Here is a 57,671-nt window from a genome sequence, read left to right on the forward strand (position 1 = left end):
AGATGCGCACCCATTTGCTGGAGCTGATCCCGGCGCACCCGCACCTGACCCTGGATAGTGCGCATCCACCACATACGAGTAAGGGTGAGGAAACGAACTTCTACACCACCCTAGAAGGCAGTTCTAATATTTTTGAAGGGGACTTACCGATTGGACGCACTAGGATTCGGGCGGTACCGGTGGCGTACCGGTATGAGTATGGAGACGGACACGACCTAAAAACACATAGTGCTGGTAACCCGGTGTCTTCACAGTATTCTGGTCAACCCTTACATGAGACGTCGACGAGTTATGCGTATCCGCAGGTGGGGAATTTTCATGCCTATGTCACGGTGACGTATGCGGGTCAGTACAGTATTGATGGCGGGCCGTGGCAGTTTTTCGGAACCGAGATCACCCGTATCAGTGAGCCGGTGCTGGTGCGGGTGTGGGAGTCTGAGGTGCACTCGGTGGGTAAGACTTGTGCTGAGGATCCGGGTGCGAAGGGGTGTCCGGGTCATGAGGAGGAGCCTGATGTGGGGAATCCGAATCCGCAGTTGCGTAAGGTGGATGTGTATACGGGTCAGCGGTGGCATTTGGATGATGTGGGGGTGGGGGATAGTGAGGGTCGGTTGCACCCGACCTGGCCCAACATGTAAAACTCAGGGGCTCACGAAAGAATAAATATTTTTCCGTGAGCTTCTGGGCGAACCCTTCAGGGCGTCCCAGAGGTAGATTCTCTATAACCATGTGACTATTATCGCAATGGTATAAGAATAGAAGCAGGACATCTTTACTTTAAAAATCTATTGAGAATTAGAAAAAGCTACAAACCGCGATATGGTGCGATTCTGCTGTGGCGGTAGGTGCACATTGTCTCTCATGTATGTTCTTGCCAAACGTCAATTCTTAAGAACCTCTTGATCGGCATACTATACCGAAAATTTAACCTATGTTTTTATTTAATATTATTTAACTGGTAATTTAACTCTATTGAATGCTTTACTCCGCTATTGCAGACTTCGTAAAGCTCCCAAATCTGAGGGGACTAATCTCAAGTCCCAGCAGATTATCACTGCTCCGTAGGCGAAATTAGCCCTACCGGAGTCTATCACTCACAACACAAACATAGCGGCTGAATTCAGCGCACATTATTCAGCACATAGCGACAAGAAAATCGAGAACCGAGGACTTACTATGACCCGCATCAGAAAGATGCGTGCCGGAACCCTGGCCGCACTTACCGTACCCGCTATTGTGGGCGCTACCCTTACTGCACCCGCCCATGCAACCATCGCATCCGGCACATACCGCAGCTACACCGCCCCGAACGGCCTTAACTCTCAGTACCACGTGTATGCAAACGGTATTGACTGGTCAAAACCCGTGGGCGTAGTCTTCTACATTGACGGCGACTATTGGCGTAACGACCAGTCTAAGATTCACAGCCCTGAGCAGGGCATGCTCCCCGCTATGGGCCGTATCGCAAATGCCCGCAACATGGTTTTTGTACCCGTCGTGTCTCCAGATAAAAATGCATCCGGCAACGGCATTACCTGGTGGGAAAACCTTGACGCCAACGGCGACTATTTCCGCTCCTTTGCGCAGCAATTTATTTCGAGTAACGGCATCGACCCCTCACAGGTGTGGACGATGGGTTACTCCGGAGGCGCCGAGTTCATCACTTATGAGCTGAATGCGGATCGTCAGGGCACATGGCGCTCTGGCGGCGGTTCTATCCTCGTTGCGGGCGGCGGTTATGAGCGCATGCAGACCGAGGCGCCGCAGAACATTAAGAACCAGCCTATGTACTGGTGGGTTGGCGCCGCCGATACTTCTGGTACAACGAACCCTCCAACGTGGAGCGCCCGAGGGGCTGTTGAACAGGGCTACGCTGCGTACCGTAACAGCGGCTTTACCAATACCCAGATGAAACTGATCCCAGGTTTTAGCCACCAAGATTATGACCTGCCGCTCATCATGGCGCAATCCCTCGATACAGGCGGTCACCGTTTTGGCGCAGGGTACAGCGACCTTCCGACCACGAATCCGTTCTACACAGAGATTAGTTGGAACTCGGATCGCCGCATTATGACCGGTTTTGCCGATCGCACTTTCCGTCCGTACAGCGCTGTAAATCGTGCCCAGGTGGCAACGTATCTCTACCGTCTTGCGGGTAGCCCTGCCGTGGAGCTTCCCGCGACTTCTCCGTTCCCAGATGTTACGCCGAACCACCCGGCATATAAGGAAATCGTGTGGCTTAAACAGCAGGGAATTACGACCGGATGGTCCGATGGTACCTTCCGCCCACATGATACTATCAGCCGTGAGGCACTGGCAGCGTTTTTCTACCGTTTCAACGGTTCTCCCGCATATGCACCGGGTGCACAGCAGTTTGCTGATGTAAACCCCTCTACTATGTTCTATAAGGAAATCTCATGGATGGCAGATCAGGGTATTACTACTGGTTGGCCTGACGGCACTTTCCGACCTGGCGAAGCTACCTCACGTGAGGCTATGGCGGCGTTCCTGTACCGTGCCTCTAAACTCTAAAAACAGGTTTTCAGCATAGAACGTAAAACGCAGATGCTCCCCAACCTAAAGTTGGGGAGCATCTGCGTAATCTAACAGGCGATCAGGCTAAGACTATGCGTTCTTGTTCTTGAGAGCCGCAAGACGCGCATCAAGTTCAGACTGACGACCAAGCTCTTCAAGGTCATTGAACTGAGCGTCCAGAGAAGAAGCTGCAAGTTCCTGCTGACCCTGCACGCGAGCCTCTTCGCGGCGAACCTTCTCTTCAAAGCGCGAGACCTCGCTCGTGGGATCCATAACATCGAATGCCTTGAGCGCATCATTTACCTGAGACTGAGCGGCAGCGGTCTTCTGGCGGGCGTTAAGCTCATCGCGTTTGGACTTAAGCTCATCCAGCTTTGCACGCATCTTGGTGAGACCGTCTTTGAGCTGCTCCACCACCTGGGTCTGCGATGCGATCTGCGGTTCTGCGGCCTTTGCCTCACGTTCAGCCTGCATCTGCTTGCCCAGAGCAATCTTTGCGAGATTATCGAACTTATCCGCGTTAGCGGTGTCGCCGGCAGCACGGAACTCATCGGCTTTATTGGAGGCAGCCAGAGCCTTAGAACCCCACTCATCGGCGTCGCGCAGGTCTTCGGCATGATCCTGCTCCAGAAGACGCAGGTTACCAATAGTCTGAGCCACAGCTGCTTCTGCTTCTACAATGTTATTTGTATAGTCACGAACCATCTGATCTAACATTTTCTGCGGGTCTTCTGCCGCATCAATGAGGGCGTTAATATTAGCCTTTGCTAGCTGTGCGATACGACCGAAAATGGACTGTTTTACCATGTTATATCCTTTTCTTTCACGCGGCACCGGGAAGGAGCTTATTCGCACGTACAGCGCCGCAACTTTTCTTATTATCGTGGGTCAGCCTGAAAAATTACTGGGAAAATATCGCCTATAAGGTGACGAGTACAAGAACATGAGGTTAACGAGAACCCTAACACGCTTCTGACACACCTATGTTCTTGTAGGTTAGAAGCTGCCGCCGTCTCCACCGCCGAAGTCGCCGCCACCGCCTCCGAAGTCCCAGCCTCCACCGGAGTCACCGCCGCCCCAGTGATGACCGGTGGATGCTGAAGCAGAGTGTGAGCCCATCGCGCTAAAAATAGCACCTAAGAGCATGCCTTGCGCTAGGGAATCGCCGCCGTAGCTTTGACCATAACGGTTATCATCCCAGTAGTTGTTGACATCCTGATTTGCGGAGTTCTGCGCATCGCTCGCCAAAGAAATAGCTTCATATGCCCTGTTGAGCGAATTTACCGGGTCGGACTCCCGCAAACGATGTGCATCGCTCAGGGCAGTTTGCGCCTCCGATAGGTAGGTACGAGCTTGTGAACCGACACCGCGTCGACGGTTGTTAATGAAGTCCGATGCACTGCGTACCTGAGCCTCTGCAGAACGTAAGGTACGAGACAGACTTTCTTTAGCCGCCTGCTCACGCTCACGGTCGGCGCGAAGCGATGACATGGAACGATTCAGCTCGCTTGTGAGCTGATGCAGTTGCTCCGTGAGGGCAATAGGATCATTCGGACGTTCTTGTGCCTGTTGTGAAACCTGCCCAAGAATAGCCTCCATACCGGCTGCCGTCGCGGCGAGTTCGGCACGGTTCTGAGACTCCGCGAGGCTCTTAGCCTCAGCCACGTCACGTTGAATACTCAAAATGTCGGTGCTAAGGCTGGACTGCGCAGATTCCAAAGCTGAGGCGTGATTGCTGACTGCTTCTGCCAGCGAGGTAATCTGAGCCGCAGATTCTTCGGCGTTGCGCAGGTGTACAACAGCTTCAGACCGGGAAACATCCACTAGACGAGATGCCTCCTGAAGTTCCTGAGCCACCAGGCTTTGGTGTGAATCCAACAGAGCTGCAGATTTATTGATCGGTTCTAACGCACTCGGCAAGTACTGGTCCTTGAGTCGCGCGTATGTATGCTGCGCGGTTTCGACTATCTGCTGAAGTTCCGGTATACGCCCCTGGAGCCTAGCAATAGCCTGTGGAGCTTCGTGCTCAAGATTGCGCATTTCAGAGAGCTTCTGCGCCTGATCTCGGGAAATATCAGAAATCTCCTGAGAATTATCGATAATTTCGCTCAACCAAGCGCGCTGTTCCGCAACGGTGTCCGGAACATCATCGTTGAGAAGTTTCTGGCGATGGAATGATGCCTGCATGAGCTCTTGGGCGCGCGTTAGTTCCTCTTCAAAAGGCTTGACATGTTCATTACCGTATTGGGCGCGGGCAAATTCAAGTTCCTGCTTCGACTGCACCATAGAATTATCTGCCTGAACAAGCGCGGCACCAGCGCGAGTACGCAGCTCCTCCAACGAGACTTCAGGTACTTTAGACGCTGAATATGCGGGTGTACTTCCCGGCTCGTTTTTGGAGCGACGGCGTTTCATAATGTAGTACCCAGCGCCCGCTACACCCGCTACGCCTATGGCGCCGCCGCCTATAGCGACAGCGGGGCTAATGCCCCCTTTTTGGGCGTTAATACCGTTGACCGCCTCAAGAGCTGCACCTTTATAATCCCCGCTTTGCAGTTTTGGCTTGATGTATTTTTGGTACACCTCCGACTGCTGATCAGAACTGAGCGGCTTATTACTTCCAGCAGCGAAGTAAGCACGGCGGCTTTCTGTCGCTATGACAAGAATGGCATCCGCATTACCGTAGCTGTTCTTTTTCGCTGTCTCTTCAGTCCACGCTTTAGCCTCTTCAGGGCTCTCAAACTTATCAATAGTCAGCACATGCAGATCAATATTGTGGTTTTTAGAGAGTTCGCTGATTTTAGAGTTAAGTTCTGAGGTATCGCCCAAGACATTAGTCGTGTCTTGTACTCTACCTGTGATAGTCATGGGAGTTTGGGCTTGCGCGGTACTGATACCGGGTGTCAAGAACGAAGAGCCCGCCGCCGGTAGCGCGACGGAAAGCATAGTGGTGCCAAAAGCTAAAGCACCTACGCTGAGGGCACGTCGGATGCGCCGAGAACCAAACGGACGGTCAGCATTCGTGATATTACTCAAAGGAAGACTCCCATTCTTTCGCATATGCCGCGCGGTGATTATCCACGGCGTGGGAGGAATAAACCCACACGTACTTCCATCTTACCGGTCATCAACCTGTCATGAGCTGTAGTCATCACAGAGCGTACATATCTGAAGAAATTCCGGGCTAATTCTCAGGGTATGGTCGTCGACTGTTTACTCCAGGAGTACCGCTTTTGTTCACGATGCGGTACTCATTGGATGAATAATATTGGCTAATTCAGATCGTAGCCGCGGTTCTTCATATATTCCGTATCCGTCACCATATGGTGCCCGGGACGATTCGGCATTTGATACTGCTGGGGAACTTGTACCTGCGAAGGATCGCGGAGCGGCAGGTCGTTCTGCCATTTTTGTAATTCTGCCGTTTTTCGACGGTTTTTACGTACGACGCGGATGATGAGGACAGGAATTCCAAGCAGAATAAACAGGATAAAAACCAACACGCCTGCGGCAACAAGAAAATTTTCGAACCAGCCATCGGCTTCGGAAATATCGCTTAGTCCCTGAGGGATATTTCCGTCATTGCTCGCGGAGTAGTCATGATCCCCGATAAAGATATCAGTGAACATGCGTCCGGCGGTACCGTAAAGACCATGATCCGCGATAACACGCTTGATACTGCTGTTTTGGGAGCTCGAATTGTCTTTAACATACAGGGCGTGTGCCCATGCATCGCTCATAAAACTCTGGTCATTGCTGATAATAGTGCCTTGGTTCTTAGACGTATCGATAAGCAAAATTACTGTACGTGGGCGAGCATGGTTGAGACTCAGGAATTCTTGACCCCACTCCTTGAGCGGTTTGCCATTGGTCCCGGAGACCAACACCATATAGGCTTCTACCGAGTGAAGGGCATTACTGGTACTCAAACCTTCGGTGAGCTCGTCTTCAAGTCCATCCGATAAGGCATTAAGAGTTCCGTCCCGGTCAATAATAGGGGTTTGTGGATTTAGCGTGACCTCGAAAGGTGCTTGAGCGTGGGCCGCCGTCGGGTAAGCAATGAAACTAGCGCCGATACCGGTCAACGCGCAGATGAAAGACAGCATGAGGGTGACCATAATACGGGTCAGAGATCTTTGAGACGAATGGGGTCTAGATGTGGCACCATAAAAATTTTGGGAGACAGTGTTTCGGCGATGAATAGTCATACCAATAAACATACCCTGTTTTAGAGCGGCTTAAGGGAATTTTTCTGAAGAAATATCACCTTGCGATATGACTCAGCTGCACCACGAGTTGTTAGAGACTCTACGAAGCTTAAGAAAAGGTGACCGTTACCCTACTTAGTAGACGGCACCTCTTAGCTTGTATTACGAGCTTTCGTCGTTGGTGCGTGTAATACTAAGATCTTCGTGATTTTTATAAGCTGGTCGCCGAGCTAAGCTGCTGCTCAAGCGCAGAAGAACAGGACTGAGCACGCGCCAAACGACGATGCACTATGCCTGCACAGCACGCTACCAGGCCGGTACCTAAGCCAAGAATAACGGCCAGCATGGTACTAATAATGAGTGCTGTCAGCATGTCTGTTCCTTTCTTGACGCGATCTCGTTAAACCTTAGAGCCCGTCTTTAAGCGTAGGCTGTGAAATTGACTCTGGAAGGCTGTACCTCTTGAAATATTTTTGTGGAGTTACCCCGGAATTTGAGGGTTCTCAGCAAACTCCCAGGAAATTCCGGGTGCAACCTCAGAGAAAACGGAGGTATAAAACAAGAACTGCGTTTACAGTAGAAAAAGACGCGTGCCTGTTGGCGCTGTCGCCAATATGGTTATTCAGATATCACCTAAGATTTATTGAGAGCCCCTCAAGGAGAGACCACAATGACCCAATACCCTGGTGGCTGGAACCAAGATTCTGGCGCTAACGGTTATAACGATGCAACCCGTCCAATGCAGCATTCTGCACCCGGATCCTATGCTCAACAGGACTACCAGAGTACGGGTTATCAACAGCAGGGTTACCAGCAAAATTATCAAACTTCCGGGTATCAACAGAGCTCCCAGAACCCCCAGAATGGATATCAGAACCAGTACTCCGGGCAGGGGCAGAACCCTCAGCAAGAGCCCAAGAAGAAATATGGAACCGGTGTTGTGCTTACCGCGGCTTTGCTTGCAGCCCTTGTGGGCGGCGGCGTAGGTGCTGGTGTTGGAGGCGGTATTGCCGCATCTACAAGCAGCAATAGTTCATCCGTCACCGGTAGAAATGCTGGAGGCAGTGCAACAAATCCCACAGTCGTAACCGATACAGCTAAGAAGGTGCTTCCTTCGACCGTCACTGTAGGATCAAAGCTGACCGACGGTAACGGCGTTGGTACAGGTGAAGTTCTCGATAACCAGGGACATATTCTCACCAATAATCACGTAGTCTCTACAAACGGTACCCAGCAGTCCTCTAGAGTCGAAGTGCGTTTGCATGACGGAAGTATTCGCGTGGCAAAGATCGTGGGTACCGATGTAACCTCGGATCTTGCGGTCATCAAGATTGACCCCAGTGGGCTAGACCTTAAACCCATTACCTTTGGCGACTCCTCGAAGGTCGTTCCTGGTGAAACCGTGGTGGCGCTTGGCTCGCCGCATAATCTGCAGGACACCGTGACTGCGGGTGTTATCTCTAACACCGACCGTGCTGCAGAAGCAGAAAAAGACGGCGTATATATTCCCATGATTCAGACCGATGCGCCGGTGAACCATGGTAACTCGGGCGGTCCTTTGGTGAACTCTAGCGGGGCGCTCGTGGGCATCAACTCTCAGATCGAGTCTGAAGGCGGCGGCAATGAGGGCATCGCGTACGCCATTCCCTCGAACTACGCTAAGCGTATTTCTGACGAAATTATTAGCAAAGGTAAAGCAACCCATGGGTACCTAGGCGCGAATATTGAAAGCGCCCCTGGGCAGACCAACGAGGGAGAATCTCGGTTCTTCCCGGATGGTGTGCGGGTCACCAATATCTCTAGCGGAAGCCCTGCAGAAAAGGCTGGTCTGCAGAAGGGAGATGTTATCGTCGAGGCGGATGGCCACCGCATCGAACAGAGTAAGACCCTCAACGGCGTGGTGCGTGCACAAGCAGCAGGTGCCACAGTGGATATGAAGATTAAACGGGGGTCAGAGACAAAGAACATCAAGGTGACGCTCGGCGACGCCGATAATCAGCATTAACAGAGCTATAAAACTGCCCGAGGCGGCGTTTCACATGAAGAAACGCCGCCTCTCCTTTGCCTGCTGTGTTCAGGAATATACCGCTCTCATATCCGGGTTTTCCTGACTGAAGATTTCACGGCAAGGTAGAATATAGCCAAACCTAACTAAACCCCACAGACGCGCCGCACACACATGAGGCGCAGGAGGATGAGCGTGAGCGAAAACGCATATCGCATCGCCGTACTTACCAAGTACGTGCCAGACACCCAATTTGAACAAAAAATTGACGATACTTTGCGGGTAGACCGCAGCGAATCAGTGATGAGTGAGCTTGACGAATACGCTGTGGAAGCCGCCATGCAGATTGTCGAAGCGGAAGACACCGATGCAGCGAATTCTGCAGTTATCGCTTTTACGTTAGGCGCAGCGGATGCCTCTAAGGGGCTGCGCCGTGCGCTGCAGCTGGGTGCACACGCAGGCGTACACATTCTCGACGATGCTTTCGCAGGGGCTGATGCTCTGGCGACCTCACGCATCATAGCCGCTGCACTCTCCACCTATGAGCAGGAACACGGCACCTTCGACCTGATTCTGACGGGTATGGCATCAACCGAAGGTGAGACTTCGTTGGTGCCCGTTCAGGTGAGCGAACTTTTGGGGCGCACCGGAATCTCTCAGGTGGCATCGCTGACCGTTGCGGGCCGAACTGTTAGGGCACGCCGGGATCTGGATACTCGCTCGCAGCATTGTGAAACTGAATTGCCCGCTTTGATTTCTGTGACCGATCAAGTGAACACTCCGCGATACCCCAACTTTAAGGCGCTGATGGCAGCAAAAAAGAAGCCTATTACGACCGTGAACGCAGCGGATATTGCGGATGAGCTTGCTAAGTTCGGCGGCAGCGCATCTACCGTTACCGTGACCGAAGCGCAGACGCGGGAAGAACGCACCGCAGGTGAAACCATCGTGGATGAAGGCGACGGCGGCATACAGCTGGTCGAATTCTTGGCATCCCGAAACCTTATTTAACCAGTACAGGAGATAATGATGACGACTGCATACCGTGTGCTGGTTATAGGCGGCACAACGAATTTTGCGACCGAACCTAGCAGTGTGGACCGAGAACTTTTAGCGTTGGCACGACTGCGAGCTGGTGTTGGACAGGGCGGAACTCAACTGGGAGTAATGACGTTCGCCCAAGGCTCCGCTGATATTGCGCAGTTTTACGCTAAACAGGGCGCGGCACGTGTCTTTGCCCCAGCGCAATCCATGACAGATACTTTGCCTGCTGCCCGCGTGGAACTCGCCGTACAGGCTATTACTGAGTTTGGTCCTGATGTGGTTCTTGCCCCGCATGATATTGACTCGATTGAGCTTCTGGGGCGCGTGGCCGTGCGCCTCGGGAATTCCGAGGCGGGATCTCGTCCCGTAGGCGTTGTGACGGGCGCTCATGACGTGGATGATGCGCTCAATATTCGTAAGAATGTTTTGGCGGGCGAGTACGACAGCACCGTGCGGGTTGAAGGTCTGCCGTTGGTAACCCTACGCCTCAACTCGGTAGATACGGCGGCGGCACCCACTGCGGTGGGGGAGGGTGTACTCACCACCTATACTCTGCCCGGGTACGATATGGTGCGCATCACCGAAATAACCGAGAAGCCTACATCTGCTCGCCCCAACCTTGAAGAAGCAGCTACCGTTGTGGCGGCTGGCCGCGGTATCGGCGGCAAGTTAGCCCCCATTGAGGATCTGGCGGATGCGCTCGGCGCCGCGATCGGTTCGACCCGCGCCGTCACAGACGCAGGCTGGCTGGATCACTCTACTCAGATTGGGCAAACCGGCAAGAGCGTTTCTCCCGAACTATACGTTTCCGTGGGTATTTCGGGGGCTCTTCAGCAGAAGGTCGGCATGGATACTTCAAAGACTATTGTCGCCATCAACAGGGATGCGGATGCGCCCATATTCGAGATTGCCGACTTTGGCGTCATTGGGGATCTTTTCACTGTCATCCCGCAGGCTGTTGAAGAAATTAAGAGGCGCCGCAACGCCTAGTTTCTAACAGGTCAGCGTCCTGGAAACCTAGACTAGGTTTTCAGGACGCTTTAGGCTATGCACCCAAGATTTTACGTACTCGCTCACGCAGATCGGGTATATTCTCGGCCTCAAACCAGGGATTACGCTTGCGCCAGCCAATATTGAGCGGAGAAGGGTGCACCAGAGGCACAAAACCCGGCAGATAATCCTCTGCGTGTGCCACCGTTTCCGTAAGGTTACTGCGAAGCCGCGGAGCAGAAACTCCATCGAGATAGTACTTTTGCGCATAGGCACCTACCAGAATGGTTAATTGTGCATGCGGCATCATGGCGCGCAGCCGCGGATGCCAACGCGGCGCAAAATCCTTACGCGGTGGTAAATCACCGTGCTTACCTTTTCCCGGATAATAAAAATCCATCGGCATCAGGGCAAACAGCTCTGGGTTATAAAACTCGTCATCGCTTACGCTCAACCATGTACGAAGTAACCGACCACTCACATCATTCCATGGAATACGAGTCTCTTGTGCAATACGCCCGGGTGCCTGACCCACCAGAATAATGCGTGATCGAGCGCTCGCCGAATATACGGGCTCCCACCCGCGTGACGTGTACTCGGCGTTCATCGGGTCGGCGGCTATATCCTCAAAAAGTAGGGGAACCTGGCGGTTGGCACACATACAACTAAATCTTTCCTCCCGTGAATCCGTGTTGGCGCCATGCCTCAAAAATTGCGATGGACGCGGAGTTCGCTAGATTAAGAGAGCGGCGCCCAGGAATCATGGGGATTTTTACGCGTTCTGTAATATGCTCATCCTGCTGTACATCGGCTGGTAAGCCCACGGACTCCGGACCAAACATAAGCACATCGCCATCACGATATTCAAGATCCGCATACGAGGTTGCTGCCGTGGTGGTAAAGGCGAAAACACGCGCAGGCATCATGGCTTTCCAAGCATCCTGCAGGGTCTTATGAACCGTTACGACCGCAAGATCGTGATAATCCAGCCCGGCACGGCGCAGATGCGCATCTTCAAAATTGAATCCTAGAGGCTCGACGAGGTGAAGTTCAGCCCCGGTTACTGCGGCCAGACGAATGGCGTTACCCGTATTCCCCGGAATTTCGGGGGTATAGAAAAGAATCTTGAACACGTACCCCAGTGTACCGCGCATGTTTCCACCGAACGTGACTCTTCGCAGGTTTAGCCTGCGGCGCATTTATGACGAATTCCTCCCGAAAGTTCGAGGAACAACGATAGAATAAGGGCAATACGCCAGAGGAGGAAATAGTGAACCGGGTCTACCTAGATCACGCAGCGACTACCGATGTCCTGCCAATTGCTATAGACGCAATGGTACAGCAGATGCGTGCGGGCGGTAACCCCTCCTCGCTGCACGCTACCGGACGCGATGCCCGTGCCACCGTTGAATATGCCCGCGAACGTATCGCCCGAGCTGTAGGATGCGATGCCGCCGAGGTTATTTTTACTTCTGGAGGAACAGAGGCAGACAACCTTGCGGTTAAGGGGATGTACTGGAAACGCAGGGAAGCAGACCCGGTGCGACGGCGCATCCTAGTATCAAGTATTGAGCATCATGCGGTGGAAGAAACCTGCGAATGGCTGCAGAAGACCGAGGGCGCGATTATCGACTGGATTCCGGTGGATTCGCAAGGGCTGGTAGACCCCGAAAACGTGCGGGAACTGATAGCCCAGAACCCTGCGGATGTTGCGTTAGTTACCGTTATGTGGGCAAATAATGAAGTTGGCACTGTACAGCCCATTCAAGATATTGCCGCCATAGCCTCTGAATACGGTATTCCCATGCATACGGATGCGGTGCAGGCTTTCGGTGCGGTACCCGTTAACTTCCGCGACAGCGGGGTTGATACGATGGCGATTTCCGGGCATAAAATTGGCGGTCCCATGGGCATCGGTGCGCTTATCGCCACACGAACAGCGCAGCTCACCCCGGTTTTGCACGGGGGCGGGCAAGAGCGTTCCGTGCGTTCCGGCACTATAGATGCCCCCGCGATCGCGGGATTTGCTGAGGCCGCCGCGCATGTGATTGAGCATCTTGAAGAAGAATCCATCCGTATTGCAGCACTTCGCAATGAGCTAATAGCGGCGGTACAGGCGGTTATTCCACAAGCTCACCTGAGCGGCATCGACCCAACGACTGAGGCCTTTCCTGGTGAAAAAAGGCTGCCTGCGAATGCTCATTTTACTTTTGAAGGCGCAGAAGGAGACACCATCCTCTTTCTGCTCGACATGCAGGGGATTCAAACCTCAACCGGTTCGGCCTGTAACGCGGGAGTAACAAGACCATCCCATGTGCTTCTCGCCATGGGGCTGGACGAAGACACCGCCCGCAGTGCGCAACGATTTACTCTTGGGCATTCCAGCACCGGCGAAGATATTGCTCGGTTGCTCGCGGCCCTGCCTGAAGCCTATGCACAGGCAGCAAAAGCGGGTCTTTCCTCACATCTGCCTGACGCTCAACGCTGGTACGGCGGATAATTGCGGCGAACCTGCGCACATGCAATAAGAAGCGTACAATAGAACCTCACATTTATTCTCACCACGAAACCGTACCCAACGTTTATAAGGAAACTCTGTGAAGATTTTGGCTGCTATGAGTGGCGGCGTCGATTCAGCTGTTGCTGCCGCCCGTGCCGTTGAGGCGGGGCATGAGGTAGTGGGCGTGCATTTGGCGCTTTCTCGTATGCCCGGAACGCTCCGCACCGGTTCTCGTGGGTGCTGCACCCTTGAAGATTCTATGGATGCGCGCCGCGTATGCGCCCAGTTGGGCATACCCTTCTTCGTATGGGACTTCTCGGAGCGTTTCAAGGAAGATGTAGTTGATGATTTTATCGCCGAATACGAAGCGGGACGAACCCCCAACCCCTGCATGCGCTGTAACGAGAAAATCAAATTTGCCGCGCTTTTGGAACGTGCCGTCTCCCTAGGGTTTGATGCGGTAGTTACCGGTCATTACGCCCGCGTTATCACCAACGACGACGGTAACCGAGAACTGCATCGAGCCGCAGACTGGGCAAAAGATCAGTCCTATGTGCTGGGCGTCCTTACCCACGAACAGCTCAAACACGCCTGGTTCCCCCTAGCAACCACGCCCTCGAAGGCAGAGGTTCGTGCGGAGGCTGAACGGCGTGGTTTTTCGGTTGCCAAGAAACCGGACTCTTACGATATTTGCTTTATTCCCGAGGGTGATACCCGTGCCTGGCTAGGCGAGCACATTCAAATGCGCCCTGGCATGATTAAAGACACCTCCGGCAATGTGGTGGGGGAACACCCTGGGGCTCAAGGATTTACTGTTGGGCAGCGTAAGGGGCTAGCCTTAGGCACTCCGGCGCCTGATGGGAAACCCCGCTTTGTTCTCGAAATCCGACCAAAAACGAATGAAGTTATTGTCGGTTCTCGTGAGTTACTTTCTATCGACGAAATCCGCGGAATTCGGGCCACCTGGGCTGGAATTCCTGTTCCGGAAGCAGAACATTTTCTTGCTCAGGAACCAAAACTCGGCGTGCGCAGCGAGACCTTTGATGTTACCGCTCAAGTGCGTGCACATGCAGACCCGGTACGCGGTACCGCGCATCTTGAATGGGCAGAAGATACCGATGCCGAAACCCCCGGAAAACTTCGTGTAGAGACTGTGGTGCGTCTGCACGATGGGCTCTTTGGCGTGGCACCCGGGCAAACTATGGTGCTTTACCAGGGCACACGAGTTTTAGGACAGTCCACCATAGCCCGTGCTTACTCACTTGCTCGTGAAGACCTTGATGATCTTCGTGAAAACGCAGCAGTGTAATAATGCTCGTAACCCTTAAGGACCTATAATGACCCAGCAAGAATTTGATCCGCGTGCCACCTCCATGGGAGACGAAGTTTCCGCCGAGGTTTACGAAGAACTCTTCGCGATGCGGCGCTCTATTGATAACTTCGATGCCGCGTTGGTTCATATTCTTGCGGAGCGTTTTCGAGCCACCCAGCGCGTTGGGGTTCTTAAAGCACAGCATAACCTGCCTGCGGGTGATCCAGGAAGAGAAGAAGCCCAGATAGCTCGTCTGAGGGCTATGGCGAAAGAGTCTAGTCTCGATCCCGAATTTGCGGAGAAATTTTTGAACTTCATTATTTCCGAGGTTATTCGACACCACGAAAAAATAGCGCACGCGCATAAGGACGAGCTGGCTCAAAACGATGATTCTCTCGACCGTCAGACGGATTAGATGCTAGCGTAGATTTGATGACCTCGTTCTCTACCAGATTTGCGGACGAAAACACCCGAAAACAGTATGTGCCCGAGCGCCTGCTGCTACCGGGTGATTATCGTGCACCCGAACGTGAGTTCGCTACCGAGCTTGCTGAGCGCGATACCGTTGCGGTACGAGCCAGCGGACTAGGCGAATTCCCCGGCACGCAGATAATAGATGCCCTGCATCGTGTGCGTGGTGAGTTGGGGCATCCGCATCTTCCATTCCTACCGGAGCTTCCAGAGCGTGGCTGGCAGAGCACTACTCTTGCTCGCACCATTGCCACGCTCTCTGGAATGGAACTTGAAGGCGCATCCTATGGATGGCGATTAGTTCATGCTAGAGGCGGCGGTACCCGCGAAAGTGCGCGTGCGCGATCCTGTTATGTCTCAGATATTAACGCACTCGCCGATGTCGTAGGCGGTGAGTCTTCTGGAGCTTCAGTGCCTGAGGATGCTGCGCCCAGTTTCAAAATTCAGCTGTGCGGACCATACACCCTTGCTGCGCGGGTCTATGCGCCTAATGGCGAGCGCGCCATCAGTGATGCGGGGGCGGCACGCGATATACGGGATGCCTTTCTAGAAGGGCTAGGGGAGAGCATCTCTCTTATCCGTCAAGCCCTCAACCAGCCCGAAGCCCGTCTTACGGTACAACTGGACGAGCCGGAACTTGGGCGCATTATTTCGGGTACTATCCCTACGGTGAGTGGTTTTCGCACTATCCCAGCGGTACCGGTTAGCGAAATCTACGAAAGTTACCGTATCTGCGCCAATACTTTTACCGAACTTACCATAACGCCTATGCTGAACCTCACCAAGGTTCCCTTGACGTATCCTGATGATCGCACGTCGAACCTCAGCTCTGTGGCAGATGCTTGCGCTATAGCCCGTACGTTTTCAACGGCAGATAATCCTGCCGAACTGCTTTTTGACCCGGACGAGGCAAGCCAGAATCTGATTCAGGCACAGCCTCTTAGCGACCCGCATCGCTGGGAAATAGCGGCAGCCGTACTAGAATCCGGAGCAAGGCTTTGGCTGCCCATCGTAGAATCGGATGCTATACCGCAGCAAGCACAGAGATTGTGGAGACTGTGGAATGATGTTGGACTACAGAAAACCGAGATACGTTCGGTTGGGCTAACACATCGTGCAAATACTACACATATAAACCCGCATGAGGCCACACTTCAGATGGCGAGAACCACAGAGTATGCGCGAATAGTCGCAGAAATGGCGGCTGAGGGCTTAGGATAATTACTATAATCACCGAATAATATAGAGGAGAGACGCCATGACCACCACCACCTCGACCGTCCTGGTCGTTGATGATGATGACGCTCTTGCAGAAATGATCGGCATTGTCCTGGCACAGGAGGGATATAACGCAGTTTTTTGCGAAAACGGCTCTCGCGCCTTTGAGACGTTTATGCGGCATTCACCAGATTTGGTATTGCTGGACCTCATGCTTCCGGGGAAGAGCGGTATCGAAGTCTGTGAGCAGATCCGTTCGTCATCTAATGTGCCTATTATCATGCTGACTGCTAAAAGCGATACTGAAGATGTGGTAAAAGGGCTGGAAGCTGGCGCTGACGATTACATCGCAAAGCCCTTTAAACATCTTGAGCTTATGGCTCGTATCCGTGCTCGTTTGCGCCCGCGTGAGAGCCGCCAGTTGGTGGTGCGGGTGGGAGATACCATCATGGATATGGATGGCCGAACCCTCAAGTATAAAGGTGTTGAAGTGCCTATGACACCTTTGGAATTCGACCTTCTTGCAGCTTTGGTTCGCCGTCCGGGGCAGGCTATGAGCCGTCAAGAGCTGTTAGAGACTGTTTGGGGCTACAGCGATGTGAGCGATTCTTTGGTAAACGTTCACGTGCAGCGTCTTCGCGCGAAGTTTACGGATATTGGTGCCGAACAGGTTATCCAAACGGTGCGCGGCGTCGGATATAAAGTACCCCTAGAGAACGTTGGAGGTGCCGCCTAACGTGATATTTCAGTCCGCTATGCGCATCTTCATGTCTGGAAAGTAACTTTGCCTATGCCCACACCTGACGCAACCTCTGGAGCCTCCGATAGTCGGGACTTGGACGCTAAGTCTAAGCCCCGGAAAAAGCGAACCCTCAACCCATTCCGCGCAATTCACCGGTTGTGGGTTCATTCTCTGCAATTTCGGTCCGTGACCAGCGCGGGCATCATGATGCTTATTGCTTTTATTGCGGTAGGAACCTCGCTGTCTAACCAGATTGCAACATCGCTTTTTGAGAATAAAAAGAACCAGGCGTTAGAAGAAACTAGTAAGGGATTTGAGACTGTACAGAGAGTGTTGGATCCTATTAGTGCGCGTGAAGACAGCGAAGTTCGACGTACTGTTAAACACAACCTCACGGTTCTTGACGCTGGCGGCGATACTCAGAGGCGCTGGGTTTTAGTGTCCTTGGATCAGCAATCGAAGAAGGGGTTTATTCCTGAGCAGAGTAGCGATAACGCGCCTCTAGATGCCTCAGTAATACCCACAGATTTTAAAGATACTGTGCGGGATTCTCCCGGTGTTTTTTGGGAGAAAACGACGCTTTCAGAACCTGGAAAATCCAATGGTGAGCCTTACCCGGCCTTGATTATTGGAACGAGTGTATCCATTCCTCAGAACCCCAATTATGGGCTGTTTATGGTGTACGACTTAAGCGAGTCTGAATCGACCATTACGTATATCAATGTTGTGTTAAGTACTGGATTCACAGTGTTGCTGATTCTAGTACTTTCAATTGTGTGGTTTGTCACTCGCTTAGTGGTACGCCCGATCACTTCGACCGCTATTACAGCAGAGAAACTTGCTGCCGGTGACCTAAACCGCCGCGTTAACATTCGTGGTAAACATCAGGCTGCGCGATTAGGAATTTCCTTTAACAAAATGGCGGATAGCCTGCAGGATCAGATTACACAGCTGGAGAGACTATCGACGCTGCAGCAGCGATTCGTCTCGGACGTGTCGCATGAGCTGCGTACACCGTTGTCGACGGTACGTCTGAGCAGCGAACTCCTTTATGACTCGCGTGACACCCTCAATCCTGTGCAGTCGCGCAGTGTGGAGCTTATGCATAACCAGGTGGATCGCTTCCAAGCCTTGCTTTCTGACCTTCTGGAGATTTCGCGTTTTGATGCAGGCAGCGCCGTTTTGAACATCGACGCTGAAGACTTTATGAGTGTTCTTAACGATGTTTTGGTCGAGGTTATTCCGCATCTGGAACGTACCGGGACCAGGCTTATTGTGCATTCTGAGCAGGCGCATATTGATATTGATATCGATAGGGTTCGTATTGAACGTGTTTTGCGTAACCTCCTCTTTAACGCTATTGAGCATGGTGAATCCAAGCCCGTCGATATTTACATCGCCACGAATGCAACAAACTTGGGTGTGGCGGTACGCGATCATGGCATCGGTTTGAGTGAGGAGGAAGCAGCACAGGTCTTCAACCGCTTCTGGCGTGCAGATACCTCACGCAAACGTACTCTAGGGGGTACTGGGTTGGGCTTGTCTATTACCGCCGAGGATGTACGTTTGCACGGTGGGCGTATTGAGGCTTGGGGCATAAAAGGAAAAGGCGCCTGCTTCACGATGAACTTGCCGCTTGTTCAGGGGGGAGAGCTCGGTCCTTCCCCGGTCTTGATTACCGGAGAACCTGAGCCAGAGGCATATGCTCACAGCGCTCTTGCGGGCGATACTCTTTCGACATCATTGCGTAAAACCCGTCATGAAACTCAAGATGATGCGTCTGAAGGACAGATATAATGCGCAGAATATTTCAAAACTCTTCGCACAAACAGACGCTGTCAGAGACCCTGCCCACTCTTTCACGCCGCACGATGCTTCTGGGCGGAGTCGGAAGTATTGCTTTATTGGTGCAGGCATGCTCTGGATTGCCAGATCCCAAGGGTATTCAAAAGTATTCAGAGTCTTTGGATAATGCAGACGATAGAAAGTCTGCAATCCATGCTATGAGTCCTCAGGTTGGCGGAACTCCGGAAGGCATTATTGAAGGCTTTCTGCGTGCTGGTGTTGATAGCTCCGATAATTACGGAGTGGCTCGCCAGTACTTAACGACAGAGTTTGCTCAACAATGGGTTCCAGAGGTTCAGACCCGTATATATTCTGAGACCGCGCGTATCACTCGTGGCGAGGATAATATTTATAAGGTTTCGATTAAGCAAACTGCTCGTGTGGATGAGCGAGGTTTAGTTACTTCCTTTATCAACGCTCCTGCACCAACTCCGGAAACGTTCGAGATGATTCAGGAGGGCGGTGAGTGGCGCATACGTAACTGCCCCAACGGGTTGTGGATAGACGGTAGTGAATTTGACCGTTCTTTCAAATCCTACCGTCTGTATTACTACGATCCTAGCTATACCTACGCGGTGCCAGATTTACGCTGGTTCGCACGTAGCGATGAAATTTTTAAAACGCTGGCTCAAACCCTAATCATGGGACCAGCAAATTATCTCAAGGAATCTGTCTTCTCAGCGACTTATGAGTCCATGAAAGTTAATGGTGCTAACTTTGACGCTGAAAAACATACGATAAAGGTTGATTTTGGAGGCGAATCTACAGATGAACTTCAATTAGCACGTTTACGCCAGCAGATTGTGCATCTTGCCAGCAATTTTACGGGTATTGAGACTGTAGTTTTCTGCTATAACGGCCACGAAATTTCATCATCAGATAAGCCCGAAGGATTTCATGAAATACCTTTGGTGACGCAGTCTAATACTAGAATTGTGGCGCTTAATGAAGACCGTTTAGTAACTCAGCGTGATTTTGATGCTGGGGATTCGCAGCGCACGCTAGTGGAAAAAATTAAGGATCCTTCGGCGCCAACTATCGGATATGACGGCACTACCTACGCTTACTTAAGCGAGGGGCGTAAAAAGCTTTATACAGTGCGCGATACAAATTCCTCAAAAGTTTGGGAAACACGCGACTTATCTCGCCCCAGCATTGACCATTATGGATGGGTATGGGCCACCGATCATAGCGGAACAGTACGCGCCTTTAACCCGGCATCCGATAGCGTTGAGGAAAGAGAAAAAGGCATTAACATCTCTGTTCCCTGGCAAAATGGTCTCGTTTTTAACTCTCTTAAAATTTCACGGGACGGCACTCGGGGCGCGTTTATCACCACGCGAGATAATGCGTCAATGCTAGTTATTTCAGGGATTATACGTGATGAGAGTGGCAAACCGCGTAGCTTTACCGAATTAGTGCGGGTTAACGCCTCTGTATCTCCCCATTGTGTAGATTGGGCGGGAGAACAGACCCTTGCCGTCGTCAACACCACCACAGGGGAAGCAGAACTAACCTCTCTCAACAGTGAGGAGACAAAGCTGGATCGGTTGGAGGGACTGCGCTCTATGTCTGCAGCAGGGGACAGCGGTCATATTATTGGGCATGTCGATACGGGAGAGTGCTATCTTCTGGAAGACCGCGGTTGGAAACTCATAAGCGGATCGCTGAGTGAGATTACGTACGCAGGATAAAAGAGCAATGGATAAAACACCTCGAAAGAGAGGTAAAAAGGCTCTTTACGCAGTGTGGGAGCTGTTCTTTCCGGCAACATGTGTCGGATGCGGTGTAGGCGGTACGGCGCTTTTAGATGCTGCCGGTACTCGCCGGGCTTTATGTACTCGGTGCGAGACTTCACTGAGAAAACAAACCTCCGCCGTGCACACTCCTGTGCTGCAGCACCCCGTACCGGGAGCGGTTGCAGCAGGTATCTATGAGAAAACACTCGCGCATGTGATCCTTTCCATGAAGAATGCGGGCCGCACTGATGCGGTTCCCGAACTAGCGCGCGCATTGGGCAGGGCCGTGGCAACGATTATTGACCGTGCGCAAGTTCCCGCAGGAACGCGCATCCTATTGATACCCGCCCCTTCATCACAACGTAGCGTGCAGCGTCGTGGTTACGTACCGGCTGAGTTGCTTGCGCGACAGGTAGAACACGAGCTTAATCGTTCTGTAGCTCTGTACAGACGTAAAGTGCGGGTGAAGACACATCATATCTTGAGTTTAGAAAAAGAAAACATATACCAGCGTTTAATAAGGCCGAATACAGCAGGACAGAAAACGCTCGGAGTTAGCGCGCGAGCCCAGCGTATGGAGGGAGCGATGCGGGTGTCACCCAGAGCAAGTGTAGCTGGGGCACTGTGCATTGTGTGCGATGATGTGATGACTACCGGTGCCACCGTGTTTGAAGCATCACGAGTCTTGCACCAGGGTGGCGCGAGAGTTCTGGGAGCAGCCTGTGTAGCTGCTGTGTCGATGCAGAAAAAAGTGGACGAGGAAGCCCTTATGGTACACCCGGACTAAGGCTATTCTGCGTTTTGATACACAGTGTTCGTACTACGAAAATAATTGTCATTTCCGGTGACATGCACCATAAGAATGTAATAAAATAATGACAAGGAGCCTCAAGGACGGGCTCCCGGTATCGAACTCAACCGAGTACGGTGCATAACCCCCACACTTTGGAGGGAAATATCGTGGAAGTCAACATCTACGGACGTAATATCAAGATTTCGGATCGTCTTCGTGAATATGTCGAAGAGAAGGTCGAAAAGTTCGAGCAGCTTGGCGACAACGTGAGCGATATCGACGTCAAAGTTACTAAAGATGGCCATCTTGGTGGCGAGTCAATTCGTGTTGAGATTACCGTTGTTGGACGTGGACCGGTGCTTCGTGCAGAAGCCCAAGGACATGATAAATTTGCGGTCTTTGATGAGACTTATGGAAAGCTCTTGGAACGCCTGCGTCGAGCACGTGATCGTCGTAAGCTACGCAAACATGGTGGTAAGCATCCTGTTTCTGTCGCAGATGCTACAGGATCGCTTCCTACGGTTACCGAGACGATTACGGAAATTTTGCTACCCGATGTTCCTGTTGAAGAAGCAGCCTTCGACAATAGCGAGGTTACCCTCGTCGATGAAGCAGCTTCACCAATTGAGATTCGTCACAAGAGTTTTGTAGGTGAAAAGCTGACTCCGGCAGAAGCCGTGGATCGTATGGAGCTCGTTGGTCATGACTTCTACCTTTATATTGACAAAGAAACAGGAGCACCGGCAGCCGCATATCGCCGTAAAGGATGGAGCTACGGTATTATCACTCTCACCGAAGAGTAGACGACACTCCTCATTATTAATACTCATTTAGATTTAGAACCCGAAATGCTTTCTTTCTAGCGAGTGTTTCGGGTTCTGCTATATTCCTGTGAGGAAAATAATTATTATTTCTACCCGCGCAGAGCGTAAAAATGAGGACTGTGACTGTCAGATGGATACCTCTGCCCTACAATAGTTAGGAAAGCCTCAAGCCGTGGGCGCATTTTGTGTCGCCCTCATGAGGGGACGAAGACAACAAGGAGTAGAAGCTCAGTGGCATCTTTCTTAGAGAAAATCCTCCGCACTGGCGATAAAAAAATTCTTCGACAGTTAGAAGCGTATAGCGCGGCGGTCGATTCGCTTGAGGATAGTTTTGCGTCTATGACCGATGCCGAGCTTCGCGGCGAGACCGATAAGTTCCGTGCCCGAATTGAGGACGGCGAATCCCTGGATATTATGCTTCCTGAAGCCTTCGCTGTTGTCCGGGAAGCATCTAAGCGTACCCTTGGAAAACGTCACTACAAGGTTCAGGTTATGGGCGGAGCTGCCCTGCATTTGGGAAATATCGCTGAGATGAAAACCGGTGAGGGTAAAACTCTTGTCGCAACTCTGCCCGCATACCTAAACGCACTCAGTGGCAAAGGTGTGCACGTGGTAACGGTGAATGATTACCTTGCTGAATATCAGGCGAATCTGATGGGTCGTGTCTACCGGTTCCTTGGTATGGAATCTGGCGTGATTCTCTCGTCGATGGACCCGGACCAACGCCGTAAACAGTATGAAGCCGATATTACCTACGGTACGAATAATGAGTTTGGCTTCGATTACCTGCGTGACAATATGGCATGGACCGTTGACGAGCAGGTACAGCGCGGGCATAACTTTGCCATTATTGATGAGGTCGATTCGATCTTGATTGATGAGGCGCGTACCCCCCTTATTATCTCGGGACCAGCTGCAGGTGAAGCGAACCGTTGGTACGGTGAATTCGCGCGCATCGCAAAAAACGTTCTTAAAGAAGATGAAGATTACGAGGTAGACGAGAAAAAACGCACCGTCGGTATTCTCGAATCTGGCATCGATAAAGTTGAAGACCATTTGGGTATTAAGAATCTGTACGAATCCAGGAATACTCCACTTATTGGTTTCTTAAATAACTCCATCAAAGCGAAAGAGCTGTTTACCAATAACAAAGACTATGTGGTGATCGACGGTGAAGTCCTGATCGTGGATGAGCACACTGGTCGTATTCTTCCTGGACGCCGCTATAACGATGGCATCCATCAGGCTATTGAGGCTAAAGAAGGCGTCGAAATTAAGCCTGAAAACCAGACGATGGCAACCGTAACCTTGCAGAACTATTTCCGTATGTACGATAAGCTTTCCGGCATGACTGGTACTGCGGAGACTGAGGCTTCTGAATTTATGAGCACCTACGAGCTGGGTGTTGTTGCTATTCCCACGAATAAGGATGTGCAGCGTATTGACAACCCGGATAAGGTGTACCGTAACGAGGTAGCCAAGTTCAAAGCCGTTGTTAAAGACATTAAGAAACGCCATGAAAAGGGACAGCCTATTCTGGTGGGTACGACGAGCGTTGAGAAGTCGGAGTACCTCTCGCGTCAACTTGCAAAAGAAGGTGTGCGCCATGAGGTGTTGAACGCCAAGAACAATGAGCGTGAGGCTCACATCGTGGCTCAGGCAGGGCGCAAGGGTGCCGTAACGGTGGCTACCAACATGGCAGGTCGTGGTACCGATATTATGCTTGGTGGTAACCCAGAATTCGAGGCTGTCGCCAAGATGGCTGAATTGGGTCTTGACCCGAATCGCGATTCTGAAGCATATGAGAAACGCTGGCCCGACATTCTGGAACAGTGTGAGGAAGAGGCAGCGGCCGAGCACGATGAGGTAACGGAACTTGGTGGTCTTTATGTGCTAGGCACCGAACGCCATGAGTCGCGCCGCATCGATAACCAGCTGCGTGGTCGTTCTGGCCGTCAGGGTGACCCTGGCGAGTCCCGGTTCTACCTTTCACTCACTGACGAACTTATGCGCCTGTTTAATACCGGCGCTGCAACCCGCCTCATGGCGATGGCTCCGGAAGATTCTTCTCTAGATTCGAAGTTGGTGACACGTGCTATCGCGACTGCGCAATCAAACGTTGAGTCACGTAACGCAGAACAGCGTAAGAACGTGCTGAAATACGATGATGTTCTTAACCGTCAGCGTGAAGCCATCTATAAGGACCGTTCTCTGATTCTGCACGGCGACGATCTCAAGGAACAGATCTCTGGTTTCGTGGACGAGGTCTTGACGACCGCCATTGACGAACGTGTCAGCGAAGGGCACGCAGAAGATTGGGACCTTGACGACCTGTGGGAGGCTCTTGAGAGCATCTATCCCGTCAGTATTACCGCCGACGACCTGGCGGAAGACGCCGGGGATCGAACCCAGATTACTCGCGACCAGATAGTCAAAGAGATCCTTGCAGACGCGCATCTTGTCTACGATGAACGCGAAGAATCTGTAGGCGAAGATTCTATGCGTGAGATTGAGCGTCGTGTAATGCTCTCGACTATTGGAGAACGCTGGCCTGAACATCTGTACGAGATGGACTACCTGAAAGAAGGCATCGGACTACGTGCGATGGCACAACGCGACCCCCTAGTGGAATACCAGCGTGAGGGCTACAGCATGTACCAGGCTATGCTTGATGCTATTCGTGAAGAGACCGTTAGTTACCTCTTCAATTTGGATTTGTCGAAGCAGCGAACCAAGGCCTCGGCGGTGCAGCTTCAGTCTCCGAGCCGCCCAAAGTTCTTGCAGTACTCTGCACCCAATGAAGAAGGTGGCACCGATGTTCGTGTAGAGAACGCTGACTAGCAGCTTCTTCACTATTTTTATTATGCATGTGGGCACTCCCAAAAGCTTGGGGTGCCCACATCTGGTTATGCGGTTTAGATAAAGTGCAGTGCAGTAATATCCCACCCGCCGTAGCGAGCCTGCACCCGCATTGCCATAGCCCTGGTTACAACACCGTCCGTGAGAATAATACATGCCTCATATGTCTCGTCATTAAGTCTTTGAGCACGGCTCCGCGCTACGTGCGGGGTCTTGGTAAAAGCGAGATAACTAGCATGTTGCTCTTGTGAGGAACGGCGCTGTTCCAACGCCGTGAAGCATTCGGGTGATAGCCAGTGTTTGAACTGCTGTGCGGATCGCTTTTTCATAAGAACCTCAAGAACCGCTAAACCTATGCCTGCGCAAAGCGACTCAATGCGTAGGGTTCCAGAATCGGAGCGCTTAAGAGGTCGCCCGTGAGATGCACTTTTCCGGGAACGAATGCGTGCCCTAACAGCAGTGTTCTGTGGCAACATATGGTGAGATTCTCTATTCTGTTGATCTTGAGCGTACATATTGATCGGGGAGAGGACTACTCCATATTGTGATTGGACAAGATTTCCTGGCGCGGTCGATGGTGGTACATCGGGAATATCACCCTGTTGCGCTCTGGCGGCTGCTTCTTCGAGAAGATGGCTCTCGATCTTCTTGGAGAGATCGTGAAGAGAAATATTGATAGCGGTCATGATTTAGCTCCTTTGCATAGTGGTTGGGCATATCGGTCGAGAAGAAAAATAGCGTACTTATCGGTCAGGCAATGTGAGAGTTTGACCCGGATATAGGATATTGGGGTTATCCCCCATAACGTCCAGGTTGGCAGCGTGAATTCTCAGGGAGTATTCCAGAATCTCCGGAGGAGAGGCATCGTCGCTCAGCTCGTGGCAGGCAATGGACCAGAGAGAATCACCCACAACAACTTGGTGGCTGGAACGCGTAGTGTGGTTTCGAGATGCTGGTGCTACCTCTCTGGAAGGTGCGCCTTCTCGTTGGCCGCCGAAGAACGGGCTCAAACTCTGATGTTCTGCTTGAGGCTGGGTTGTTGAAGGAACCGCCGGTTCGGCAGATATGTATGGCGGCGGTGTACCATAGGGCTGCGCGTAGGGTGAAAGACTTGGACGCTGCTGCTGGTGCTTTTTAACGGGTACTGCCGGGCTCTCAGAATACTCATGAGGAGAAGCGGAGGCCGCCCCAGTAACCTGCGGAGATGAGGCAGCAGCCTGGTAGAACGGAGAGTTCTGAGACGGTACCCCTTGAGGGGTTCCTGCGGCTGACTCCTGCGGTGAAGCATTCGCCTCCGTGCTGGGCGTAGAATTTTCCACAGATGCCTCTGACGACGAAGCCGAGTGGGCAGCAGGGGAAGCCGAAAGCTGAGACGGCGCAGATATTGCAGGGCTGCTGATATTCGGATGCGCATCTGCGGCCTGTGCAGGTGCAAATGCCGCGCTAAGACCTAATGCTGCACCGCCTAGAGTAAGAATAGTGTTGCGTATATACCGGGGGAGCAGAAAAGTTCCACGATCCTCACGGTGGTGCAGGTGTATGGAACCGGCTCTGACTTTCAGAAGGTATCCAACACCGAGGATAACGCCAAGAGCCCACCAGAGCATGACGGCTGCAGAGAGGACTTCAACGCTCATCATCATAGCGTTTTCCAAACCCGTCAAAGATACAGATATAACGCGAACACTATGCGCTAGCGCCCCTGAGAGAACGGATAGCGTGGGAACGCCGATGCTGAGCACTCCATCAAGGACGCTCATCTGAGCTTGTGACTTCATCGTATTCCCCCTTGGCGTTGGTAGTCGTTGATGTTCTTATATGTTATGTTTACCGTGCCTACATGGTTGATGTAAATCTGAGGGGCAAAATCTTAATCATTTAGTAATAATTCTCGGGGAAATACTGATTTTCCAGGGTTCTGTGCGGGGTACAATGTGCCTCAAAACCTTAGAATGCAGTAGGCTCATAGCATGAGAATGCAACGATTATTTCGAGATTTAGACATACAGTTTGAAGCGGAGCAGCTCCGGGCTCTTGAGAACCAGGCACAGCGACGTGCCCGCATGGAGTATATGGCGGTAACCATGCGTGAGCGATGCGCGGCTCAACATGGGAGCAGGGTAAAAGTCAATGGTACGGACGGGATGGTTCGTGAAGGGTATCTTGAAGCGATTGGTCAAGGATGGATTCAGATAAGCACAGGACGAGAGAATATCCTTATTCCAGAATCGAGCATCCTGTGGTGGGAAAGCGAGAGTCAGGCGGCAGAGGTCAAGGTTGATGTGCAGGCCCGTGCCTACAGGTTTAGTATGTCCGACGCCTGCTATGCCTTGATGATGGCCCAAGAGCCTGTGCGGTTATCTTGTGCTTCCCCAGTAAACACGATGTTTGAAGGTGTTATCGCACGAGTTGGGGCAGATTTTATCGAAATGGCGTTAGCTCCATGCGAACCTTATTCCGCATACTCCAATGCGCTGGCATATAAAGAACGGGGTGTGAGGATAATCCCCACATCCCGTATATGTGCTATTGTGACGGTCAATTAGTTGGCTTTGATTTTCGTCATTTTGCCGGAGGCGATGGCTTCTAGTGTCTGCTCGTGGCGTTCGTTAATGTACTCTTCGAAGCGTGTGCGCTCAATACGCCATTGGTTGCGACCACCAATTTGAATTGCTGGTAGTTCACCGCTACGAACGAGTGCTCGTACCTGGCTCAACGACACCTGCAACTCTTCGGCGACATCGCTGAGTGTCAAAAAACGTGGTGCAGACATGGTAAAAAATCCTTCCGCTACAGAGTCTTTGGGTCCCTTTGTGCTCTTGGGGAGCAGCTAATGTGTAGTTTCAGTATAGTCTACTAAATAGGCTTATGCCAGCTTATTTATGTACATAAGCCTGAAAAAATTATCTAGCTGCACATCTCATATTCATAGGTTTGTAGTTTAGATATTATGCACACAAAGAGATGATACCGCGCTCAAAATTGTAATAATTGCTTTCAAGGTGTGCAGTGTGGTGCTATATAATTTAGGCGCTTGCTCCCTGATGAAAGCGCAGAAAACAGCTACAAACCGCTAGGGTAGCGACACTTCCGGATGAAAGGTCTATGCAGTGAAGCATAATAAAATCTCCAGAACGAATATGCATCAATCTGAAGAAAGTAGTATGCGTATGCACAAGCCGGGTTTTAAAGACCCGAAGCTTATTGTTGGTCTTATCTTAATTCTGATTTCAATAGCGGGAGTGATTGGAATTATTAGAATTAATAATCAGACTTATACATATTACACTGCGAAGAATGATATTTCTATTGGGCAAAAGATTACTCCAGATATGCTGATTGAAAAACAGGTTAATCTGGGTGATAGTAAAGATCGCTATCTTTCACGTGAGCAACTTGAATCAGGAAAGTATATCGCTGTGCGGCAAATTCCTGCGGGGGAGCTTATTAGCTCGGCATCTGCAAACGAGAATATCCAGGAGCGCAGACGGCTTGTTACGGTAACCCTTGATCGTGGAATAGCTTCTACTTTTAAAGCTGGCGAACGTGTGGATATCTGGGTCATCTCCTCCGGTAAGGAAAAGCAGAAAGTGCCTGAGGGCGAAGGCAAAAACGAGGATATTGAGTCTGAACAAAAACCTCTTGTTCAGAATGCAGAAATATCAACTATTGCGGTTGATGAAGGGGTTTTGGGTGCGAACGGGCATGCCAATGTACAGCTTTGGATAGAATCCGAAAAGCTGCCGGACATTCTGCATGCCATGTCATCAGAGACAAAAGTTACCCTTGTGCCTATTGAATATAAATCTGAGGGGAACTAAGTGATCCATAATATCCCTCTGGTACTTTTAGGAGACGACGGTACCATCCTGAACGCTATCGAATCTCAACGGGGGCGTGTTAGCGTTGCTCGAAGCGCTCATACTTTTGCGGATGCTTTAGGCTATGCCCACGCCGGAATAGCGTGTGCTATCCTCAGCGTGGGTCTGCCCCAGGAAGCTACCGTATCTATTCTGCACGAACTGGACGAAGCAGATGTAAAATTTATTGCTTTGGTTCCTGAAGATACTCCGCTTCCGGATCTTGTTATGCCTCTTGCAACAGATACGGAACCGCATCAACTGCCAGCGGTAGTGGAAAAACTACTTGATGAGGCATCTGCTGAGCCTGAACAGGAACTCGGCATAACTCCTCAAAAAGCGGAGAACGGGTATGGGTACGACTCGGGATATTCCGGACACTACGGATATGATACGCAGAATCTCTACAACGGGTCAGGAGAATACCTGCATCCCGATACTTCTGGATACGGCTATGCTCTAGTAAACCCGAATAGAAGCCAGACTGAACAAAGCAGCATGGATTTTCCATTGTCTTGCCCTTCGCAAGAGCAATTAAAAGCGTCGCAGCTTCAGGAAGGTTACGAAGCCTCTGCTCACTTTGAAAGTAATATGCAGCAGCCAACTCTGAACGAACGTAGAGATTCGCCCCGACAATACTATCCACAGTTTTCTGCGCCTCAAATAGACGACACTGTAGAAGCTGGAAACCGAGGAACTATTGTTGCCGTTTGGGGCACAGGGGGAGCGCCGGGGCGTAGCACTTTAGCGCTTAACCTAGCGAACTGCGCTGCCGCTGAGGGGATGCGTGTATGCTTAGTCGATGCCGATACCTATAACCCCTCATTAAGTCCTCTTTTAGGTCTTCTAGATGATTATTCTGGTATCGCACAGCTGTGTCATTTTATCGAGCGTGGGCAGCTTGACACCCAGATTAGCGATGAGGCAATTAGCACTCTGCGGGTGGGAAAGTATTATCTTGATTTTTTGAGCGGTATAACTCGTCCCGATCGCTGGCCTGAGCTGCGAACGCGTGCGCTCCGCGATAGTATAAAGTGGCTTGCGCATCGCTATGATGTCATTATTCTTGACACAGCAGCATGTCTTGAGTCAGATGCCGAGCTTGGTTTTGCGCAGGCTGGTCCCCGCCGCAATGGTGCTGCTATAACGGCTCTTGAAATGGCGGATCATATTGTATTACTGGGAAACGCCGATATTATCGGTATCCCTCGAACGATCCGTGCGTATGACCAAATGCATGAAGGTGCCTGTACGCTTCGTGATACTGCCAAGGTTCATATCTGGCTTAACAAGGTTCGTGCTGAGGCAACCGGACGGGACGCGGAACGAGAACTGGCGAATACCTGGCAGCGTTTTGGGCCGCGAAACCCTATTTCGGGGTTTTTACCGTATGACCGGAAAACCGTGGATCGGGCATGGTTTCGTGGGCAGACTCTTCTGGAATATGCGCCCAGAAGCCCGCTTATTGTTGGGATTCGCAAGCTATACACATCGTTGGGCCTTAGGAAACTGAGGTGAGCCTTTTCTCGGGATACGAAACCGAAAAGTAACAATAGGATCTATTGCGCATGAATAAGGCGTAAAAACTATAAACTCTCCACGTCATATATCCAGAAAACATGGTTGAACCGTAGAATAGGTTAGACGTATTCAACTTCTTGGGAGAGCCCAATGTCTTTTACAGAGAGTAATCTCAGCCCTGGTGGTTTCGGTCCTGGTGATACCGAGTGGATTCACCTCATCATCGGGGAGTGGCAGATTATTGCCGATATTGCTCAGAGTGACCTTGTTGTATGGTTCCCCACTGACTATGTGGTGGCTGATGGGAGCGGGCCGGATAGCGTTTCTGGACCGTCGGCGTCCAGCGGGTTTTCAGCAATAGCACATGTGCGCCCGTCTAACGTTCACACTCTGTTTCATCACGATATTGTGGATCACACGATGGACGATAATATCTGCGATGAAGCACGTAAATCTTGGCATACCCAGAAGATTGTTCACCATGTTATGGAAGCCGGGCCCAGTATGCGCCCCGGAGTGAAAGTGACCTTTGTGCCAATAGTGCGTAATAGCCGTACTATTGCGCTTCTGAGTATGCATACGATTCCCACTGTAGTGCGGGCATCATCTCAAGCTGAAGAAATCTATAACTGGGTTACCGAGAATATGCTTGAGATGATTCACCTCGGTATTTGGCCTGATCCTCTGGCGCAGGAGAATAATACTCGTGGTAATCCGCGTGCCATTGATGGAATTATCGTCATTAATCCACAGGGGCAGGTCGTTTTGGCCTCACCCAATGCAAACTCAATGTATGCGCGCTTGGGGCTAGGTGACCATCTTGAGAACCTCAACCTGGCGGATGTTACCCGAGATATGCTTCCTTCTGGGGAGGAAGCTGATGAGACTTTGCAGCTCGTTCTAGCGGGCCGTGCGGATATACGTACTGAACTTACGATTGGCCGCACCCGAGTAACGATGCGCTCTATTCCACTCGTGCATAGTACTACTTTTCGGCTGGAACGTCGTGGTGCACTTATTTTGTGCCGTGATGTCACTGAGCTGCGTCGTCGCGAGCTGGAGCTTATGACAAAAGATGCAACAATCCGAGAGATTCACCATCGTGTTAAGAATAATCTTCAAACGGTTTCGGCGCTTTTACGGTTGCAGTCGCGGCGCATGACAACACCTGAAGCAAAGCAGGGACTGGAACAAGCTATGCGACGCGTGGCTACAATTGCAACGGTGCATGAAGCTCTATCGCAGGGGTTAACGCAGAGTGTAGATTTTGATGAGCTTATCGAGCGGCAATTCCATATTGCTGCCGAGCTCGCTTCTCCCGGGCAGACCGTAGATACAGAGCTCTTGGGGCACTTTGGGTTACTCCCTAGTCAGTTTGCCACTCCGCTTGCCCTAGTTATCAACGAGGTTGTTGCAAATGCTGTGGAGCATGGGCTGAACGGTGAAACTGGGCGTGTGACTCTTGAAGGGCGCCGAAACATCAATGAGCAGGGGGATAATACCCTGACCGTTATTATTACGGACAACGGCAGAGGTATGGGGGATGACCCCATCGAAGAATCTGGTGCGGATGCATATCGGCCTACAGCGGAGCATGAAGGATTAGGAATGCAGATCGTACGTACTCTAGTTGCCAGTGAGCTTAACGGCTCGATCCGTTGGGAAGCGAATGAGCCTTCTGGCACGCGCGTTATTATCAACGCCGTCTTGAGTTAGTACAACGTAGCATTTTGGTATGAAGAAAATAGCAGAAGCCCGGTGTCACTCCTGCCGGAAGTAGGAGTGACACCGGGCTTCTACTTTGAGAATACGCGCTTATAGTTAGGAAGCACGGCGGGCACGAGCGGCGCGACGTTTCATCGCACGACGCTCATCCTCGCTTGTACCTCCCCAAACGCCAGAATCTTGACCGGTTTCGATAGCCCATTTGAGGCATACGTCAATAACCTCGCACGAGCGGCAAACAGTTTTTGCCTCTTCAATCTGCAAGAGAGCAGGCCCGGTGTTTCCAACAGGGAAAAATAGTTCTGGATCCTTATCCAAGCAAGCAGCACGGCTACGCCAATCCACAGCTGGACCTCCTTCTATCTTATGGTTTGCTCGTGCTTCGCTACTGCACGGTAGCTGACAACAAGCGATAACTTAACTTGTTCTGTGTGCGTGTAGGCAAATCTTTACGTCAATGAGTGGTGCAAAAATTTGACTTATCAACTTTCGCATGGATATTCCTCTCTGACAAGGGGTTTTCCGAAAAAAATCTTAAAATCTTGGAGGTTTGCATCACTTAGGGTCTCCTTGTATCTAAGTTTCAATACTTAAGAAACTCCTATAACTATGTTCAAAAATCATGAAAGAAGAGCAAATTACGTGAACTTCTACGAATGCACGACATAAAACGTCAGACCATGCGTGCTTAACGACTGCCAGTTAGAATTAAAAGCCTATAAGCCTCGCATCTGAGCCCACCGCAAGGAGAGTACGATGGGGAAGACCACCAACACGATGAAAGCACGCATCACCGTACCGATTACTGTAAAAATAACCTCCGGTATATTAGGATTTTTTGCCGTCGTGCTTGTGTACCGCGGAATTATCGCACCCTTCATCATGAATGACTCTGAGAGGAACGCAGATCGTATCGTCAACAGTCTCATTCAAGTTGCTTTGGGGGTAGGCATCATGTTCTGTGCTGTTCGTTTCTATCAGGGACATGCTCGTGTCTGGGTGATGCTCATCAGCCTGTGTGCTGCTTTTGTAGGTGCTTCTAACCTCTCCATATACTTTAGTCTTACCCCAGAAGTACAAGCTGCTGCCGTAACATTTTTAGTGATTAACTGTGTGGAAATTCTCTTAGCTGGAACGGCATTCGCGCTCCTCTTCACCCGTGCAACCCGAGAATATACACTCAAAGTTACTGAGGAAGAGGAACGAGAATTATCCCGTTATGCGGGTCGATAAATTTACTCTTGATAAGCCTGAACGGCATTATGTGCAGACTGATACACCTCATCGGGAACCTGAAAAGCCTGTACACGGCCCGCATCCACAAGTGCTCCGCGCCCAGCCGGTAACATCCCCTCGGTATACATATCGCGTGGGATCTCATGCAAAGAACAAATGTCCCCATCAGAGATAGAGGCAGGGGCCAAAAGAACCGCTCGCGAGCATCCAGAAAGTGCCGTCAAAATGGGGGATGAATGCCACCGGGCCCATGGCGTATATGCTACCCAAACAGCCCTGAAACGCGGCCCGAGCTCAAGAAGCACCTGCTGAGCGGCTGTCGGTATATAGGCAAGATCATCGATGAGAATCAGAGTTTTCTCGGGATCTTGTACCGACTTGCACATCTGGCGAATTTTCTGGGCGTCGGGTGGGGTGTTCCCATTGATGTAGAGAGCTCCCAGATGCGGGTTAAGCATTCGAAGCGCAGAAAGAAAATGCGTTTTACCTGAGGCACGGGAACCCACAACGGGTATAAAAACGCCTTCCTTGGCCTGAAGAAAACTAGGATCGCCCGTACGAGAGTAGCCGCACAATATATGTGTTCCCTGGGCGTTGTAGCCTCTATGCCACATGACGATTGTCTCTAGCTGTGGCATGGGAAAAGTCTGCGGGAACTGACGGAGTGAGAGCGACTTATCGCATGAAAAGTTGGAGTTACCCGATTGCAGCTCGATGATATTTTCACATGAGGTCACAACAGGGCACAACGTTGATGCTTCCAGAGGAACATCGCCCACAAGGGCGGTATTGAGCCCGCCTTCGATCGCAAAATGTGTGGCGTTCGGTAGAGGATAGCTCTTAGAAGACTTGCGCAGTAAATCCGATTCCACAAACCTGCGGCTGAGAAGGGTTGAATATGCGACCGAATTGAACCTGCCTCGCAGAGGAAGAGCTGAGGTAAAAACAACCTGGTAGCCCTCACGGTAGCTTTGAGCCAATACATCGTAGAGATATGACTCCGTCTGGGGGTCTCTCATGAGCATTTCAAGCCATCCATCAACTCCGTCACAGATGAGCAGAGGCTGCTGAGTGCTCTGGTCAGCATGATGACTCGAACGTATTTTTTCGAGGCAGAATCGAAGATGCTGAGGCTCATGGGGGCCAACGAGTACGGCAAGACTATCTGCGTACGAGTGCAGGCGTCGATGATACCCTGCATCTGAGGTAAAAACATAGACAGGGTTCTGCCGCTCAATAGCTTGGGCTATGAGCGCGTTTGTGATTGCGGTGCGTTCGGAAACAGTTCCTAGCACGGCAAGGGCGCCCGGATGTGCCTCTAAATCCAGCCGGATAGGCTGCCGTTTACCGTACTGTGGGATTTCGACGGTGCCCAAAAGGTAACCGCGTCTACGTGCGCCGTCTGAGCCGAGGATTTGATGAAGATCGGTATCAAGCAGGGTACGGGTTAGAGGAAAATTCTCCGGTAATGCTTGCGGTATAGGAGTATACCGTGCGCGGGTATAAGCAACACTGCTCGAATTTTGCTCGGAATGGTCAACAAACGCAGGGCTCTTATGCGAAGACAGATATAAGTCACGAATACTGTGCACGGCACGAGTTAGGAGCTTATCCTCACCTTCGGCTGGAACTTGTTGTACGGAGGGTATCTCGTTTAGGGGAACCCATCCCGGACTCTCCCACCGATATATCTGTTGGAAGTCCGCATGTTGCTGCGGAAGAGCGTCCACAAGTGGGGCACGGAAAGCTAGAATACGACCATCTGGAAGACTGACATATCCAGCCCCGGGAGAGGACGCGGAAATATGCGCGGCCTTTTCATGTCCTAAGAGATTGTATGAATCCTGTGCAGATGCCACACGCAAACAGATGTTTGTAGCAATATTGGCCCGAATATCCTGTGAAATACTTCCCTGAGGTCGTTGAGTTGCCAAGAGCAGGTGAATACCTAAGGAACGACCAATAGTAGCGATGCGCATTAGCTCGGTCATAGCATCCGGCATAGACTCAACGAGCATACGGAACTCATCGACCACAATCACAACTTCCGGGTACTGTGGTGTTTTGCCCGTTGAAGCGCACAACCGCAGGTAGTCATGATAAGAATTTACCCCTAAGTTGCGTAAATCAAGCTCACGTCGGTTCACATCGGCACGTAAAAACTCAAGCGCGCGGCGAACGGCGGCAACATCGAAATCGCTCAGCAAACTGAGTGTATGGGGAAGCTCAGCCAGAGGACCAAGCCCGGCGGAACCCTTGAAATCTACCAGAATAAGCCCCAGCCGTTCTGGGGAATATCGCAGAGCCGCACTAAGGATGAGCGAACGCAAAAGTTGAGATTTTCCTGCGCCGGTGGTGCCTCCCAGAAGCCAATGTGGGCCGTGTGTTGTGAACCCAATATCGCAAAATCCTTCGGTGGTGGCCCCTAAAAGACAACGAATATCCTCTGCGTAGCGGTTGTGTTCCCACCGCTGAAGGCACTGCTCGTAGAGGAGATTCGTAGACTGCTGGGTAAGCTCAGAGAAAGCAAGCGTGCGTGCATGGACCGAACCGGTGCCGTGTCCTGACCCTGGGGGAGATGACGCCTGGACCGCAGATAAAGCCCCCAAAGTACGAATGTATGTGTCAGTACTGAGCCCATCCGCTGTAGCACATATATCGTGCAGGTCTAAGGGGTGGTTCTGAACGATCCCTTCGTGAGGCGTAAGTCCTGCGTGTTGAGAAGAACCGGTGATTTTGTGGGCTGTATCATCAGTGATGTTGCCGCGAAGCAGATATTGCACAGATTCTAGGTAATCGCCGTGGGTATGTACCTGCAGGTGGGGTATATGGGTGAATACCGAAGCAGAGCGAGGTGAATCAATGGTTCCACGGGCGATAGGCATGTGAACAATGCATAACCTTGCTCCCTGCGCGGCTCGTTTAATCAACGCAGCCGGTATGGAACGCACTAGTGATGCGGAAATGATGAAAAGTCGGTCGTCTCCAGCTTCCTGTGAAGTCGATAAGGCTGTTCCTGGACGTTCTGCAGCATCACATATCTTTTCGAGAATATGGTGAGCCTGAGACGCACCCTCGTGAAGAAACACACGGGGGCAGACACCTAAGGAACGCAAAGCACCGTAAAGCGGTGTTTCGGCATGCTCAGCATCGGTTATGACCGTGATGGTATCGCGTGCATGGGCTACAAGCTGTACTAAATAAGCATGAAGATGTTCGGCACGCAGCAATACGTCGTGAGGTAAGCCTGGTACTGGGATCGGAATATAATGTGGAGCCTGTGGATGCGGGGAAATCTTCTCAAATCGTACGTTTCGCCCCGAAATATAGGGGAGACGAGGACCGTATCCTAGGACTACAGCAGGTGACCGTGCAGCGTCAGGGGCCGCTGCGTGCAACAGTGTTCCTGCTGTCGGCAGTGCCTGTGCTCGTTCTAACTCTTGCTTTGCGCTGCTCTTCACCAACGCAGCGGCACCACGGTTTTCCGCTCTGCCCCCGAAAAAATGCATCAGCATAAAAAGTGAAGAAGCCACAGACATGAGCAAGAAAATCCACATACCTGTAAAAAGGGCGAAGGCCACGCCCGCCACAAGCGGTAACAGGATAGTCATCAGCATCATGCCCAGTTTTCGGGGAGCGGGCGGATTAACAATAACCGGAGTAAAAGGCGAAGAATCGTGTGAGGGCGTGGGAAGCTCCGGGGTTTTTCCGGGAGGACAGATGACACACAGTGAAGTACCTACCATAAAAGGTTTGTTCCACTGTAGAATTTGAGGCTTTGGGCGCGCACGGGAGCCGGTTCTTTGCGCAGTCCCCTCCGGCTCTAGAATCCTGAGAGTCACCCCTGAACCAGAAGCATCAAATTCGGCGTGGCGTGGCTTGATATATGGATCATTGAGTGAAATACCGCTACGCGTTTCGGAGCGGCCTAGAACGGTTAACCCACGAGGGAGTGAGAAGGAGCGGCCCGCATCCGGTCCCCGAAGTACGCAAAGAGTACTAACTGATGCTGGTCTCTCATCGGAAGGTTGCTCGGGTTTGAGCCAGGCTCCATGTACCATAGGTGCGGCTGCAGCCACGCAATCTTCTAAACGAGCGGAATCACCGCTAGGAGAAAAGACACTATATGCATTTTTAGCGGGCGAAATTATGTGTTGTACCTGTGCCCCCGAGGTCTGTTCGGAACATTCAAGAGATAAGAGGCTTGGATAGAAACCGTGATCAGTCAAGCGCTCCTGGGCGCTCGCATCTGCGATATCAGGGGTGTGGAAAAGCCGAAGTTTCATATTTCTATATCAGTCGGTATGCCATGTGCTTTCAACCGCTTTGTTGTGGTTCTGTGGATAACGTGTGAGATTCAGATGTGATGAGCAGGTTATCCACAGATATTTTGGAAATTTACCGGTAATAACGACGAAAAACCGGAAATATTACGTGATGTGCAGGCTCGCGTGATTGCCTCGGAGAGAGGTTGCATAGACGTGCAGTTTGAACCAAAAGTTGAGACACTCCGTATACCTCAGCCCGGTTCTTCGGTAGGATTGGTACACTCGAATTTCGGAATTATCGCTTATACCGTGTGCGTCGTGGGTTTAAACCCCCAGTCTGCTGTACCGGGAAAATATGCAACTGACGGTGTTATCGGGTAACTTTAGATAATGACTAAAATCGTTGTGTCAGTGGCAGCGTATGCCGTAAACACAACAGAATTGGCTCCCTTGCACAGGGCGTCTACGGCAGGTGAATTCGTTGATATAACGCGAGTTCCCATGACATACAGGAGTAAATAATGACTGCGGATCTCGTGGTTGTCGGATCCGGCCTTTTCGGTCTGACCATTGCAGAACAGGCAGCGACCGAATTGGGCCTGAAGGTCGTTCTGCTGGATCGTCGTTCTCATATCGGCGGTAATGCATACAGCGAGAATGAAGAGCAGACTGGTATTGAGGTGCACCGCTATGGTGCTCACCTTTTCCATACCTCCAACGAGCGTGTCTGGGAATATGTAAACCGATTTACTGGGTTCACCAATTACGTGCACCGTGTATACACTCGTCACAACGGTATTGTGTACCCCATGCCTATTAACCTGGGCACCATTAACCAGTTCTTTAACGCTGCTTACTCTCCCGCAGAAGCAAAGGCGCTCATTGCAGAACAAGCTGGCGAACTGGCAGGTACCGACCCGCAAAACCTCAACGACAAAGGTATTTCACTCATCGGGCGCCCACTGTACGAAGCCTTTATTAAACACTACACCGCCAAACAATGGCAGACCCCGCCGGAGGAACTGCCTGCATCCATTATTTCGCGTCTGCCTGTGCGGTACACCTACGACAATCGTTACTTCAACGATAAATATGAAGGTCTACCGGTCGACGGGTATGCAGCGTGGCTGGAACGCATGGCGGCGCATCCGAATATTGAAGTTCGTCTGAATACGGACTTCTTCTCGGATGATCATGAGTATTCTCGTGAGAAGGTTCTGGGGCAGATTCCTGTGGTTTACACCGGTCCCGTCGATCGTTACTTCGATTATGCAGAGGGCGACCTCTCATGGCGCACCATTGATCTGGAAGAAGAAGTTCTGCCGATTGAAGATTTCCAGGGCTGTTCCGTGATGAACTATCCTGATGCGGATGTTCCTTTTACCCGTATTCACGAGTTCCGTCACTTCCACCCCGAGCGTGATTACACCAAGGATGCAACCGTTATTATGCGCGAATACTCACGCTTTGCAAATAAGGGCGATGAGCCTTATTACCCGGTAAATACCTCTGTAGACCGTGAAAAACTTTTGAAGTACCGCGATCTGGCAAAGGGCGAGCAGAACGTTCTTTTTGGGGGTCGTCTGGGTACTTACAAGTACCTCGATATGCATATGGCGATCGGCGCGGCGCTGTCGATGTTTGATAACAAGATTCGTCCGCACTTTGCACAGGGTGCCAAGATTGAATCTGGTGGAGTTGACGCATAATTATGGCTGAAACTCAAACTCTGAAAACCCTGCAGCGCGTTATTTTCCCTAGCGCGGTTGAAACCGACGTGGTACCCCTGTATGTGGATGCTGGCGTAGCCGCTGGCGTTCAGTTGCCAACCCGTATTGATGGTGACGCTACCACGAGTATTACAGAGGCGGCGCAGGTACAGGAACAAAGTGCCGCTAATATCGCTGCTAACCGAACCGCAGCTGAAGGCCTTATCGGTCGTCGCTCCATCAACGTTAATCCTGGGCAAAGTCTCTCATTTGGCACCTATTTCAATGCGTTCCCAGCATCGTATTGGCGCCGTTGGACCGATCTTAAAGAGGTCGTACTGAGCGTCCAAACCCGTGGCGAAGGCATGGTGATCGTATACAAATCCAACGGTCGTGGTGTTATTCAGCGCGTGGATGCAAAGCTCCTTTCGGGGGACGAAACATCAATCTTTACCCTGCCCCTAGCGCCTTTCGGCGATGGAGGTTGGTATTGGTTTGATCTTTCTGGAACTGAAGATCTTGAGCTGGTTGAGGCTAATTGGCTAGGTGATATTGAGCCCCGTGCTGACGTTCAGGCCGGTCAAGCAACGGTTCAGATTACGACCATGAATAAGGTCGATTATTGTATTGACAACATTCGTACGCTTGGCAATAGCCCCGAAATTTTTGATGCCGTCCACGAGTTCCTAATTGTTGATCAGGGCAGTTCGAAGGTGCAGGATCACGAAGAATTCGAGGAGGTCGTTAAGCCCCTTGCCGGTAAGTTCCGCATCATTAACCAGGGGAATCTAGGCGGCTCTGGTGGTTTCTCACGTGGTATGTTCGAGGCAGTCAAGAACGGCAGCGATTATGTGCTTCTGCTTGATGACGACGTGATCGTGGAGCCAGAAGCAATTTTGCGCATGGTGACTTTCGCGAACTATTGTAAAGACCCCACAATTGTGGGTGCGCACATGTTCGATATGTTCGACCGTTCGGTACTTCATGCATTCGGCGAAGTCGTTGATCCGTGGCGTAACTTCTACGCGAAGCCTCACGAGGACATGGCGATGGGTCACGACTTAGGCCGCAGCAACCTGCGCAGCACGCACTGGCTGCATCGTCGTGTAGACGTGGATTATAACGGTTGGTGGATGTGTCTTATCCCAACTTCGGTAATCCGCAAGATCGGCCTGTCGTTACCGCTTTTCCTTAAATGGGATGACGCTGAGTATGGCTTGCGCGCGAAGGCTGCTGGTATCCCTACAGTGTCCTTCCCTGGAGCAGGTGTATGGCACGTTTCATGGACCGATAAGGATGACTCGGTGGGCTGGCAGGCTTACTATCATGAACGTAACCGCCTGATTACCGCGCTGTTGCATTCTCCCTTCGATAAGGGTGGCCGTGTGCTGGTTGACTCCATGTTCTTGGACGTCAAGCACACGTTGTCAATGCAGTATTACACTCAAGCAGGCCGCCTCATGGCGCTGGAAGATTTGCTGGCCGGACCGGAACACTTGCATGAGTCACTTTCGGCTCGTTTACCGGTAATTCGTCAGTTGGCGGGGGAGTACCCGGAGTCTCAGATGAAGCCGAATGTGGACGATTTTCCCACGGTTAAATCGAAGAAGCCGCCTTTCCGCGGCCGCCGCAATTTCAAGTCACCGGGATATAAGAAACTTGTGCCGTGGACCGCAAGAACGGTCGCACGTCAGCTGTTCAAGCCCGTAGATGATGAAGCAAAAGAACATCCGCAGATTCAGCTCAACTACGGGGAAACTAACTGGTGGACGCTGTCTAAGTTTGATTCAGCGCTGGCCACGAACGCGGAGGGAACCGGATTGTTCTGGTATCGCCGTGATCCTCAGCAGCTGCGGTCAAAGCTGATTCACGCTACCAGATTGCACGCGAAGATCATTAAAGATTGGGAGCAGTTGCGCAAGCGGTATCAAGATGCTGCAGCCGATGTCGCTTCCTATGATGCATGGGCAGAAACTTTTGCAAAGCATACGGAGTCTGAACTTAAGCGATGAGCACTTTGCACGATGAACCTTTGAAAGCCCCCGGCCGCGGGCGGGGAATCCTGGATGCCATTCGTAATCGGTACCTTTTGAGGTTACTGGTTGATAAGGAAATCCAGGTTCGCTACCGTGGCTCGGTTCTAGGGATCCTGTGGTCGTACATTAAGCCGGGCGTCCAGTTCGGCGTGTTCTATGTTGCCATGGGCTTATTCTTAGGCTTGGAACGAGGAATGCACAACTATGCGATCTACCTGTTTTCGGGCATGATCGTGATTAACTTCTTCTCGGAAGGATTCGGGAACGGTGCCCGCACGATGGTGGTTAACAGCGCCCTGATTCGGAAGATTTATCTTCCGAGGGAGCTCTTCTCACTTTCAACTGTGTGGGTGGCGGTAGTACATTTCATACCCCAAATCGTGGTGATGCTTATCGCTTGCTTCTTTGCGGGATGGCGTCCTGGGCTGCGCAATATTGCCGCGATTTTGGCTGGGATGGCTATCGTGATGCTTCTGTCCTACGGCCTGGGGCTCATCTTTGGTGTGGCAAACGTATTCTTCCGCGACTCCGAGAATATCGTTGATATGCTCCTGATGGTAGCAACATGGTTCTCCCCGGTGTTGTACTCCTGGACCATGGTACGTGACACTCTGTATCCGTGGGTTTTCAACGTGTTTATGTTGAACCCACTGACTGTTGCGGTTGAACTTTTCCACTACGGTTTTTGGCGCCCTACGGCAGACCTCGAAAAGTCGGGACATTTTGCTGAGATTGTTCCGCATCTGTTTAGTTTCTGGACTCCGGTAGGTATTGGTATTTCCTTACTGACCGTTCTAATCGGCGATTTGCTCTTCCGTAAGTTTGAGGGCAACTTCGCTCAGGAGCTCTGATTCTTGTGAAGATTGAGAAAATAGATCTGCCTGAGATTGATCCGAATGCTCCGGTTGTTATTCAAGTCGATGAGCTCGTTAAAAGCTTTGTGCTGCGTCATACGCGTTCTATGAAAGAAGCCTTTGTATGGCTTATGAAGGGGCGTAAAGGTGACCTGTCTGAGAAGTTTAACGCTCTCAATGGTATTACTCTGAATGTAAAACAGGGTGAACGTGTGGCACTTTTGGGGCTCAATGGCTCCGGTAAATCAACCCTTTTGAAGCTGATTTCCGGTGTGATGCAGCCTGAAGGCGGACAGGTTCTCAACCGCGGTAAAATCGCGGGCCTTATTGAGGTGGGTGCAGGCTTTCATCCCGACCTCACGGGGCGCGATAATGTATTCCTCAATGGCGCTATTCTGGGTATGACCAAAAAAGAGATTGAAGATGCCTTTGACGATATTGTGGCATTCTCTGAAATTGAGGAATTTATTGATACCGAGGTGAAGTTTTATTCATCCGGTATGTACCTGCGTCTTGCGTTTTCGGTAGCTGTGCATACTAACCCAGATATTTTCTTGGTGGATGAGATTCTGGCGGTTGGCGATGAACCTTTCCAGAAGAAATGTATTGCAAGGATTCAAGAGCTCATCCAAGCGGGCAAGACTCTGGTTGTCGTAAGTCATGACCTCGACCTGGTATCACAGATATGTGATCGCGGTGTAGTACTTGACCACGGTAATTTAAGTTTCGACGGGGACATCAAGGATGCGGTCAAGATGATTCGTGGCTAGGGTCTCTAGGCTCTTGTATGTTTTGACGGGGTGAGGGGAGAACAACCATAATGGTTGTTCTCCCCTCACCCCGTCTACGCATTAATTGACAGCCCTATAAGTCTTAGCAGGAGAGTCAGAAATTATTCGAGGAACATTACGCATAAAATATATGTAGTTTTGGTAAATGTTTTCCAGTGGATATATTGTGACATCAACGCGAAATTTTTGATTTAAGAGAGCGTTGAGAATACCAACCACACTAAACTTCACCGGGAGAACATCAATGGAGACCCCGAGATCTGCTGTCGTGCCAGATTATTATTCTCTGCTCGATGCCGAGATCCGTGATGCGATTCGCGACGGAGACCTTGACCCTTACACGTCACAGGATGCCGTCGAAGGGCTCATTAGAAGTACTGTTTCCGCCTACGAAAGACGGATGGTACGCGCTTCCCTTCCTCCTCTTGAGAACGTCGAAGAGATTATCCATCGGCTGCGTAACGATCTCTGTGGATATGGCCCGCTTCAGCCTTATCTTGATGATGAAGAGGTCGAAGAAATCTGGATCAATTCACCCGATGAAATCTTTGTGGCTCGTGCTGGCGAGAGTGAACTGACAGGGCTGCACCTCAGCGATGAGGCTATTCAACAGCTCCTGGAACGTATGCTCAAGCCTTCGGGACGACGTGTCGATTTATCATCTCCCTTCGTCGATGCTTCGTTACCGGATGGATCTCGTCTGCACGCCGTGATTCCCGATATTACGAGAGCCCACACCTCCCTCAACATTCGTAAATTTGTGGTGCGCGCCAAACGTCTTCCCGACCTCGTAAAGCTTGGTTCCCTGAGCGCGGGAGCCGCATCGTTTTTACATGCTGCTGTCGAAAGCGGAGTCAATATTTTAGTGTCCGGGGCTACTCAAGCGGGTAAAACCACAATGCTAAATTGTTTGGCAGCATCCATACCGCCGCGCGAACGGGTGGTGACCTGTGAAGAAATCTTTGAGCTTTCTATTCCTCTGCGCGATGTTGTTGGAATGCAATGCAGACAGCCTAATCTAGAGGGTAAAGGCGCAATAGCTCTTCGCCGCCTCGTCAAAGAGGCTCTGCGTATGAGACCGGATCGACTACTCATTGGCGAGGTTCGCGAAGCGGAATCCCTCGATATGCTCATCGCTCTTAACGCGGGTTTACCGGGTATGTGTACTATTCACGCGAATTCTGCACGGGATGCAGTCACTAAAATTTGTACTCTTCCGTTGCTGGCAGGAGACAATATCTCATCCGCCTTCGTGGTGCCCACTGTAGCGAGCTGTTTCGACCTCGTAATTCATTGTGGACGCGACACTCACGGGCATCGTCAGGTAGAAGAGATCTATATGCTGGGCGGTCGTGTAGAAGACGGCGTCATTGAGATGTCACCGCTTTTTACCCGTCAACAAGGTGAAATGGTGTGCGTAGCTTTAGAAATCCCAACACCCGAAAAATGGGTTCGCGCCGGACACCGGCCCGAACAAGTATTAGCAGCAGCAAAGGCGGGACGCTAATGGGTGTTATCTATGGCTTAGCAATGGGGATCGGGGTTTTCCTCGTATGGTGGTCATGCTGGAGCATGCCGCAAGGAGCCGTCAAGACTGAACGGGAACCGAAGATAGCGGTAACTCTTCGTAAAGCTGGGATGCACACTATTACTCCCTCGGCTTTTACCGGAGTGAGTATCCTCAGCGGGGTTTTAGCAGGAGTGCTTCTTTTCGCCCTGACCGGGCTGTGGAGCTTCGCCTTTCTAGGGACGGGCAGTGGTTTCATCATGCCTCGCGTGGTTGTGAATCATCGTGCGAAAGTGCGTGAGGGTAAACTCTGGCAGCTCTGGCCGGATGCCGTTGATCACTTACGATCGGCTATTCGTGCTGGGCTTTCGCTGCCAGAGGCTCTTATCCAGCTTTCGTACCGCGGACCGTATGAACTTCGAGAGGCTTTTGCACGTTTTGGATCGGATTATCGTGCAACCGGTGACTTTGTAGCTTCCTTGAATCGGCTCAAGGAGTATGTTGCTGATCCAGTCGCCGATAATATCGTTGAAGCACTCAAAATAGCACGTGAAGTCGGCGGCAGTGACTTGGGACGACTACTGGGCACATTGAGTAATTTCTTACGAGAAAATGCGCGTACCCGAGCAGAACTTCAAGCACGCCAATCTTGGACTGTCAACGCCGCCCGGTTGGCCTGTGTTGCTCCATGGGTAGTACTGATGCTGATGGCCACACAGCCTGCGGTTCGAAATATTTATAACTCTTTTGCCGGTTTCGTTCTTATGTTCGCGGGTGCTGGACTGTCGGTAATCGCGTACCGCATCATGCTCCGTATCGGGGCGCTACCTCAAGAAAGGAGGGTTTTTGCATGAACTTTGCTATTATCTTCGGGCTTTTCTTCGCGTTTGGTGTAATGCTCATAGCATCTTCATTGCGTAAGAGACGTGGGCCGAACTTTGGAGAACGTATTGCGCCGCAGATGCGCTCCGTTTCGATACGCGAATCCCTGCACCGTGAGAATCAGGTCTCAGGAACTAGCGTTTTAGATGCCCTTTATTCGTTCCTGGAACCTATGATGCAGTCGTTCCTAGGGCGGGTACGTTCTACAGAGTCTAGGGACGAAGCCCTTGCTGCTCGCTTGCGCCGCGCGGGAAGTGATCAGACTGTAAGTGCTTTTCGTGCCGAACAAATCCTCTGGGCGGTTAGTTCGGTGGCCCTTTTAGGAGTATTGAGCGTTATTGGGTTGTTGGAAAACCAATTGTCACTCTGGAGCGGCCTGATGCTCATTATCCTGGGTGGTGTTACCGGTTTTCTGGCGCGAGACTGGTGGCTGGGCCAGATTATTGTACGTCGTGAGAAACAGCTCATTGCGGAGTTTCCTGCGCTTGCAGAGATGATGGCGCTTTCGGTGGCTGCGGGTGAATCTGCTCTTGCTTCCCTGGAGCGCATTTGCCGTACATCTCGCGGGGAATTGGCCCGAGAATTTAACGATATTCTTGCGCAAACGCGAGCCGGATCCAGCCTACTGGCGGCGCTCAACGAATTCGCACAGAGTACACAAATTCCAGCCCTTAGCCGATTTGTCGATGGTGTAGCCGTAGCCATCGAACGCGGTACTCCTTTGGCAGATGTTCTACGGGCACAGGCCCAAGATGTGCGCGACAACGCGAAACGCGAGCTTCTCGAAGTAGCCGGGAAAAAGGAGATCGCCATGTTGGCGCCTGTCGTATTTTTAATTCTGCCTTTGACCGTAGTCTTCGCGATTTTCCCCGGTCTTTCACTGATGAAACTTGCGTTTTAACGCATCACAACCTCGCCCCTAAGGCGGGTTCCAAATAGCTCAATCACATAAGGAAAATACCATGTTTACTCAACTTCGTATGTTGTTTCTGTCTGTTCCCGGTATTGCTTTTCTGCTTGCCTCTTATAGAGGCATGCATGACGACCCAGAACGCGGAGATGTACCCGGATGGGTCATGATTACCATGATGAGCGCGATCCTTGTCGCCGCGATTTTAGCTATTGCCCAACCGGCTCTGATCAAGATGTTTAACGACGCTATCGCGCTTATTCGTCCCTAGTCGTATGAGCCGACATCAAAAACAAGAGCTTGCAGCACCGCCGTCAGAACGAGGGGATGCTAGCACTGAGTTCGTCATGGTTTCTGCTCTCTTAGTACTGCTGACCGTCGCAATTTTGCAGGTTTCCTATGCATTTTACACGCGCAATATTCTGTTGGATGCGGCAAGCGCGGGCGCTCGCTACGGAACATTGTACGACCGCACCCCTGAGGAAGGTCGGGAACGAGCAGAGCAGATTATTCGGGGGAACTTACCTGAGAGTTATGCGCAAGATGTACATACATCGGTATATGTCGATCCGTCTGGAATTCGTATTCTTGAGGTTCACATTACCGCTCCTTTGCCCGTACTGGGACCGTGGGGGTTCCCAGGTTCTATTTCGGTGAGTGGTCATGCTGCGTATATTCAGTCTTAGAAATTTGGCACTGCGTTTGCGGGCTCGTACAGAGGATTCAGAGAATACCGATCATGAACATGAGCGCGGGAGTGCAATTGTTGAATTTCTCGGGCTCGGTGTTACGTTGCTGCTCCCTATCATGTATGGGGTCTTGACGATTTTTTCAGTGCAGGCTTCGATCTTGGGGGCGCACGCCGCTAGCGCGCAGGTAGCTCAATATATTCAGGAGCTGCCGCCTGAGACTTCGATGTCGCAGGAACAGGCTCAACGTTTGAGCGCGCTTGTGGCACGCGATTTTGGGGTTGCAGAATCTGATATCTCGGTATCTTTGAGCTGTTCAGGATCGTGTAGCGCGCGGGAGAGTATTAGAGTCCAGGTTCAGGTAAATGCACACCTTCCCCTAATTCCGCAGGGGCTAGGAGCAAGCGTTATCCCGGTATCCTCACAATCAGTGACCTGGGGACAGACTGAGATAGGATCTGCTGCTTCATCCGCTTCCCGGGAAACTCCGTAAGGGAAATTAGATGGTAGTTTCGTACATTCATGCCGTTCGAAGTCGTGACGGTGATAATGATGAGGGGAGCATTAGTCCGCTCATCGTTGGTATGTGCGCTCTGATACTGTTGATAGCATCAGTGACTTTAGCGGTCACGGGTGCTCACGTACAAACCCACAGACTCGAAGACCTTGCGGATGCGCAAGCCATTTCCATTGCACGAACTATAGAGCATGGATTCTCGGAATATTCCGATAAATCTGCAGACAACGCTCGAGCTAGGCAGCTTGCTGCCAAATATCTGGAGGAGAGTGGAGCTTCTCACGAATTCGTGAACTTGCAGGTAGACTCGGTGCAGATTAGCGATGACCGTACTGTTCATGTCACGTTACGTGCTAGGATTCATCCTCCGATCGTTTCGGCCGTGGTTCCTGATGGTTTTGAGGTGAAGGCTCAGGCTCGCGCCCGCATCCACCAGAAACAGAAGGACGAAAAGTAAATGCGTCTGTAGCGTTGTAAAGTAATTCGGCGGGACTTTCCGCCTGATTCACGCTAGTCTTAAATGCTATGGCATCTTTCGACTTTTCGGCTGAGATTAAGGATCTGCGTTCCATATACGCCTCAATTGTTGCGGTGAGTGACCTTGAGGGTATCAAGTGCGCTCTTGAAGACCTATCTCAGCAAGCTTCAGCACCTGAGCTTTGGGATGATCCTGAGCACGCTCAACGGGTAACAAGCGCGCTTTCCCATAAGCAAGCTGAACTGAATCGTCTAACGAACTTAGCGTCTCGTATTGATGATGTTGAGGTCATGGTCGAGTTGGCACAGACCGAAGATGAATCATCCGCAGAGGACCTATTGGCGGAGGCTGAAGCCGAGTGTAAAGAACTGAGGAAGAAGCTGGATGAACTTGAAGTCTTGGTGCTGCTCTCTGGCGAGTACGATCAGCGTGAGGCTGTTGTAACGATTCGTTCAGGCGCGGGTGGTGTGGACGCGGCAGATTTTGCAGAGATGCTTTTGCGCATGTACTTGCGGTGGGCTGAAAAGAATGGCTATCCGACGAAAGTGCTGGACACTTCGTATGCTGAAGAAGCAGGGCTGAAATCCGTAACTTTTGAGGTCAACGCGCCCTACGCTTTTGGTCGCCTTTCTGTTGAAGCGGGCACCCATCGGCTAGTACGTATCTCTCCATTTGATAATCAGGGGCGCAGGCAAACCTCATTTGCCGCGGTTGAAGTTATTCCTCTGATCGAGCAGACCGATGCGCTTGAGATCCCCGAGTCTGAGATTAAGGTTGATGTATTTCGTTCCTCTGGACCGGGCGGTCAGTCGGTCAATACAACGGACTCGGCGGTGCGTATGACGCATATTCCGACGGGTATTGTCGTGTCAATGCAGAATGAAAAATCGCAGATTCAAAACCGGGCTGCGGCTCTGCGCGTGCTGCAATCGCGTTTACTTATGCTTCGTCAAGAGCAGGAGGACGCCAAAAAGAAAGAGCTGGCGGGTGATATTAAAGCAAGCTGGGGCGATCAAATGCGATCCTACGTGCTCCATCCGTACCAGATGGTGAAGGATCTGCGTACCGGATACGAGGAAGGCAACACATCAAGTGTGCTTGACGGGGGGCTCAATAGATTTATTGAAGAAGGTATTCGTTGGCGCGCCTCCGGTCGCCGTGTTAACGAAGGCTAAACATAAGGAATATCATGGCTCAGAAAAAGAAAAAAGGCTCTAAAACGGACCCGAATAATTCGATTATTGCGCAGAATAAGAAAGCACGACATAACTACAATATTGTCGACACCTATGAAGCGGGCATGGTTCTTTTAGGAACAGAGGTGAAATCTCTGCGCGACGGGGGAGCCTCCATCACCGACGGGTTCTGCCATGTGAAGGATCACGAACTCTGGCTGGAAGGTATTCATATTGCTGAGTATGGCTATGGTACGTGGACGAATCATTCGGCACGCCGCAGCCGTAAGCTGTTACTGCATCGTTCAGAGATTAACCGGTTAGAGCAGAAACTCAAAGAAACCGGGTATACAGTGGTGCCCCTCAAACTGTATTTCAGCGGTGGGCGTGTGAAGGTTGAGATTGCCTTGGCAACAGGTAAACGTGAGTACGATAAGCGTCAGGCGCTGCGTGAGAGGCAGGATAATTTGGAAGCGGCACGTGCTATGCGGTACCGCAACTTGGGATAGTTATCTAGGCTAGATGAGTTGGGCCTTACTGGTTGATGCCTCTGAAACACTGCCATTAGGGGACATCAAGACTTAGCTGTTTTAGCTAGAAATCTGCACCATTAATGCATATGTAGGATATACTTACTAGCAAGACATAAACGCGTATTTACTCGATGGGACGTGTAAGTATGCGACAACACAACAGACAGAAATATGGAGGAGTTTTATGTCTGAGAATACACCCGGTCGCTCTGAAGGACAGCCCGAGCAACCGAAATTTGTTCCTGCTGCGCCACCCGTTGCGCCTGCCGGGAATGCATACGCCGGTTACGTTCCGACGAAGCTCCCTGCTGGCTTGGCGATTGCCTCGCTGGTGTTGGGTATTGTGAGTATAGTTGGGGCTATCCCTTTAAGCTTCGTCACTATCGTTGTTGCCCTTGTAGGTCTGATCCTTGGCATTATTGCGCTTCGCAAGGTAAGCAAAGGTACCGGCGGTGGTAAGGGAATGGCTATCGGTGGTGTTGTTACTAGTGCTATCGGCTTTATACTATCAGCCGTGGTTCTTATCTTTGTTATTATCACCTTGATGATGGTTCAGGACTGCAAGAATACTGGTGTACAGAATAGTGACGGCTCTGTCACCTGCTCAATTAATGGACAGCAGATGACAGTCCGTACCGATGGGACTACTTCTATTCGGTAGCCAAGTTATTGTTCATCGTGTGGGGTGGGTAGCTCAAAAAGCTACCCACCCCACACGTTTGTGCTTCAAGGATAGTGGAATAGGTGAGATAGAGCATCCTAATTTTTATGAAGTTTAGGGTGTTGTAACCAATGGTTTTCGATATAAAAGTTCGTATAATGAAAGTTGGTACTCAGCAATAACGCCGGGATAACCGACGGCCTCACCGAAGACAAAGGATAGTAAAGCATGTCAGAAAACCTTTACGGTCAGAACAAGCCGCAAGGGCAGTCGCAACAGCCTGGTCAAGATCAAAACTCTCAAAATCAGGATTCACAAGCGCAACAGCAATATCAGGGGCAGGTTCCCCAGAGTAATAGTTCCCAGCAGGGGAACTACCAGGGCAATGGTGCTCAGAACTCATACCAGCAGCAGTACCCTCAGCAGCCGCAACAGGGCTCGGGCAATCAGCATCTTTTCTACGGTGGTCAGGCACAAAATCAGCAGCCTACTCCATCAGCAGGGCAGCCCTCCTATAACACGCAGTACTCTAGCTCCTCGAACATGGTTTCGGGGCAGCAACAGCATTCTGCACCCCAGCATTCTTCGCAGACTGGGCAGAATGCTTCAGGACAGGGCTACGCCTCACAGCAGAGTTATAATTCGGCACAAGGTTACAACCAATATCAGCCGACCCAGGAATCACGGAATTACTCTCAGCAGGGGAACTCTGGCCAGCAGAATAGTAATTCGGCACAGAATTACCAAAATTCTGCGGGATACCAGAACGCCCAGCAACAGGGATCTCCACAGCAGAACAGCTACGGTCAGAGTTCTGCTCAGACGCAGCAGAGCGGATCATCTGTTTATAACGGAAATTCTTCCTACGCTCAGCCACAGCAGCAGGCCCCCTACGGAACTTCTGGTTCCCAACCTGCACAGCAAAATGCTCAGCAGGGCTACGGTCAACAGAATTCTTACTCGCAGACGAGCGGATACCAGAACCAAGCTGTAAATTCGGGATACACAAGTCAGAATCAAAACTATTATGGTGCCCAGAACCAGCAGGGGCAGTATGGGCAGCCCGCCTACGGTTCTTCTCAGTTTGACGCAAATGCTCAGAACGCAGGCGGTCCCTCGCAGGCCGCTCCGGTTATGGCAATTATTTCCTTGGTACTTGGTGTGCTTGCCATTGTGAGCGGATGGTTCATCGTCGGAGGTCTGCTTGGTATTGGCGCTATTGTTTTGGGCGCTCTGGGGCTTCGCCAGTCACGTCAGCTGGGCAAGGGTAAGGGAATGTCGATTGCCGGTATTATTACCGGTGGCGTGGGTATCATCGTAGCTATTATCGCGACTATCCTTTTTGTGCTGGGGCAGCAGACTCTTCAGGAATGCCAGAAGGTCGGTACTCCGGATGGTAACGGCAACAAGGTCTGCCAGGTGGGGGATAACCCCGATAGCCGTATGACTGTTCCTGCTCAGTAGCGGCAGGTAGCGGTTTTTCGCTGAATCGATGAAGGGATGGAGTACATCCGTTATGGGGTGCTCCGCCCCTTTACGTGTACGTAAAAGTAAAATAACGCTGGGGAAACAGAAGAATCTGAGGGGTTGTGTGATGGTAGGCCCTCTGATATAGTTAATCGTCACCGCCACGAATGGTACTGCATGTCTTAGGACAGCGTGGAGAACGTTCACGGGCGGCGCTTTTTGATAAAAGTATAGGGGGATGATCGGTTTCGACGATGTGAGTCGAGATGGGTGAAGCGTGCCGAGGACGCAGGGTTATCTCGTTAACGCCCTCTGCAAAAAAATAAGTGCAAAATCTAAGCGCACTGACTTCGCACTCGCTGCCTAAGCGCGAGTTGCAGTCTGTCGGTCTGAGCATGCCTTTGGCTCAGAACCCGGCATCGACTTAAAAGGCCACTGCTGTTAGCCCTCGTCGTAGGGGCTGATGGGACTTTTATTACGAATAGGTTTGTCGATGTAAGTGTTTGTGCAAACATCGAAGCCGAGAAATAGCGCTTTCACAAACTGCGCACGGAGAAGCCCCGTTGAAGCCACATCGGACCGGGGTTCGATTCCCCGCATCTCCACAAAAGCCCTTAAATGGGCAGGGAACTAAAACCCAAACCTGATAACTGAGCCGCCCACCAGCAGAATCGCTGGTGGGCGGCTCAGTTGTATTTGGCTTTTTTCGCGCCGAACAAAATATGGGAAGTATACAACGGCTAAAGCCGCAAGAGCATGATTTTCAGCCCGGAATAACGTAATATCAAGAAAGAAGACTCAGCGCGTATGGAGAAAAAGATGACAGAAAACCCGCGACAGGATCCTATGCCAGATTCAAACACACCTCAGGCATCGTATCCTCAAGCCGAAGCTCCAACGCTACAGGAGGGTCACGATATGCAGAATTCTGCAGCTTCAGACGCGCCATTGGCAGCTTATGCTTCAGCAACGGATGGAGCGTCTCATCCTCAGGCTCAGCAAGCCGTACCCCCAGTTGGAAACGTGGCTGCCGCCTACGACTTTGGCTACCGTAGGGCTCCTCGCCAATATGAGGTTCCACCTGAGGACAGGCGACCTTACGGGGAACCTACCGGTGAAATTCGCGGACCTGGATATTTCTACTCGATAGGTTCTTTTGCTGCTTCGCTTTGTGGACTCGTACTTACCGGATTTAGTGGCTTTCAGGTACTGGGGATCGCTATACTCCACGACGACTACGACTCTATGGGCTATGGTGCCTATGAATTTACGACAATCTCAAATACCATGCTTCTAGCGTTGGTACCTATAGTTATATCAATATGGCTGGGGATTTTTTCCTTTACTGTGAACAAAGGATGTATTACCCCCATGACGGGCAGGATGCGTGCCTTTGCCTCCCTTGGTATCGTCATGGGAGCCTTAGGAGCTTTAGGAATAGTTGGAAACTTCTTCCTCTACCTTCTTGCGATTTCCTAGAAATTAGCCTGCCAACACGTGCACATTTACCCGTGCACCGAAGCCAAAGCCTATGTGAAAGCCCCGATGGGATTATCACACATAAATCTGGTGACCCGTCGGGGCTTCGCCGTCCCTTACCACAGGGCCCGAAGAATGGTTACTCGGGCGCAAGCTGGCTTATCACAGAACGATGCAAGGTCCCATTAGTAGCCAAAGTACTGGCGGTACCTTCTGCCTGCGCTGTAGCTACTGCATCGTCACCAGCTGCTGTTGTGAAGGTTCCGCCTGCTTCATGCACAAGCGGAACTAGCGCGGCAATATCGTGGAGCGCAACTTGAGCTTCACAGGCAATATCAACAGCCCCTTCGGCCACCAGACAATATGACCAGAAATCACCGTAGGCACGGGAACGGTTAACCGCATGGACTAGCGAGAGAAAATTCTGTTCGAGTTCTAGTCCCTCCCATCCTTTGAACTCGGCATAGGAGAGCGAGGCTCCAGAGACCGTGGGGACGCTCGACACCTGAAGTCGTGTAGCCTGAGTTAGCGATTTGCCTGCGTAGGCGCCTGTACCCTGCGCAGCCCACCACCGTCGCTGTAACGCCGGGGCAGATATAAGACCCATAACCGGTTCACCCTGATCGAGGAGAGCGATGAGTGTGGCCCACACTGGAACACCACGCACAAAATTCTGCGTACCATCAATAGGATCGATAACCCACTGCCTGGCAGCCGTACCTGTTGAGCCTAGCTCTTCACCGATAATACCGTCGCGTGTGCGTACCCGCGAGAGCTGTGCACGCAGAAGTTCCTCGACCTCACGATCCACCTCGGTCACTGGAGTGCCGTCGCTTTTGTGTTCCACGGTAAAAGACCGATCTTTAAACCGGGACATGCTGACGCGATCCACGTTATCCGCCAGGATATGCGCCAGCCTCAAATCATCAGTGTATGACGTCGTAAAGTTCATGAATCTCTCATCAGTCGTCAAATGTTACCGTGTGTGGTCTTAGGAACTTATGTACAGGATACGAGCGATTACACGAGTGTCCCAAGCTCTTTATCGGAATCAGCTTCTTCATCAGGAACAACCTGCAAAAGTTTTCGCAGCGAATCCAAACGCGCCGCACCACTGGCCCCCGCTTTACCCGCCTGCACGTAAGTATTTATACCGCAATCTACCGCTTGAGCCGCATGATGACAGCCCTTAGGGCAGTCCTGCTCGCCAGGAGCCAGATCGGGGAACGCCTGTACAACCTGCTCCGGCGGAACATGAGCCAGTCCAAAAGAACGTATACCCGGAGTATCGATAATCCAGGTTCCGGGTGGTACATGAAGCTCAGGCGTGGATACGGGCTGTAAGGCGAGAGCTGACGAAGATGTATGACGACCCCGCCCCGTAACGGCGTTAACGTGCCCAGTCGCACGGTCCGCACCAGTGAGTGCATTCACCAAAGTAGATTTACCTACCCCCGAATGCCCGAGAAGCACAGATACCTTACCCACAAGCTCTTCGAGAAGCTTATGAACGGGGGCATGCAGAAGACCCTCGGCTCCAGACTCACTCGGGGCTCGACCGTCAGCTGACCCCGAGAGTACAATTTTTAGCCCGGAGGCACTGTAATAATCGAGTAGTTGCTGCGGGTGAGAAACATCGGTTTTTGTAATGCACAAAATAGGCTCTATCCCGGCGTCATATGCAGCGACGACGGCTCGATCAATAAAACCTGTGCGCGGCTGCGGATTCGCAGCAGCAACCACAATGACCAGCTGGTTCGCATTGGCCACCACCACGCGTTCGGTTGTATCCGTGTCATCGGCGCTGCGGCGCAGTACCGAAGAACGCTCTCCCAAACGAACGATGCGCGCTAGGGTGTCTTTTGCGCCGGATATATCGCCGACTACATCTACAAAGTCTCCAGTGACAATGGGGGTACGGCGCAATTCGCGTGCCCGTGCCGCGATAAGAGTCCGTTCCTGTGGGGTGCCTTCATCGACAACTACTGACCACCGACCACGATCGACGGTGACGACGCGACCGCGTATAGCATGCTTGTACCGGGGGCGTTCCTTAGTGCGGGGTCGAGAACCCTTTTTATTGGGGCGAACTCGAACGTCGGATTCATCCCACTCGTCGAAAGACCGGTTTCGGGATGGATTCACGAGCGCGCTCCTTCCCATTGCGAAAGCATTTTTTGCCAAAGCGCTGTGAATTGTGGGAGTGTTTTTGCGGTTGTCTGAACGTTTTCGATGCGCACTCCGGGTTCGTGAAGTCCAATAACCGCCGCGAACGTTGCTACTCGATGGTCTTCATAGGTCTGTACCGTCACAGGAGAGTCTTGAGGCAGACGTCGAACGGGGCGAAGAACGTGAATACCGTCGGCTGTTTCTTCGGCAAGCCCGCCCAAACGGTTAATCTCAGTGACGAGAGCCGCGAGGCGGTCAGTCTCATGCCCACGCAGGTGCCCAATGCCAGTGAGAGTGCTCGGGGAGTCAAGAAGCGCAACGAGAGCGGCAACTGTGGGCGCGAGTTCGCCTGCAGTCTGTAGGTTAAACTCGACCCCGGAAAGCCGGGTTATATCTTCGGGCCCGGTGACTGTGAGCGAACCATTAGAGAATTCAACGGCACCGCCTAAACGGGGCAGAATGGTACGCCACTCATCACCTCCCTGCGTTGTTCCGGGGGAACCGTCTGCTGTAGGAGCGGGCCAACCGGGAATAGTCACTGAGTTGCCTGTTACCATCGCAGCTGCAAGGAAAGGACCAGCGTTAGAAAGATCCGGTTCAACCGTGATATCAAACCCGGAAATAGTGCCCGGGAATATACGCCAGGCGTATTCATCAGCAACGGCTTCGGCGCGTACCCCCAAGTCACGGAGGGTCTGCAGGGTCATCTCAATATGAGGTATCGAAGGCACGGCGTTTCCCCGGTGATGAATCGTTAACCCCTGAGGAAGCCTAGGCGCAATCAAGAGCAGAGCAGATACAAATTGCGATGAAGCCGAAGCATCAATAAAGATCTCTGCGGGAGTACCGGATGCGGCCGCAAGTCCGGGGGAATGCAGGGTGAAAGGCAAGGTATCTACGGAATCATTGCCCGATCGTTCAATACGCGCCCCTAGCTGACGCAGACCATCGCAGAGCGCCGCCATCGGCCTTTTGCGGGCTTGTGGATCACCATCAAAGTTGTAATCACCCGGAAGCAAAGCAGCAAGAGCGGGTACAAAACGCATGACCGTTCCCGCAAGTCCACAATCAATCTTTACCATTGGGGGAGCCGAAGCAAGATTTAGAGGGGTTATGAGAAGATCAGGACCAAACTCCGAGCCTGTTTCGATACGCTCGAACTGGGCTCCGAGTGCCTCTAAAGCGGAAATCATGAGGGCTGAGTCTCGCGAATGCAGGGGAGCACGCAACCGTGAGGGAGAATCAGCAAGAGCCGCGAGGAGCAGGTAACGGTTGGTGAGCGATTTGGAGCCGGGGATGCGCATCCGTGCGCTCATCCCAGGCGCACCCCGGTACGTGGGGGCTTCCCATGCATGTGCCGTGGTATTTTGCGCCGTACTCAATTCGCTCATCGGTATAACTCTCTGCCTCCCATAATCTGTCTGGTGTTTGCGCTGGAACTCGCCGGTTATCTGTACCTGAGGACGCTCTTCTTCGCGCCCATACACTTCAACCATTCTACCGGGTGGGTACCCCAAACGGGTGAGAATCTGGGTAAAACGGTGTATCATTTTTCGCGGTGAACACACAATATTATGCGGGTTTATAGAAGAATAGCGAGGAGAAACCCGGTAGTCGAGTTTTCTCCCCGCCGTAGTATGCCGCGAACTTAGACCAAGGGCGGTGAAGGCTTAGGCACTCGCCGAACAAAATTCATCAATATGTTCCAAAAGCCTGGCTTTGAGGGATTCAGGCGCCTGCTCGTCACACGAAGATTTGATCTTCGCACGCAAAAGGACCTCAAGATCCTTCGCTTCGGTGCAATGCGAGCAAGCATCAAGGTGCCTCTGAATTTCTTGTATTTCCTCAGCGGTGAGAGCGCCATCAAGATATTCATAAAGGTTTTTGAGTGTTGTGGAACAGGGGTTGCCGCCACAATCTTCGGTAAGTGCCGTGCTATTCTCGGGTGTTTGCTCTTCCATAGCAGACTCCTTTCTTCCGAGTTTATAAAACTGAGCCTATTTCTTCTTCGCCGCTTTTGCTTCGACCTTTGCGATAGTCGAAGGGCGTAAACCATTTTCACGAGCATAATCCAGTAATTTTTCGCGCAGAATGCGGCGTCCGCGGTGCAGCCGCGACA

General features: G+C 51.5%; 51 protein-coding genes, 1 other RNA gene and 1 pseudogene (1 of these 53 cut by a window edge). 37 read left to right on the forward strand and 16 right to left on the reverse strand.

Annotated features, from left to right (window positions below; genetic code table 11):
* Positions 1-638: pseudogene (locus HMPREF2554_RS04870) on the forward strand (hypothetical protein); the annotation flags it as partial.
* Positions 639-1,176: 538 nt separating this feature from the next.
* Positions 1,177-2,532, forward strand: a complete 1,356-nt coding sequence (locus tag HMPREF2554_RS04875; RefSeq protein WP_013397438.1) for an S-layer homology domain-containing protein — start codon at positions 1,177-1,179, stop codon at positions 2,530-2,532.
* A 93-nt stretch (positions 2,533-2,625) separates the two neighbouring features.
* Here HMPREF2554_RS04875 and HMPREF2554_RS04880 read toward each other — a convergent pair whose 3' ends face one another.
* From HMPREF2554_RS04880 to HMPREF2554_RS11545, 4 genes are all read right to left on the reverse strand, one after another.
* Positions 2,626-3,342: a PspA/IM30 family protein gene (locus tag HMPREF2554_RS04880; RefSeq protein WP_013397437.1), complete on the reverse strand. Its 717-nt coding sequence runs from the start codon at positions 3,340-3,342 to the stop codon at positions 2,626-2,628.
* A 189-nt stretch (positions 3,343-3,531) separates the two neighbouring features.
* Positions 3,532-5,571: a TPM domain-containing protein gene (locus tag HMPREF2554_RS04885; RefSeq protein ID WP_244864753.1), complete on the reverse strand. Its 2,040-nt coding sequence runs from the start codon at positions 5,569-5,571 to the stop codon at positions 3,532-3,534.
* Between the two features lie 236 nt (positions 5,572-5,807).
* The gene (locus tag HMPREF2554_RS04890) at positions 5,808-6,653 is read right to left on the reverse strand and encodes a hypothetical protein (protein ID WP_013397434.1); all 846 of its coding nucleotides are present in this window, start codon (positions 6,651-6,653) and stop codon (positions 5,808-5,810) included.
* Positions 6,654-6,954: 301 nt separating this feature from the next.
* Entirely contained in the window at positions 6,955-7,116 is a 162-nt protein-coding gene (locus HMPREF2554_RS11545; RefSeq protein ID WP_004005059.1) for a hypothetical protein, read from the reverse strand.
* Positions 7,117-7,413: 297 nt separating this feature from the next.
* Here HMPREF2554_RS11545 and HMPREF2554_RS04895 point away from each other — a divergent pair, with 297 nt between their 5' ends.
* The 3 genes from HMPREF2554_RS04895 to HMPREF2554_RS04905 all read left to right on the forward strand — a co-directional run bounded on the left by HMPREF2554_RS04895 (position 7,414) and on the right by HMPREF2554_RS04905 (position 10,782).
* Positions 7,414-8,748 (forward strand): S1C family serine protease, encoded by a 1,335-nt coding sequence (locus HMPREF2554_RS04895; protein WP_013397433.1) that lies wholly within the window; start codon positions 7,414-7,416, stop codon positions 8,746-8,748.
* Between the two features lie 189 nt (positions 8,749-8,937).
* Positions 8,938-9,759, forward strand: a complete 822-nt coding sequence (locus HMPREF2554_RS04900) for an electron transfer flavoprotein subunit beta/FixA family protein (protein WP_013397432.1) — start codon at positions 8,938-8,940, stop codon at positions 9,757-9,759.
* A gap of 18 nt (positions 9,760-9,777) precedes the next feature.
* A complete protein-coding gene (locus HMPREF2554_RS04905; RefSeq protein WP_244864751.1) occupies positions 9,778-10,782 on the forward strand; it encodes an electron transfer flavoprotein subunit alpha/FixB family protein in 1,005 nt (334 codons plus the stop codon).
* Positions 10,783-10,837: 55 nt separating this feature from the next.
* Here HMPREF2554_RS04905 and HMPREF2554_RS04910 read toward each other — a convergent pair whose 3' ends face one another.
* Together HMPREF2554_RS04910 and HMPREF2554_RS04915 are read right to left on the reverse strand one after the other, a co-directional pair.
* Complete coding sequence (locus tag HMPREF2554_RS04910; RefSeq protein ID WP_013397430.1) at positions 10,838-11,443, reverse strand: uracil-DNA glycosylase family protein; 606 nt, start codon at positions 11,441-11,443, stop codon at positions 10,838-10,840.
* Positions 11,444-11,447: 4 nt separating this feature from the next.
* On the reverse strand, positions 11,448-11,915 hold the full coding sequence (locus HMPREF2554_RS04915) for a tRNA (cytidine(34)-2'-O)-methyltransferase (RefSeq protein WP_004005052.1): 468 nt from the start codon (positions 11,913-11,915) through the stop codon (positions 11,448-11,450).
* A gap of 137 nt (positions 11,916-12,052) precedes the next feature.
* Between HMPREF2554_RS04915 and HMPREF2554_RS04920 the strand changes: the two genes are divergently transcribed.
* The 10 genes from HMPREF2554_RS04920 (at position 12,053) to secA (ending at position 25,067) form a co-directional block, all read left to right on the forward strand.
* Positions 12,053-13,282 (forward strand): cysteine desulfurase family protein, encoded by a 1,230-nt coding sequence (locus tag HMPREF2554_RS04920; protein WP_013397428.1) that lies wholly within the window; start codon positions 12,053-12,055, stop codon positions 13,280-13,282.
* A 97-nt stretch (positions 13,283-13,379) separates the two neighbouring features.
* Positions 13,380-14,591 (forward strand): tRNA 2-thiouridine(34) synthase MnmA, encoded by a 1,212-nt coding sequence (mnmA, locus tag HMPREF2554_RS04925; protein ID WP_013397427.1) that lies wholly within the window; start codon positions 13,380-13,382, stop codon positions 14,589-14,591.
* A 28-nt stretch (positions 14,592-14,619) separates the two neighbouring features.
* Complete coding sequence (locus tag HMPREF2554_RS04930; protein WP_013397426.1) at positions 14,620-15,009, forward strand: chorismate mutase; 390 nt, start codon at positions 14,620-14,622, stop codon at positions 15,007-15,009.
* A gap of 17 nt (positions 15,010-15,026) precedes the next feature.
* Entirely contained in the window at positions 15,027-16,286 is a 1,260-nt protein-coding gene (locus HMPREF2554_RS04935; protein ID WP_070554259.1) for a uroporphyrinogen decarboxylase/cobalamine-independent methonine synthase family protein, read from the forward strand.
* 37 nt (positions 16,287-16,323) lie between these two features.
* Positions 16,324-17,019: an MtrAB system response regulator MtrA gene (gene mtrA / locus HMPREF2554_RS04940; RefSeq protein WP_013397424.1), complete on the forward strand. Its 696-nt coding sequence runs from the start codon at positions 16,324-16,326 to the stop codon at positions 17,017-17,019.
* A 54-nt stretch (positions 17,020-17,073) separates the two neighbouring features.
* Positions 17,074-18,822: an MtrAB system histidine kinase MtrB gene (mtrB, locus tag HMPREF2554_RS04945; protein WP_070554262.1), complete on the forward strand. Its 1,749-nt coding sequence runs from the start codon at positions 17,074-17,076 to the stop codon at positions 18,820-18,822.
* Positions 18,822-20,564: an LpqB family beta-propeller domain-containing protein gene (locus HMPREF2554_RS04950; protein WP_049775408.1), complete on the forward strand. Its 1,743-nt coding sequence runs from the start codon at positions 18,822-18,824 to the stop codon at positions 20,562-20,564. The genes mtrB and HMPREF2554_RS04950 overlap by 1 nt, the downstream gene beginning before the upstream one ends.
* A gap of 184 nt (positions 20,565-20,748) precedes the next feature.
* Positions 20,749-21,396, forward strand: coding sequence for a ComF family protein (locus HMPREF2554_RS04955; protein WP_244864749.1), 648 nt, complete (start codon positions 20,749-20,751; stop codon positions 21,394-21,396).
* Positions 21,397-21,569: 173 nt separating this feature from the next.
* On the forward strand, positions 21,570-22,205 hold the full coding sequence (gene hpf, locus HMPREF2554_RS04960; protein ID WP_037231053.1) for a ribosome hibernation-promoting factor, HPF/YfiA family: 636 nt from the start codon (positions 21,570-21,572) through the stop codon (positions 22,203-22,205).
* Between the two features lie 252 nt (positions 22,206-22,457).
* Positions 22,458-25,067 carry a preprotein translocase subunit SecA gene (gene secA, locus HMPREF2554_RS04965; RefSeq protein WP_013397419.1) on the forward strand — a complete coding sequence of 870 codons (2,610 nt, stop codon included), beginning with the start codon at positions 22,458-22,460 and terminating at the stop codon, positions 25,065-25,067.
* 74 nt (positions 25,068-25,141) lie between these two features.
* On the opposite strand, the gene HMPREF2554_RS04970 is transcribed toward secA, so the two are convergent.
* Together HMPREF2554_RS04970 and HMPREF2554_RS04975 are read right to left on the reverse strand one after the other, a co-directional pair.
* Entirely contained in the window at positions 25,142-25,771 is a 630-nt protein-coding gene (locus HMPREF2554_RS04970; RefSeq protein ID WP_070554264.1) for an Rv3235 family protein, read from the reverse strand.
* A 57-nt stretch (positions 25,772-25,828) separates the two neighbouring features.
* The gene (locus HMPREF2554_RS04975) at positions 25,829-26,863 is read right to left on the reverse strand and encodes a LysM peptidoglycan-binding domain-containing protein (RefSeq protein WP_013397417.1); all 1,035 of its coding nucleotides are present in this window, start codon (positions 26,861-26,863) and stop codon (positions 25,829-25,831) included.
* A 198-nt stretch (positions 26,864-27,061) separates the two neighbouring features.
* On the opposite strand from HMPREF2554_RS04975, the gene HMPREF2554_RS04980 reads away from it, so the two are divergent.
* Positions 27,062-27,631, forward strand: a complete 570-nt coding sequence (locus tag HMPREF2554_RS04980; RefSeq protein ID WP_115333633.1) for a hypothetical protein — start codon at positions 27,062-27,064, stop codon at positions 27,629-27,631.
* Here HMPREF2554_RS04980 and HMPREF2554_RS04985 read toward each other — a convergent pair.
* Entirely contained in the window at positions 27,628-27,858 is a 231-nt protein-coding gene (locus HMPREF2554_RS04985; protein ID WP_004005036.1) for a helix-turn-helix domain-containing protein, read from the reverse strand. The two genes, HMPREF2554_RS04980 and HMPREF2554_RS04985, sit on opposite strands and share 4 nt — an antisense overlap.
* A 367-nt stretch (positions 27,859-28,225) precedes the next feature.
* Here HMPREF2554_RS04985 and HMPREF2554_RS04990 point away from each other — a divergent pair, with 367 nt between their 5' ends.
* The 3 genes from HMPREF2554_RS04990 to HMPREF2554_RS05000 all read left to right on the forward strand — a co-directional run bounded on the left by HMPREF2554_RS04990 (position 28,226) and on the right by HMPREF2554_RS05000 (position 32,182).
* Positions 28,226-28,906: an SAF domain-containing protein gene (locus HMPREF2554_RS04990; protein WP_244864747.1), complete on the forward strand. Its 681-nt coding sequence runs from the start codon at positions 28,226-28,228 to the stop codon at positions 28,904-28,906.
* Positions 28,907-30,463 carry a CpaE/TadZ family protein gene (locus HMPREF2554_RS04995; protein ID WP_013397414.1) on the forward strand — a complete coding sequence of 519 codons (1,557 nt, stop codon included), beginning with the start codon at positions 28,907-28,909 and terminating at the stop codon, positions 30,461-30,463.
* 153 nt (positions 30,464-30,616) lie between these two features.
* Positions 30,617-32,182 carry a sensor histidine kinase gene (locus HMPREF2554_RS05000; protein ID WP_013397413.1) on the forward strand — a complete coding sequence of 522 codons (1,566 nt, stop codon included), beginning with the start codon at positions 30,617-30,619 and terminating at the stop codon, positions 32,180-32,182.
* 105 nt (positions 32,183-32,287) lie between these two features.
* Here HMPREF2554_RS05000 and HMPREF2554_RS05005 read toward each other — a convergent pair whose 3' ends face one another.
* Positions 32,288-32,536, reverse strand: a complete 249-nt coding sequence (locus HMPREF2554_RS05005; RefSeq protein WP_004005030.1) for a WhiB family transcriptional regulator — start codon at positions 32,534-32,536, stop codon at positions 32,288-32,290.
* A gap of 411 nt (positions 32,537-32,947) precedes the next feature.
* Here HMPREF2554_RS05005 and HMPREF2554_RS05010 point away from each other — a divergent pair, with 411 nt between their 5' ends.
* Positions 32,948-33,424, forward strand: coding sequence for a hypothetical protein (locus tag HMPREF2554_RS05010; protein WP_013397412.1), 477 nt, complete (start codon positions 32,948-32,950; stop codon positions 33,422-33,424).
* A 2-nt stretch (positions 33,425-33,426) separates the two neighbouring features.
* Here HMPREF2554_RS05010 and HMPREF2554_RS05015 read toward each other — a convergent pair whose 3' ends face one another.
* A complete protein-coding gene (locus HMPREF2554_RS05015) occupies positions 33,427-37,173 on the reverse strand; it encodes an FtsK/SpoIIIE domain-containing protein (RefSeq protein ID WP_246826008.1) in 3,747 nt (1,248 codons plus the stop codon).
* Positions 37,174-38,216: 1,043 nt separating this feature from the next.
* Here HMPREF2554_RS05015 and glf point away from each other — a divergent pair.
* The 17 genes from glf to HMPREF2554_RS05100 all read left to right on the forward strand — a co-directional run bounded on the left by glf (position 38,217) and on the right by HMPREF2554_RS05100 (position 53,383).
* Positions 38,217-39,404, forward strand: coding sequence for a UDP-galactopyranose mutase (gene glf, locus HMPREF2554_RS05020; protein WP_004005025.1), 1,188 nt, complete (start codon positions 38,217-38,219; stop codon positions 39,402-39,404).
* A 2-nt stretch (positions 39,405-39,406) separates the two neighbouring features.
* Complete coding sequence (locus HMPREF2554_RS05025; protein WP_013397408.1) at positions 39,407-41,416, forward strand: glycosyltransferase; 2,010 nt, start codon at positions 39,407-39,409, stop codon at positions 41,414-41,416.
* Positions 41,413-42,291, forward strand: a complete 879-nt coding sequence (locus tag HMPREF2554_RS05030) for an ABC transporter permease (RefSeq protein WP_013397407.1) — start codon at positions 41,413-41,415, stop codon at positions 42,289-42,291. Before HMPREF2554_RS05025 ends, HMPREF2554_RS05030 begins: the two co-directional genes overlap by 4 nt.
* Positions 42,292-42,296: 5 nt before the next feature.
* Positions 42,297-43,064: an ABC transporter ATP-binding protein gene (locus HMPREF2554_RS05035; RefSeq protein WP_004005021.1), complete on the forward strand. Its 768-nt coding sequence runs from the start codon at positions 42,297-42,299 to the stop codon at positions 43,062-43,064.
* A gap of 265 nt (positions 43,065-43,329) precedes the next feature.
* Positions 43,330-44,592, forward strand: a complete 1,263-nt coding sequence (locus HMPREF2554_RS05040; RefSeq protein ID WP_013397406.1) for a TadA family conjugal transfer-associated ATPase — start codon at positions 43,330-43,332, stop codon at positions 44,590-44,592.
* Positions 44,592-45,446, forward strand: a complete 855-nt coding sequence (locus tag HMPREF2554_RS05045) for a type II secretion system F family protein (RefSeq protein WP_013397405.1) — start codon at positions 44,592-44,594, stop codon at positions 45,444-45,446. Before HMPREF2554_RS05040 ends, HMPREF2554_RS05045 begins: the two co-directional genes overlap by 1 nt.
* Positions 45,443-46,375: a type II secretion system F family protein gene (locus tag HMPREF2554_RS05050; protein ID WP_013397404.1), complete on the forward strand. Its 933-nt coding sequence runs from the start codon at positions 45,443-45,445 to the stop codon at positions 46,373-46,375. Before HMPREF2554_RS05045 ends, HMPREF2554_RS05050 begins: the two co-directional genes overlap by 4 nt.
* Before the next feature lie 61 nt (positions 46,376-46,436).
* Positions 46,437-46,655: a hypothetical protein gene (locus HMPREF2554_RS05055; protein WP_013397403.1), complete on the forward strand. Its 219-nt coding sequence runs from the start codon at positions 46,437-46,439 to the stop codon at positions 46,653-46,655.
* 4 nt (positions 46,656-46,659) lie between these two features.
* Entirely contained in the window at positions 46,660-47,070 is a 411-nt protein-coding gene (locus HMPREF2554_RS05060) for a TadE family protein (protein WP_041321512.1), read from the forward strand.
* Positions 47,071-47,074: 4 nt separating this feature from the next.
* Positions 47,075-47,566, forward strand: coding sequence for a pilus assembly protein TadE (locus HMPREF2554_RS05065; RefSeq protein ID WP_238382433.1), 492 nt, complete (start codon positions 47,075-47,077; stop codon positions 47,564-47,566).
* 10 nt (positions 47,567-47,576) lie between these two features.
* Positions 47,577-48,047: a pilus assembly protein TadG-related protein gene (locus HMPREF2554_RS05070; RefSeq protein ID WP_013397400.1), complete on the forward strand. Its 471-nt coding sequence runs from the start codon at positions 47,577-47,579 to the stop codon at positions 48,045-48,047.
* A gap of 68 nt (positions 48,048-48,115) precedes the next feature.
* On the forward strand, positions 48,116-49,243 hold the full coding sequence (gene prfB / locus HMPREF2554_RS05075) for a peptide chain release factor 2 (protein WP_013397399.1): 1,128 nt from the start codon (positions 48,116-48,118) through the stop codon (positions 49,241-49,243).
* A 14-nt stretch (positions 49,244-49,257) separates the two neighbouring features.
* Positions 49,258-49,752, forward strand: coding sequence for an SsrA-binding protein SmpB (gene smpB / locus HMPREF2554_RS05080; protein WP_013397398.1), 495 nt, complete (start codon positions 49,258-49,260; stop codon positions 49,750-49,752).
* A gap of 208 nt (positions 49,753-49,960) precedes the next feature.
* Positions 49,961-50,437 carry a DUF4190 domain-containing protein gene (locus tag HMPREF2554_RS05085; protein ID WP_013397397.1) on the forward strand — a complete coding sequence of 159 codons (477 nt, stop codon included), beginning with the start codon at positions 49,961-49,963 and terminating at the stop codon, positions 50,435-50,437.
* Positions 50,438-50,665: 228 nt separating this feature from the next.
* Positions 50,666-51,901 (forward strand): DUF4190 domain-containing protein, encoded by a 1,236-nt coding sequence (locus tag HMPREF2554_RS05090; RefSeq protein ID WP_013397396.1) that lies wholly within the window; start codon positions 50,666-50,668, stop codon positions 51,899-51,901.
* A gap of 237 nt (positions 51,902-52,138) precedes the next feature.
* Positions 52,139-52,512: a transfer-messenger RNA gene (gene ssrA, locus HMPREF2554_RS05095) on the forward strand.
* A gap of 211 nt (positions 52,513-52,723) precedes the next feature.
* Entirely contained in the window at positions 52,724-53,383 is a 660-nt protein-coding gene (locus HMPREF2554_RS05100) for a hypothetical protein (protein WP_244864743.1), read from the forward strand.
* A 139-nt stretch (positions 53,384-53,522) separates the two neighbouring features.
* On the opposite strand, the gene HMPREF2554_RS05105 is transcribed toward HMPREF2554_RS05100, so the two are convergent.
* The 5 genes from HMPREF2554_RS05105 to HMPREF2554_RS05125 all read right to left on the reverse strand — a co-directional run.
* Positions 53,523-54,335, reverse strand: a complete 813-nt coding sequence (locus HMPREF2554_RS05105) for an inositol monophosphatase family protein (protein ID WP_013397394.1) — start codon at positions 54,333-54,335, stop codon at positions 53,523-53,525.
* Positions 54,336-54,403: 68 nt separating this feature from the next.
* The gene (gene rsgA, locus HMPREF2554_RS05110; protein WP_013397393.1) at positions 54,404-55,546 is read right to left on the reverse strand and encodes a ribosome small subunit-dependent GTPase A; all 1,143 of its coding nucleotides are present in this window, start codon (positions 55,544-55,546) and stop codon (positions 54,404-54,406) included.
* Entirely contained in the window at positions 55,525-56,943 is a 1,419-nt protein-coding gene (gene aroA / locus HMPREF2554_RS05115; RefSeq protein ID WP_244864741.1) for a 3-phosphoshikimate 1-carboxyvinyltransferase, read from the reverse strand. Before aroA ends, rsgA begins: the two co-directional genes overlap by 22 nt.
* 279 nt (positions 56,944-57,222) lie before the next feature.
* Positions 57,223-57,513, reverse strand: coding sequence for a mycothiol system anti-sigma-R factor (gene rsrA / locus HMPREF2554_RS05120; RefSeq protein ID WP_004005003.1), 291 nt, complete (start codon positions 57,511-57,513; stop codon positions 57,223-57,225).
* Positions 57,514-57,549: 36 nt separating this feature from the next.
* On the reverse strand, positions 57,550-57,671 hold the 3' end of the coding sequence (locus HMPREF2554_RS05125; RefSeq protein ID WP_041321511.1) for a sigma-70 family RNA polymerase sigma factor. 520 nt of this gene lie beyond the right edge of the window; 122 of the gene's 642 nt are visible here — the last part of the coding sequence; its start codon lies off the right edge, out of view; the stop codon is at positions 57,550-57,552.

Source organism: Rothia sp. HMSC071F11 (assembly GCF_001809115.1).
Taxonomy (GTDB): Bacteria; Actinomycetota; Actinomycetes; order Actinomycetales; family Micrococcaceae; genus Rothia; species Rothia dentocariosa.

Excerpts from the sequence above, each read along its gene's own strand:
- aroA (WP_244864741.1), bottom strand. The coding sequence starts at position 56,943 with ATGAGCGAATTGAGTACGGCGCAAAATACCACGGCACATGCATGGGAA.
- HMPREF2554_RS04895 (WP_013397433.1), top strand. The coding sequence starts at position 7,414 with ATGACCCAATACCCTGGTGGCTGGAACCAAGATTCTGGCGCTAACGGT.
- HMPREF2554_RS04975 (WP_013397417.1), bottom strand. The coding sequence starts at position 26,863 with ATGAAGTCACAAGCTCAGATGAGCGTCCTTGATGGAGTGCTCAGCATC.
- HMPREF2554_RS05015 (WP_246826008.1), bottom strand. The coding sequence starts at position 37,173 with ATGGTAGGTACTTCACTGTGTGTCATCTGTCCTCCCGGAAAAACCCCG.
- HMPREF2554_RS04890 (WP_013397434.1), bottom strand. The coding sequence starts at position 6,653 with ATGGTCACCCTCATGCTGTCTTTCATCTGCGCGTTGACCGGTATCGGC.
- HMPREF2554_RS05100 (WP_244864743.1), top strand. The coding sequence starts at position 52,724 with ATGACAGAAAACCCGCGACAGGATCCTATGCCAGATTCAAACACACCT.
- HMPREF2554_RS05055 (WP_013397403.1), top strand. The coding sequence starts at position 46,437 with ATGTTTACTCAACTTCGTATGTTGTTTCTGTCTGTTCCCGGTATTGCT.
- rsgA (WP_013397393.1), bottom strand. The coding sequence starts at position 55,546 with ATGGGAAGGAGCGCGCTCGTGAATCCATCCCGAAACCGGTCTTTCGAC.
- HMPREF2554_RS04970 (WP_070554264.1), bottom strand. The coding sequence starts at position 25,771 with ATGACCGCTATCAATATTTCTCTTCACGATCTCTCCAAGAAGATCGAG.
- HMPREF2554_RS04900 (WP_013397432.1), top strand. The coding sequence starts at position 8,938 with ATGAGCGTGAGCGAAAACGCATATCGCATCGCCGTACTTACCAAGTAC.
- HMPREF2554_RS04880 (WP_013397437.1), bottom strand. The coding sequence starts at position 3,342 with ATGGTAAAACAGTCCATTTTCGGTCGTATCGCACAGCTAGCAAAGGCT.
- HMPREF2554_RS04985 (WP_004005036.1), bottom strand. The coding sequence starts at position 27,858 with ATGTCTGCACCACGTTTTTTGACACTCAGCGATGTCGCCGAAGAGTTG.
- mtrB (WP_070554262.1), top strand. The coding sequence starts at position 17,074 with ATGCCCACACCTGACGCAACCTCTGGAGCCTCCGATAGTCGGGACTTG.
- HMPREF2554_RS04980 (WP_115333633.1), top strand. The coding sequence starts at position 27,062 with ATGCAACGATTATTTCGAGATTTAGACATACAGTTTGAAGCGGAGCAG.
- mtrA (WP_013397424.1), top strand. The coding sequence starts at position 16,324 with ATGACCACCACCACCTCGACCGTCCTGGTCGTTGATGATGATGACGCT.
- HMPREF2554_RS04905 (WP_244864751.1), top strand. The coding sequence starts at position 9,778 with ATGACGACTGCATACCGTGTGCTGGTTATAGGCGGCACAACGAATTTT.
- HMPREF2554_RS04950 (WP_049775408.1), top strand. The coding sequence starts at position 18,822 with ATGCGCAGAATATTTCAAAACTCTTCGCACAAACAGACGCTGTCAGAG.
- HMPREF2554_RS05060 (WP_041321512.1), top strand. The coding sequence starts at position 46,660 with ATGAGCCGACATCAAAAACAAGAGCTTGCAGCACCGCCGTCAGAACGA.
- HMPREF2554_RS04875 (WP_013397438.1), top strand. The coding sequence starts at position 1,177 with ATGACCCGCATCAGAAAGATGCGTGCCGGAACCCTGGCCGCACTTACC.
- HMPREF2554_RS04930 (WP_013397426.1), top strand. The coding sequence starts at position 14,620 with ATGACCCAGCAAGAATTTGATCCGCGTGCCACCTCCATGGGAGACGAA.
- HMPREF2554_RS05010 (WP_013397412.1), top strand. The coding sequence starts at position 32,948 with ATGGGGAAGACCACCAACACGATGAAAGCACGCATCACCGTACCGATT.
- HMPREF2554_RS05025 (WP_013397408.1), top strand. The coding sequence starts at position 39,407 with ATGGCTGAAACTCAAACTCTGAAAACCCTGCAGCGCGTTATTTTCCCT.
- HMPREF2554_RS05085 (WP_013397397.1), top strand. The coding sequence starts at position 49,961 with ATGTCTGAGAATACACCCGGTCGCTCTGAAGGACAGCCCGAGCAACCG.
- HMPREF2554_RS04910 (WP_013397430.1), bottom strand. The coding sequence starts at position 11,443 with ATGTGTGCCAACCGCCAGGTTCCCCTACTTTTTGAGGATATAGCCGCC.
- glf (WP_004005025.1), top strand. The coding sequence starts at position 38,217 with ATGACTGCGGATCTCGTGGTTGTCGGATCCGGCCTTTTCGGTCTGACC.
- HMPREF2554_RS04990 (WP_244864747.1), top strand. The coding sequence starts at position 28,226 with ATGCATCAATCTGAAGAAAGTAGTATGCGTATGCACAAGCCGGGTTTT.
- prfB (WP_013397399.1), top strand. The coding sequence starts at position 48,116 with ATGGCATCTTTCGACTTTTCGGCTGAGATTAAGGATCTGCGTTCCATA.
- HMPREF2554_RS05030 (WP_013397407.1), top strand. The coding sequence starts at position 41,413 with ATGAGCACTTTGCACGATGAACCTTTGAAAGCCCCCGGCCGCGGGCGG.
- HMPREF2554_RS05090 (WP_013397396.1), top strand. The coding sequence starts at position 50,666 with ATGTCAGAAAACCTTTACGGTCAGAACAAGCCGCAAGGGCAGTCGCAA.
- HMPREF2554_RS05070 (WP_013397400.1), top strand. The coding sequence starts at position 47,577 with ATGGTAGTTTCGTACATTCATGCCGTTCGAAGTCGTGACGGTGATAAT.
- HMPREF2554_RS05000 (WP_013397413.1), top strand. The coding sequence starts at position 30,617 with ATGTCTTTTACAGAGAGTAATCTCAGCCCTGGTGGTTTCGGTCCTGGT.
- HMPREF2554_RS04935 (WP_070554259.1), top strand. The coding sequence starts at position 15,027 with ATGACCTCGTTCTCTACCAGATTTGCGGACGAAAACACCCGAAAACAG.
- HMPREF2554_RS05050 (WP_013397404.1), top strand. The coding sequence starts at position 45,443 with ATGAACTTTGCTATTATCTTCGGGCTTTTCTTCGCGTTTGGTGTAATG.
- rsrA (WP_004005003.1), bottom strand. The coding sequence starts at position 57,513 with ATGGAAGAGCAAACACCCGAGAATAGCACGGCACTTACCGAAGATTGT.
- HMPREF2554_RS05045 (WP_013397405.1), top strand. The coding sequence starts at position 44,592 with ATGGGTGTTATCTATGGCTTAGCAATGGGGATCGGGGTTTTCCTCGTA.
- HMPREF2554_RS05105 (WP_013397394.1), bottom strand. The coding sequence starts at position 54,335 with ATGAACTTTACGACGTCATACACTGATGATTTGAGGCTGGCGCATATC.
- smpB (WP_013397398.1), top strand. The coding sequence starts at position 49,258 with ATGGCTCAGAAAAAGAAAAAAGGCTCTAAAACGGACCCGAATAATTCG.
- HMPREF2554_RS05040 (WP_013397406.1), top strand. The coding sequence starts at position 43,330 with ATGGAGACCCCGAGATCTGCTGTCGTGCCAGATTATTATTCTCTGCTC.
- HMPREF2554_RS11545 (WP_004005059.1), bottom strand. The coding sequence starts at position 7,116 with ATGCTGACAGCACTCATTATTAGTACCATGCTGGCCGTTATTCTTGGC.